The organism is Paraburkholderia sp. BL6669N2, from assembly GCF_003387275.1.
Lineage (GTDB): Bacteria > Pseudomonadota > Gammaproteobacteria > Burkholderiales > Burkholderiaceae > Paraburkholderia.
The window spans coordinates 2,761,076-2,818,746 of record NZ_QUNA01000002.1; the positions used below are offsets into that span (position 1 = coordinate 2,761,076).

The 57,671-nt window shown below is 61.2% G+C and carries 43 protein-coding genes, 4 tRNA genes and 3 rRNA genes (1 of these 50 cut by a window edge); 11 read left to right on the forward strand and 39 right to left on the reverse strand.

The genetic code is table 11. The annotated features are described in order from the left end of the window. Positions 1-25: 25 nt before the first annotated feature. The 11 genes from B0G80_RS34895 to B0G80_RS34945 all read right to left on the reverse strand — a co-directional run bounded on the left by B0G80_RS34895 (position 26) and on the right by B0G80_RS34945 (position 10,656). Positions 26-805, reverse strand: coding sequence for a 2-keto-4-pentenoate hydratase (locus B0G80_RS34895; RefSeq protein ID WP_116123840.1), 780 nt, complete (start codon positions 803-805; stop codon positions 26-28). Between the two features lie 96 nt (positions 806-901). Continuing rightward, positions 902-2,527, reverse strand: coding sequence for a 3-(methylthio)propionyl-CoA ligase (locus B0G80_RS34900; RefSeq protein WP_116122314.1), 1,626 nt, complete (start codon positions 2,525-2,527; stop codon positions 902-904). 46 nt (positions 2,528-2,573) lie between these two features. Next, entirely contained in the window at positions 2,574-3,416 is an 843-nt protein-coding gene (locus B0G80_RS34905) for an alpha/beta fold hydrolase (RefSeq protein ID WP_116122315.1), read from the reverse strand. A 15-nt stretch (positions 3,417-3,431) separates the two neighbouring features. Next, positions 3,432-4,304 (reverse strand): biphenyl-2,3-diol 1,2-dioxygenase, encoded by an 873-nt coding sequence (bphC, locus tag B0G80_RS34910; protein WP_116122316.1) that lies wholly within the window; start codon positions 4,302-4,304, stop codon positions 3,432-3,434. Beyond that, entirely contained in the window at positions 4,301-5,149 is an 849-nt protein-coding gene (gene hcaB, locus B0G80_RS34915; protein WP_116122317.1) for a 3-(cis-5,6-dihydroxycyclohexa-1,3-dien-1-yl)propanoate dehydrogenase, read from the reverse strand. The genes bphC and hcaB overlap by 4 nt, the downstream gene beginning before the upstream one ends. Beyond that, positions 5,150-6,361 carry an NAD(P)/FAD-dependent oxidoreductase gene (locus tag B0G80_RS34920; protein WP_116122318.1) on the reverse strand — a complete coding sequence of 404 codons (1,212 nt, stop codon included), beginning with the start codon at positions 6,359-6,361 and terminating at the stop codon, positions 5,150-5,152. Then, entirely contained in the window at positions 6,358-6,681 is a 324-nt protein-coding gene (locus tag B0G80_RS34925; RefSeq protein WP_116122319.1) for a bifunctional 3-phenylpropionate/cinnamic acid dioxygenase ferredoxin subunit, read from the reverse strand. Before B0G80_RS34925 ends, B0G80_RS34920 begins: the two co-directional genes overlap by 4 nt. 11 nt (positions 6,682-6,692) lie before the next feature. After that, complete coding sequence (locus B0G80_RS34930; protein ID WP_116122320.1) at positions 6,693-7,241, reverse strand: 3-phenylpropionate/cinnamic acid dioxygenase subunit beta; 549 nt, start codon at positions 7,239-7,241, stop codon at positions 6,693-6,695. Further along, positions 7,231-8,553, reverse strand: a complete 1,323-nt coding sequence (locus B0G80_RS34935; protein WP_116122321.1) for an aromatic ring-hydroxylating dioxygenase subunit alpha — start codon at positions 8,551-8,553, stop codon at positions 7,231-7,233. The genes B0G80_RS34930 and B0G80_RS34935 overlap by 11 nt, the downstream gene beginning before the upstream one ends. A 368-nt stretch (positions 8,554-8,921) precedes the next feature. Beyond that, complete coding sequence (locus B0G80_RS34940) at positions 8,922-9,947, reverse strand: helix-turn-helix domain-containing protein (protein ID WP_116122322.1); 1,026 nt, start codon at positions 9,945-9,947, stop codon at positions 8,922-8,924. A gap of 55 nt (positions 9,948-10,002) precedes the next feature. Then, positions 10,003-10,656 (reverse strand): TetR/AcrR family transcriptional regulator, encoded by a 654-nt coding sequence (locus tag B0G80_RS34945; RefSeq protein ID WP_116123841.1) that lies wholly within the window; start codon positions 10,654-10,656, stop codon positions 10,003-10,005. A 440-nt stretch (positions 10,657-11,096) separates the two neighbouring features. Here B0G80_RS34945 and B0G80_RS34950 point away from each other — a divergent pair, with 440 nt between their 5' ends. After that, the gene (locus B0G80_RS34950) at positions 11,097-11,339 is read left to right on the forward strand and encodes a hypothetical protein (RefSeq protein WP_116122323.1); all 243 of its coding nucleotides are present in this window, start codon (positions 11,097-11,099) and stop codon (positions 11,337-11,339) included. A gap of 570 nt (positions 11,340-11,909) precedes the next feature. Continuing rightward, complete coding sequence (locus B0G80_RS48305) at positions 11,910-12,170, forward strand: FRG domain-containing protein (protein WP_408969473.1); 261 nt, start codon at positions 11,910-11,912, stop codon at positions 12,168-12,170. A 140-nt stretch (positions 12,171-12,310) separates the two neighbouring features. Here B0G80_RS48305 and B0G80_RS46195 read toward each other — a convergent pair. From B0G80_RS46195 to fdnG, 7 genes are all read right to left on the reverse strand, one after another. Beyond that, positions 12,311-12,406 (reverse strand) — tRNA-Sec (locus B0G80_RS46195). Between the two features lie 30 nt (positions 12,407-12,436). Further along, on the reverse strand, positions 12,437-14,350 hold the full coding sequence (gene selB / locus B0G80_RS34965) for a selenocysteine-specific translation elongation factor (protein WP_116122326.1): 1,914 nt from the start codon (positions 14,348-14,350) through the stop codon (positions 12,437-12,439). Next, positions 14,347-15,777 carry an L-seryl-tRNA(Sec) selenium transferase gene (selA, locus tag B0G80_RS34970; protein ID WP_116122327.1) on the reverse strand — a complete coding sequence of 477 codons (1,431 nt, stop codon included), beginning with the start codon at positions 15,775-15,777 and terminating at the stop codon, positions 14,347-14,349. Before selA ends, selB begins: the two co-directional genes overlap by 4 nt. 35 nt (positions 15,778-15,812) lie before the next feature. Then, positions 15,813-16,808: a formate dehydrogenase accessory protein FdhE gene (gene fdhE, locus B0G80_RS34975; protein ID WP_116122328.1), complete on the reverse strand. Its 996-nt coding sequence runs from the start codon at positions 16,806-16,808 to the stop codon at positions 15,813-15,815. Positions 16,809-16,918: 110 nt separating this feature from the next. Continuing rightward, entirely contained in the window at positions 16,919-17,575 is a 657-nt protein-coding gene (locus tag B0G80_RS34980; RefSeq protein ID WP_116122329.1) for a formate dehydrogenase subunit gamma, read from the reverse strand. Then, positions 17,562-18,494: a formate dehydrogenase subunit beta gene (fdxH, locus tag B0G80_RS34985; protein ID WP_116122330.1), complete on the reverse strand. Its 933-nt coding sequence runs from the start codon at positions 18,492-18,494 to the stop codon at positions 17,562-17,564. Before fdxH ends, B0G80_RS34980 begins: the two co-directional genes overlap by 14 nt. 9 nt (positions 18,495-18,503) lie before the next feature. Beyond that, positions 18,504-21,572: a formate dehydrogenase-N subunit alpha gene (gene fdnG / locus B0G80_RS34990; protein WP_116122331.1), complete on the reverse strand. Its 3,069-nt coding sequence runs from the start codon at positions 21,570-21,572 to the stop codon at positions 18,504-18,506. 193 nt (positions 21,573-21,765) lie between these two features. Between fdnG and B0G80_RS34995 the strand changes: the two genes are divergently transcribed. From B0G80_RS34995 to B0G80_RS47460, 5 genes are all read left to right on the forward strand, one after another. After that, complete coding sequence (locus B0G80_RS34995) at positions 21,766-22,125, forward strand: beta-xylosidase (RefSeq protein ID WP_116122332.1); 360 nt, start codon at positions 21,766-21,768, stop codon at positions 22,123-22,125. Positions 22,126-22,325: 200 nt separating this feature from the next. Then, entirely contained in the window at positions 22,326-23,390 is a 1,065-nt protein-coding gene (gene selD, locus B0G80_RS35000; RefSeq protein WP_116122333.1) for a selenide, water dikinase SelD, read from the forward strand. A 92-nt stretch (positions 23,391-23,482) separates the two neighbouring features. After that, positions 23,483-24,550, forward strand: a complete 1,068-nt coding sequence (gene mnmH / locus B0G80_RS35005) for a tRNA 2-selenouridine(34) synthase MnmH (protein WP_116122334.1) — start codon at positions 23,483-23,485, stop codon at positions 24,548-24,550. 24 nt (positions 24,551-24,574) lie between these two features. Continuing rightward, positions 24,575-25,627, forward strand: a complete 1,053-nt coding sequence (locus B0G80_RS35010) for a permease (RefSeq protein WP_116122335.1) — start codon at positions 24,575-24,577, stop codon at positions 25,625-25,627. A 3-nt stretch (positions 25,628-25,630) separates the two neighbouring features. Next, a complete protein-coding gene (locus tag B0G80_RS47460; protein ID WP_012428369.1) occupies positions 25,631-25,765 on the forward strand; it encodes a hypothetical protein in 135 nt (44 codons plus the stop codon). Positions 25,766-26,010: 245 nt separating this feature from the next. Here the strand turns inward: B0G80_RS47460 and B0G80_RS35015 are convergent. From B0G80_RS35015 to B0G80_RS35050, 8 genes are all read right to left on the reverse strand, one after another. Next, positions 26,011-26,087, reverse strand: a tRNA-Val gene (locus B0G80_RS35015). 64 nt (positions 26,088-26,151) lie between these two features. Then, a complete protein-coding gene (locus B0G80_RS35020) occupies positions 26,152-27,642 on the reverse strand; it encodes a M81 family metallopeptidase (RefSeq protein ID WP_116122336.1) in 1,491 nt (496 codons plus the stop codon). Further along, positions 27,639-28,919 carry a Zn-dependent hydrolase gene (locus B0G80_RS35025; RefSeq protein WP_116122337.1) on the reverse strand — a complete coding sequence of 427 codons (1,281 nt, stop codon included), beginning with the start codon at positions 28,917-28,919 and terminating at the stop codon, positions 27,639-27,641. The genes B0G80_RS35020 and B0G80_RS35025 overlap by 4 nt, the downstream gene beginning before the upstream one ends. Positions 28,920-28,952: 33 nt before the next feature. Next, on the reverse strand, positions 28,953-29,654 hold the full coding sequence (locus tag B0G80_RS35030) for an ABC transporter ATP-binding protein (protein ID WP_116122338.1): 702 nt from the start codon (positions 29,652-29,654) through the stop codon (positions 28,953-28,955). Continuing rightward, positions 29,651-30,418: an ABC transporter ATP-binding protein gene (locus B0G80_RS35035; protein ID WP_116122339.1), complete on the reverse strand. Its 768-nt coding sequence runs from the start codon at positions 30,416-30,418 to the stop codon at positions 29,651-29,653. The genes B0G80_RS35030 and B0G80_RS35035 overlap by 4 nt, the downstream gene beginning before the upstream one ends. Further along, positions 30,415-31,470, reverse strand: coding sequence for a branched-chain amino acid ABC transporter permease (locus tag B0G80_RS35040; protein ID WP_116122340.1), 1,056 nt, complete (start codon positions 31,468-31,470; stop codon positions 30,415-30,417). Before B0G80_RS35040 ends, B0G80_RS35035 begins: the two co-directional genes overlap by 4 nt. Next, complete coding sequence (locus B0G80_RS35045) at positions 31,467-32,327, reverse strand: branched-chain amino acid ABC transporter permease (RefSeq protein WP_106285786.1); 861 nt, start codon at positions 32,325-32,327, stop codon at positions 31,467-31,469. The genes B0G80_RS35040 and B0G80_RS35045 overlap by 4 nt, the downstream gene beginning before the upstream one ends. Before the next feature lie 90 nt (positions 32,328-32,417). Further along, positions 32,418-33,626: an ABC transporter substrate-binding protein gene (locus B0G80_RS35050; RefSeq protein ID WP_116122341.1), complete on the reverse strand. Its 1,209-nt coding sequence runs from the start codon at positions 33,624-33,626 to the stop codon at positions 32,418-32,420. Positions 33,627-33,901: 275 nt separating this feature from the next. On the opposite strand from B0G80_RS35050, the gene B0G80_RS35055 reads away from it, so the two are divergent. Then, positions 33,902-34,750, forward strand: coding sequence for a FadR/GntR family transcriptional regulator (locus tag B0G80_RS35055; protein ID WP_116122342.1), 849 nt, complete (start codon positions 33,902-33,904; stop codon positions 34,748-34,750). 411 nt (positions 34,751-35,161) lie between these two features. Beyond that, complete coding sequence (locus tag B0G80_RS35060; RefSeq protein WP_116122343.1) at positions 35,162-35,626, forward strand: hypothetical protein; 465 nt, start codon at positions 35,162-35,164, stop codon at positions 35,624-35,626. A 221-nt stretch (positions 35,627-35,847) separates the two neighbouring features. On the opposite strand, the gene rrf is transcribed toward B0G80_RS35060, so the two are convergent. The 5 genes from rrf to B0G80_RS35085 all read right to left on the reverse strand — a co-directional run bounded on the left by rrf (position 35,848) and on the right by B0G80_RS35085 (position 41,217). Next, positions 35,848-35,961 (reverse strand): 5S ribosomal RNA (gene rrf, locus B0G80_RS35065). A 207-nt stretch (positions 35,962-36,168) separates the two neighbouring features. Beyond that, positions 36,169-39,050 (reverse strand): 23S ribosomal RNA (locus tag B0G80_RS35070). A gap of 318 nt (positions 39,051-39,368) precedes the next feature. Continuing rightward, positions 39,369-39,444 (reverse strand) — tRNA-Ala (locus B0G80_RS35075). Between the two features lie 85 nt (positions 39,445-39,529). Continuing rightward, positions 39,530-39,606, reverse strand: a tRNA-Ile gene (locus tag B0G80_RS35080). Between the two features lie 80 nt (positions 39,607-39,686). Further along, a 16S ribosomal RNA gene (locus tag B0G80_RS35085) occupies positions 39,687-41,217 on the reverse strand. Together the 16S, 23S and 5S rRNA genes with 2 tRNA genes alongside form the textbook arrangement of a ribosomal RNA operon. A 795-nt stretch (positions 41,218-42,012) precedes the next feature. Between B0G80_RS35085 and rpoD the strand changes: the two genes are divergently transcribed. Further along, on the forward strand, positions 42,013-44,010 hold the full coding sequence (gene rpoD, locus B0G80_RS35090; RefSeq protein WP_116122344.1) for an RNA polymerase sigma factor RpoD: 1,998 nt from the start codon (positions 42,013-42,015) through the stop codon (positions 44,008-44,010). Positions 44,011-44,097: 87 nt separating this feature from the next. Here the strand turns inward: rpoD and B0G80_RS35095 are convergent, their stop codons facing one another. Continuing rightward, complete coding sequence (locus B0G80_RS35095) at positions 44,098-44,478, reverse strand: hypothetical protein (protein WP_116122345.1); 381 nt, start codon at positions 44,476-44,478, stop codon at positions 44,098-44,100. Between the two features lie 397 nt (positions 44,479-44,875). Between B0G80_RS35095 and B0G80_RS35100 the strand changes: the two genes are divergently transcribed. Further along, a complete protein-coding gene (locus tag B0G80_RS35100) occupies positions 44,876-45,352 on the forward strand; it encodes a PRC-barrel domain-containing protein (RefSeq protein ID WP_116122346.1) in 477 nt (158 codons plus the stop codon). Positions 45,353-45,570: 218 nt separating this feature from the next. Here B0G80_RS35100 and B0G80_RS35105 read toward each other — a convergent pair whose 3' ends face one another. The 7 genes from B0G80_RS35105 to B0G80_RS35135 form a co-directional block, all read right to left on the reverse strand. Continuing rightward, positions 45,571-46,386, reverse strand: coding sequence for a YfaP family protein (locus B0G80_RS35105; protein WP_116122347.1), 816 nt, complete (start codon positions 46,384-46,386; stop codon positions 45,571-45,573). Between the two features lie 22 nt (positions 46,387-46,408). Then, the gene (locus B0G80_RS35110) at positions 46,409-47,299 is read right to left on the reverse strand and encodes a YfaP family protein (protein WP_258879139.1); all 891 of its coding nucleotides are present in this window, start codon (positions 47,297-47,299) and stop codon (positions 46,409-46,411) included. Further along, complete coding sequence (locus tag B0G80_RS35115) at positions 47,296-49,134, reverse strand: DUF2300 domain-containing protein (RefSeq protein ID WP_116122348.1); 1,839 nt, start codon at positions 49,132-49,134, stop codon at positions 47,296-47,298. The genes B0G80_RS35110 and B0G80_RS35115 overlap by 4 nt, the downstream gene beginning before the upstream one ends. A gap of 16 nt (positions 49,135-49,150) precedes the next feature. Continuing rightward, positions 49,151-53,956 carry an alpha-2-macroglobulin gene (locus tag B0G80_RS35120; RefSeq protein WP_116122349.1) on the reverse strand — a complete coding sequence of 1,602 codons (4,806 nt, stop codon included), beginning with the start codon at positions 53,954-53,956 and terminating at the stop codon, positions 49,151-49,153. Continuing rightward, a complete protein-coding gene (locus tag B0G80_RS35125) occupies positions 53,953-54,693 on the reverse strand; it encodes a DUF1175 domain-containing protein (protein WP_408969476.1) in 741 nt (246 codons plus the stop codon). The genes B0G80_RS35120 and B0G80_RS35125 overlap by 4 nt, the downstream gene beginning before the upstream one ends. A gap of 42 nt (positions 54,694-54,735) precedes the next feature. After that, positions 54,736-56,520: a DUF2138 domain-containing protein gene (locus B0G80_RS35130; RefSeq protein WP_116122350.1), complete on the reverse strand. Its 1,785-nt coding sequence runs from the start codon at positions 56,518-56,520 to the stop codon at positions 54,736-54,738. 449 nt (positions 56,521-56,969) lie between these two features. Beyond that, on the reverse strand, positions 56,970-57,671 hold the 3' portion of the coding sequence (locus B0G80_RS35135; protein ID WP_116122351.1) for a PLP-dependent aminotransferase family protein. It continues 504 nt past the right edge of the window; only the last 702 of its 1,206 coding nucleotides appear in the window; the start codon falls outside the window, past its right edge; its stop codon occupies positions 56,970-56,972.

Genomic DNA, 57,671 nt, shown 5'->3' on the forward strand with positions numbered 1-57,671 from the left:
TTCTCCCGCTCGTTAAATCGATCGCCTACGCGGCGATACAGGAAACTTTGCCTAGCCCGTCGACTTCCAACTGCAATGCCTCGCCTTCGCGTATAGGGAACATCGGCCCCAACGCACCCGACAGCACGACATCGCCAGCGCGAAGCGGATCGCCGAGTTGTTGCATCGTCTGGGCGAGCCACCAGGCGGCAAGAAGCGGATGGCCCAGACATGCGGCCCCACGCCCCTCCGAGACAAGCTCGTCCGTTTTCAGGAAGCGCATCTGGCATGTAGCGAGATCGAGATCGGAAATGCGTTTCGGATCCGTGCCGAGGACATAAAGGCCGCACGAGGCGTTGTCCGCCACCGTATCGACGAGCGTGATGTTCCAGTTTTCGATCGCGCTGTCGACAATCTCGATCGCCGGTAACGCGTACTCGATACCCTGCAGGAATCGGCCCCAGCTCAGCTCTTCGGTCAGGTCGCGACCAATGACAAATGCCACCTCTCCCTCGGCCTTGGGCTGAATCAGGCTACTGACCGGAATGTTTGCACCGCTGACAAACTCCATATCCCTGAACAGGACGCCGAAATCTGGCTGATCGACCCCGAGTTGTCGTTGGACCGCAACCGATGTCAGCCCAACTTTCTTCCCGCAAATTCGTTTCCCAGCATCGATAGCACGGTTCGTGTTGAGCGCCGCTACCCGATACGCGTCGTGCAGACTCTCGATCCCGAACCTTTCCGAAATCCTGGAAACCGGGATACGCGTACTGCGGGCTTCGTATAAGGCATCCGCAGCTTGCTGAATAGATGAATTAGTCATACGTCCAACCGTCATGAACCAAAATCTTCGGCGCGGACTGCCGTTCGTTCCGCAGCCTTGAAATAGGTAATGTGTTTCATCGATAAGCTCCGAAATTCAGCCCGTCGGCAATCGATGCTCCTTGAACTGCTCTCGCAGTGCGGCTTTTTGAAATTTGCCGGTCGCGGTCATGGGCATGGCATCGACGAAAACCACATCGTCCGGAACCCACCACTTCGCAACCTTTCCTTCAAAAAACTCCAGCAATTCATCTCGACTGACATTCGCGCCGGCTTTTTTTACCGCGACCAGTAATGGGCGCTCGCCCCATTTCGGATGGCGCACGGCAATGCACGCGGCCATATGTACCGCTGGATGAGCCGCTGCGATGTTCTCAATGTCTATCGACGAAATCCATTCACCTCCGGATTTGACGACGTCCTTGCTGCGGTCGGTGATCTGCATGTAGCCATCCGCATCGATCGTCGCCACATCGCCAGTTGGAAACCAGCCATCCTGCAGCGGCGACGTGTCGTTGCCGTAATACGAATCGATCACCCACGGGCCACGAACGAAGAGGTCGCCGGCCGCTTTGCCGTCCCAGGGCAATTCGCGACCGTCACCATCGTCGATCTTCATGTCTATGCCTGCAATCACAGGACCTTGCTTCTCGACGACCTTTTCTTGCTCGGATTCGGAAAGCGCGGCATGCTGACCTCGCAGCGTGCAGCTGGTGCCCAACGGTGAAGTCTCCGTCATGCCCCAGCCATGAAGCACGTCGACACCCAATCCTTTGAAGGCGCGAATCATCGAACGGGAGACGGCGGACCCGCCGATACCTGTTCGACGGAATGTCGAGAACGCGAGATTGTTCGGCCGGACGTATTCGAGCAAACCCAGCCACACAGTCGGCACGCCAGCGGAGAACGTAATCTTCTCCCGCTCGAGCAGCTCGTAGAGAGAAGCGCCGTCGAGCCTGGGCCCCGGAAGCACCAGCTTCGCGCCGACGAGCGGCGCTGAATACGGCAGCCCCCATGCATTCACGTGGAACATGGGAACCACGGGCATGATGATCTCCGACGCTGAACAACTCAGCGAGTCGGGCAAGGCGGAAGCGTACGTATGCAGAACCGTCGAACGATGCGAGTAGAGCACGCCCTTTGGGTTGCCGGTCGTACCGGACGTATAGCAGAGGCCCGATGCGAGGTTCTCGTCCAACATCGGCCATTCGTAATTTCCATCCTGCGCACCGATCAATTCCTCGTAGCAGAGCAAGGAGACTTTGCTAGCGGCGGGCATGTCTTCGCGACCGGCCATCATGATCCATGCCTTGACCCCTGCGCACCGCCCTCCGATTTCCTCGACGAGGGGCAAGAACTGAGCGTCGAAACACACGTACGTGTCTTCGGCATCGTTGACGATATGGACGATTTGCTCAGGAAACAATCGTGGATTGATGGTATGGCAGATCGCACCCGCACCTGGCACGGCGTAGTAAAGCTCCAAATGGCGATAGCTATTCCATGCCAGTGTGCCGATGCGATCTCCTTGTCGCACGTCGAGCGCCTCCAACGCCTGGGCCAGCTTACGCGCGCGGAGCTCGCACTCCCGATAGGTATAGCGATGAATGTCGCCATCACTGCTGCGCGAAACAATCTCGACGCCGCCGTTGTATCGGGCCGCGCGCCTTATGATCGAAGAGATGAGCAGGGGCGTGCTCATCATCCGGCCTGTCATTGCCATGGAAGATCCCAGTTACGTCGTGATTCAACAAGCGTTGGCGTCGTGTTCAACGCTCTTCCGAGAGGAAGGACGAAACGACTCGATTGAACCGATCCGCCCATTCCCATTGCGCCCAGTGGCCGCACTTCGGGAAGGTGTTGAGTTGCGCATTGGGAATACGCTTGACATAGATCATTCCGGTATCGAGCGGAACCACGCGGTCCTCTCTGCCCCAAATGATCAGTGTCTGGTGCGGCAGCGTCGCGAGGCCCGGGTCTCGCCAAAGTTCTTCGATCGGTTGTCCGGATTCCAGGCGCATCGGCGGCTGCGCAATGATGCGCGGATCCATTGCCGCTTCAAGTCTGCCTTTGACCAGTTCATCGGTGATCGCCGACTGATCGAACAAGCTCTCGCTGATGAAACTCTTCACCTTTTCCGCCGTAATGCCATCGCCCTCATAGGCTGTCGCCAACGTGCGGATCGCGGGCGTGGGCCATTGGCCAAGCGTCGGGAAGCCGCCGGCCGGCCCCATCAGCACGAGGCGGCCGATACGTTCCGGAGCAGTCAAGGCCATCTTTAGGGCAATCATTCCGCCAAGCGAATTGCCGATGACGTCAGCCTGCGTAATGGACAAAGATTCCATGAGACCGAGAATCGAGTTCGCCCACCAGCCAGGAATCGATACGCCGACCGGCCTCATGTCGGATTTGCCCCACCCGGCGAGGTCAGGCACGATGACACGGTGGCTGCGCGCGAAGAACGGCGCATTGCGGCTATAGTTCGACCAACCGGACGCGCCCGGCCCCGATCCCTGAAGCATGATCAGAGCCGGACCTTCGCCCGCCTCCTGGTAGTGAATTCGGGTGCCTTCGAATTCGACAAACGCGCTGCGGAAATTCACTTCACTCATGTTGTTCTCCCAATCTCACTGGCCGGTACGCTGATGGCCCCACACGCTGATCCGATCGTGACTCACCACCGTCCACGACTCGTCGACGCTCACCGCTCCCGCGCCGTATTCGACTTCAAACCCTGACGGCGTTCTCGCGTAAAAGGAGACCATCTGGTCGTTGGTGTGGCGACCCAACGTCATCGTGACCGGCACGCTCTGCTGCGTTGCGCGATCGAGCGCGAAGCCGACGTCGTCGATCGACGGCACCTGCAACATGAAGTGCTGGAGGCGCTTTGGAGCCGGCATTTCAGCGAAAGCCAACGTGTGATGCCGCGCGTTGCAGTGAAGGAAATGCAGTTCGAGCGTGTGGTCGGGACCGATCGGCATCGTGATGATGTCGGACAGTTTGAAGCCCAATCCCTGGCAGTAGAATTTGAGCGCTGCCTTGACGTCAGGAACGAGCAGCACGATATGCCCAAGCCCCTGGTCGCCGGTTTCGAAACCGTCGACCACAGCCGATCGGAACGGTGCTTCGCCGCGTTCGGTCGCGCCCCAGTAGAGTTCCACTTGCATGCCGGACGGATCGGTGCAACGTGCTAGCCCGCGCACCTGCCGGCTGCGCGCGAGCTCGCCGGAATCGCTTTCGACGCTGTAACCAAGGTCCTGCAGGTGCCCGACCATTTGCGCGAGGGCTTCCGGCCCTTCCAGTTCGAACCCTGCATAGGCGATGTCATCGCGTTCACCTTGTTCAACCGAAATCCGCCAAAGACGGTTATCGATACGATATCGATCACCGGACGCGCCATTTTCTCCAGGCATCAAGCCCAGGAACTCGGTCGCGTAACGTTTCCAGGCAGATAAGTCGGAAGCGTCGATTCCGATATAACCCAACGATTGCACCTTCATGCGACCGTCTCCTGATTGATTGAAAGTTTTTCGAGCAACCCGGCTCCGCCGCGGCTATCGATAAATCCTTGAACGGCTAACCCACCGTCGTGTCGCAGAACCGTTCCCGTCGCCGGCACGTTGTCTTCGCGTGATGCGAAGAAAACATAGGCGCCCGTGTAGTCGGCCGGAGTCGGCAGGTGGCCGATAGGCACCACATGGCGCGCCATTTCGACGAACTGCTCCGCCGGAATCGTGGCATCCGAGAGTCCGAGCGACTTCACGCCGCTGAGGTTCGTAATCATTCCCCCCGGGGCAACGGCGTTGACGCGGACGAACGGCGCCAATTCGAAAGCGAGTTGCGTAACGATGCCGCGAATAGCGTGCTTGCTGGCCGTGTAGAGGACCCCGCCACCGTCCGACTGAAACGACGCGTTCGATGCCGTAAAGATCAGACTCCCGCGACTTTCGGCCAGCGCTTTTAAAGCGGCCTTGGCGAGCAGAAGATAGCCCTTCACGTTCACGGCGAACAATTCGTCGAACGCCGAAGAGAGTTTGTCTTCGGAGAGATCGACCAGTGCGGTCTTGAAATCCCAAATCCCGGCGTTCCCGATCGCGCAATCCAGGCGGCCGAACTGAGCGACCAATCCATTCACTGCGCGAAGGTTGTCCTCATACGACGTAACATCGCCCTGAAAGCCCATCACAGCATCACCGAGTGCATCGCGGATTTCGGCGATCCGATCAGCCGAGCGGTCAAGCACGCCCACCCGCGCACCCTCCGCAACGAACCGCTCGACGATTGCGCGGCCCAAGCCAGATGCGCCTCCTGTCACCAGCACGACTTGGTTTTCCAGTTTTTTCATTTAGTTCACCTTGTAGCTAAGCAAGCTGCGAAGCTCGGTAGAGGGATCGGCTAGCAGTTCGGTCGGCACAGCAATTTGCGACTCGACGAGCCTTTTGGCCATCGCGTACTCACGCGGGGCATCAACTGTCGCAACGCCTTCCACCCGTCCTCTCGATACGCGGAATACGGAAAAGGACGCGCCCGTCTCATCGCCCCGTATAACCATCCCTCCCGGACCCGTGAGCTCGCCAGCAAGTTGAATCTTTCGTCCTGCAATTTCGGTCCACGAGAACGCGATCTGAGGCTGCTCGTTCACGCACCCGATCATTGCGCATGCTGCGACCGCCGCCTGCGCCTGGCTGTTGAGAAAACTCTCGAGAGAGCGGCGCCCACCTTCTACGAGCGGCCACGAGGCAACATCACCGGCAGCGAAGATTCCGGGAACGGTGCTGCGGCCCGCGGCATCGACGACCACGCCGCGCATACACGCCGCACCTGCGGCTTGTGCGAGTTCATCGCATGGTTGGGCTCCCACGCTCAAGACAACGACGTCAGCCGGCAAGTAGGCGCCGTTCGACAATCTCACGCCGCGCGCCCGTGTATGGCCTTCGATCGAAGCGACCGTCGCGGTTCGATGAATGACCACACCGAGTTGCTCGAGTTGAAACCGCGCCCAATGGCCCATAATTCGCCCGAGCGCACGCTCCATCAGTTCCTCGCCAGACTCGACGACAGTTACCGCATGCCCTGCCTTCCTCGCGGTGCTCGCGACCTCGCACCCAATCAGGCCACCACCGATGACGACGATCTCGCTCTGCGCCGCTAGCGCATCTCGAAGCGCGAACGCATCATCCAGCGCACGCAGCGTATAAACGCCTGGCAACGACACGCCGGGCAAGTCGACCTTGCGCGCCCGGGCGCCGGTCGCCAGCAAAATGCCATCGGTCGCCACCGACGTGCCGTCGTCAAGCGCGAGTACGCGTCCGTCAATCGACACCGCGCGCGCCCCTCGACGCCAGTCGAGCTCCAACGTATTCAAGTCTTCCGTCGAGCACAGCACCGGCGGAGCGCCCCCGCACAGTGCTTCCTTGGATAACGCAGGTCGCTCGTACGGGTGCTGGGCCTCCTCGCCGACCAGGATGATTCTGTCGCTATACCCATTGGCACGAAGCGTCTGCGCCGCGCGTACACCGGCGAGGCCCGAACCGACAATCGCAAGCGGCTGTTTCATATGCCGGCCTCAGGTTCAAGATCGATCAGTACCCGGTCACCCACTACCTTGATCGGAAACACTTTGACGTCGCGTATCGCCGGCGGCGCACAGACCTTCCCGGTCTTCACGCAGAACTTCGCCATATGCAGGCTGCATTCGATCAGGCCGCCGTCCAGATAGCCGTCTGACAAGGACCAGTCGCCGTGCGGACACTTGTCCTCGATCGCGTAGAAATCGCCGTCGATCTTGAACACGGCGACCGCCTCGGGTCCAGCATCGATCCTCAGCCCGGCGTCGCTCGGGACGTCCAATACTGAGCAAACATCGGTAAACGACATTACGCTAACCCTCAAAGAAAGAAACTGAGGTTGTTCGCGAGAAACGTCGTCTGATCGAGCAAGATGCGCCGACTGACGATCTGAAATCCCGCGTCCGTCTCGACGCAGCGCAGGCGATCATGGCGTTCCCCGATCAGGTGGTCGGTTTGTCGTTCCGACCTGCTGCGATATGCGAGGAAGTTCGAGCGGACGAGGTATTCGCCCTGCCCAGCAGCGCTTGCGCGTACGTTCGTGATCAGATGCCGCGTGTGAGACGGCGGCTCCTCGGCCCATGCGGCGCCCGATTGGAGTTTGCGCAGACGAAGCTTGAGGTTCTCCTTGCTTTCGTCGAAATACGCGAGTTCATCAGGACTGGTCCATTCCACTTTTCGCTCGCGCGGCCCCACGTTGCGGCGGATCGGCATCACATAGCGGAGGTCGTCGGCCATCAGCTCGATCCACTCCGCGATGTTCCTGCCGTCGAGAAGCTCGGCTTCGAGAAAGAGGAACTGTTCGATCGCAAAGTGCTCTGCTGCCGAAACGGCGTTCGCGCGCGTCGCGGCGATTTCGTTAGCAACCATGGCCGGCCTCCTTGGCGCACGTATCGTTTTGCGTCGGAATGCACATCAACTTGAGCCAGTGGCCATAGAGTCGACGTGCGGCCTCCTCGCTGTAACAGCCCTCGACAGTGCCGGGGAACGCAGGATCCGCAGCGGGATTCAGATCCTTACCCATCTGAATGCTCATGGTGGTACGGCGTGCCTGATGTCCGCGCAGCACGCGCTGGATCTCGACCCAGTTCTCGCCGTCGTCCTGTTCCCATGTTCCTGCGGGCGAGAAGGTACGCAACGTGGCTTGCCGGAGTTGCTCCTTCTCGGCAGATGAAGCGTCGGAGTCGACCAGACAGAATGCCCAGACCTCGATTTCGCCAGGGCCGCGCGGATGCCAGACGCGGCAGCTGTTCACCCCCGCGAAAAATGAGAACGTGGGAAACACGGTCATGTGTTGCGCAGTAATCGCGCTCACGCCAACATTGTGAGCGGCGTGCCGCTGAGCAAGGGCCATCGAATCGTATCCCGGCTCGCGCTGGCCAGCCTGCGACACAATCCAGTCTTCATGAAGGCCCGGGGCCAGGAAAAAGCCCGTGCCATGTCCTTGGTCCGATAACAGTTGACGCCCCGGCAGCGGCAGCTCCTTGCCCGCATACTCCGGTGTTGTCGCAACTTGCACAGACACATGCGACATGATCCCGTGGTGCATATCGCTGGCGAATTGCTCGGCGGCAAGCTTCCAGTTGCAGGGGATGACCCACTTGTAGATCCCACCGATCGGCTCCGTACCGGCAGGCGACCGATCGAGCAGTGCGTCCAGATACAGCGCAGCTTCGCCGAGCGATTCTTTCAGCGATTGTGCATGCTCGTCCCAGTTGGCGAAGATCAGGCCCTTGTAGCTTTCAACTCGAGGGACGCGCCTTGCAGGCCATTCCTCCTTGTTGAAACACGGCCCGTAGTGCTCTTCTGACGGGACGTTCACGAGGGCGCCGTCAATCCCATAGGCCCAACCGTGGTAACTGCATGTGAATGCCTTCGCGTTGCCCTGGTCCGCACGGCAAATCTTCATGCTGCGATGACGGCACTGATTGAGCAAGACGGCGACCGACCCGTCCTTTTGCCGAACTGCAACGACGGGATCCTCCGCCATGTAGGTGGAGAGGAAGTCCCCGGTCTTGGGAATATGTTTCTCGTGAGCGATGAACAGCCACGACCGCCCGAAGATGCGGTCCAGTTCCTGCTCGTAGATACCCTGGTCGGAGTAGACCAGTGGACTGATCGTCCCCGCCTCTTCGTCGAACAGCGCAGAGGCAGGATAGCCTTGAATGGTGGTATCAGGCACTTGCGTCTCCTAGATAGTTGCCCATGGCGAAGCATCGGCTCTTATTGCGGTATGCGGCCGTTGGTGTGAGCGTCGCGCGCATTTCCGTTACTGGAACAATAGGCGTTCGCGGACTGTCCACCTTTGCTCACAGCGCGGAAAAGCTTTGCTTGTCGGGCAGCGACATCCGCGGATCAGATGTCGATGCTTCGCGGGACAGCATCGATGGACGATGCTGCCGGCCGCAGAGTGGAAACGTTGGGAGGGATGCCCGTTGTGACGGCATGACGAGCGTCATACCGCGGAGAGGGATGGACTTTAGTTGATAGCGCGTTCGCGCAGTGGAACGTGGCGGGTCAGCGCAGGACCTAGCGCGGGCGCACAGATGCTTACATGACTTCCCGCTGGACGCCTCTTTCGGCTTCGACTGACGGAAGGCCTTCGCAGCGGACCCGGTCTCTCAATTGGCCTGGGCTTTCGCCAAATCGATTCTTGAAGGCCCGATTGAAGTGGCTAATGTTTTTGAATCCTTCTTCGTAAGCAACCTGGCAAATTGTTTCCCTAACTTGGCTTCTAAAAAGCAATCGATTTCTGCATCGCTCGAGTCGCTCCGCGATGATCCACTCTGTTACCGTCGCCTGACATTCAGCGAAGAGTTCATTCAGGCGACGAACGCTTATGCCCATGGCGCTTGCGATGGAAGATGGGGTAAGGGTGTCGTCGTGCAACCTGGCGACGATGTAAGATTTGATCCGCTGCAGAGTCGCGCGACTATACGTCGTGGCATGCCCCTCTCTCGCCACGATCGAACTGGCGCTTACCGCCGCCGCGATGAGATCCAGCAAACTGCTCTCCAGCCACGGGACGCTATCCCCTGCAATCGAATTCGCCGACTCGTATGTGGCCAGCAGCGTTCTCAACAGGACATGCATGATCCCGTGCCGGCTATCAAATTTTCTGTCTACCGCATCCTGAAAGATCACGCGTCTAATGTGTGATTCGATTTTCGGAAGACGTACCCATAGCCCATCAAAGCCTGCTGAGAACTCCATCCGGGTAGGGTGCTCCGAGCCGATGAGCGCAATGTCGCCCTCGGCCAGAGCGTAGCAGCTATTCCCGATTTCACATGACAGTTGACTTGCCAGAACGACAACTAGAAATAATTCGCCCTGCCCGCCTCTGCTGCTTTTCGAATCTCGACGGATTTCAAACGGACGACTGGAGGTCGCCGCCTTGGAACGCAGCATTTCAATGCTACTCAATCGGCGACTCGTAATCTTTCCGACCGGCTCAAATCGATTCTGGGAAGCCTCGAGTTCCAACCGCTCGCCGTGAAACGCCTCGCACAGCCGCTGCGATGTCAGACGCTCGAAGCCTTGTGGATCGGACGATAACTGTTGAATAGGTGCGTACATGTGTCTCCCCCATCATTAGTGGGTCATTTACGTTGTTTTACCTTCTCGTGCCGCGCTACTCTGAAGCGCAGCTGAGCGCCCTCCAGACAGCCTTCGTCGCAGCGCGAAGTGTTTCATCGTCTGACGATGCGCCATGTGCCGGCCGGACTAAAACAATCAAACCGGCCAAATGGGAGTACAGCAGACGACCGCGTAACGCGCACTCCCGGGGTGTAAGCGATCGATTGATCTTGGCCAGCAATCGGACGAACGTCTCCTGGAATCGACGGTTGAAACTTGCCACCAATTCCCGGGCAAATTCTTCGCGCTCGGCCATGCTCCAGACTTCCAGGCAAAATGGTGCAATGTGTGTACCGCGCTTGACCAACTCGTCGAAGGCGATATCTGCGATGGCATCTAGCCGAGCCTCCGGCGATAGATCATCGTCGTCGACCACACTTTCATAGAGCGTCAGATATCGTGTTGCCACCGTCTCCGACGCCGCTCGCAAAAGGTCTTCTCTGGTCGGGAAGTAGTGCTGCAAGGTCGCCAGGTGGATCCCAACATCGCTCGCCACGCGGCGCAAAGCGAAGCCAGCGTTACCGTACTGCGCGAGCACATTGATCGCGGCCTCCACGATTTCGGGGATTCGTGTCGTTCTGTTGCCGCGGCGCTTTGGCTCGTCGGCTGACTCTTTAGCCTCTGTCAGTTCAATCGCCAGTTCCCTCATCTTTGACCTCTTGCCGGCAGCGGCCGGTGTGCGCTTCGGACAGTCCAACCGCTCAAATATCAACATTCCCTCGACCGAGCGATCGCAGTCAGTTCATCGGTCCTCGCCCTAGCCACCATGGCGAGCACCACCTTGTCATGAAGAATATGTCACTCGACGGATAATTACCAGTCAATCGAGCACATACATTTCCGACCCCCTAAATGTATCTACGCTATTTATCAGGAAGATAGGTGATTTTCCTGGCAACGACGGCCTTGATATATCCGTCGCGTGACTGTATAAATCCGTCAATCGACCAATAGTTGGTTCCCAACGCCCATCCGGAAGTCAAGTTACCCGAGGGCAATCGGAGCACCCGCGCCTTGGCGGTACCGCATGCGCCAAGGTGCGGACTCACAAGGTGGTCGAGTCGCGGTGACGGGGTCATGGAGAGCACGATGAACTACGATGGGTATTGTTTGCGCAGGCTGATCGATAAGTGGCTTGCTCCCTCCGACACGTCACCGATCCGCATCAAGCGCTTTCAGCTCAGCGACAAGGTATATCGCGAAGGACGCTGTGTCTGTGTTGAGTCCACCAAGTCTGGTCGATCGTTGGCGATATTTTTCTTCCGACACGATGACGGCTTATGGTATGTATTTCCCCCAGCAGCAACACGACCGGCGATGCGCGCCGCTTGACTCCATGACTGAGTTCCCAGGACATCACGTCGCTTGCTCGACACCGAGCACATGCATGCGTGTCCTTTTGCACTGCGTTGCCTTAAATTCCTTGATCCTTTCCTTTAGGTCGGGGTAGCGGTTGTAAATCAGCGAATGCGATACACCGCATCGCGCAGCGACAGCGTGAATGCTGATGGTCGCCAGCAGGGCAATGAAGCTCGACCGGACCGCGCCCGGGTCCAATGCAGCTCCATGGGCTTGTTCAATCAGCGTTAAACGCGTAACAGATCAAACCCCATCGGCCGACAGGATGGCCAGCCTCGCGCTGAGAGTCCGTTGTACGTCAACCGACCTTACCCCCGTGGTGGGCTCACATGCGATGAAACGTAGGTCTCGGGCCTGAGCAGCGTTGACACTCGGATGATCATCCAGCGCCACCCATCCGTTAGCCCCCTTCGTTTTACCTCGGCGGGTATTTCTTCAGAGGGGGATGTCCCGTAACTTTCTATCACCCCAACAAACCGCGTAGCCAACGGGCCCAGCAGCCGGATAAGCGTCGCGTCATCGAAGATCCGACGCCAGTCCGAACTGCCAGTCCCGCTTCTTGATATGACGTCGAATCCGCTTATCGCACTGTATTTCGCTTGCGAGGGAAACTTCCAAAGAACGAAGGCGTCGTTCATGCTTCCGCGCTGGAATCGGCGGAACTCTGGCCGAGCTAGCGCGCGCTCAGACAGGCGGCCCATCCGTGTGACCGGGCACCAAGCTCGACTGCACGAGCCGATGCGTGCAACTCGTGCGGTCATTGATCGCATCCATCACGAGTTCCGCGATGATGTGCCCCGTTGATTGACGCCCGCGCTCATACACAGCCTCGAATAAGCAACAGGCAGAATGGAATGATCGACTTTGTGACCCCGCCGACAAGCAACGGCCACACTTTTACCTTTCACATCACAAAGAATCGGGCATCACCGCCCCTCTTCGATTGGCGGAAAGCAGCCGGAGTCGAACCGACCTGAGAGCGTCTGACGCCCTCAACTGAGTTTGAAGCCCAGCCGCGCCACCGGACGCGAATGCCTTCCTGCGGTGATCGAACTACACATTGCCGATGCTCAGAGCAGATCGAGCCAGCGAGTATCCGTGCGCAGCAGATGCAGCCCACGGTGGAAGCGAGTATACCCAACCCGGTCGAAGAACTCCAAAAGCTGGATCGCGCGTTTGCGGCCCAGTCCGGTGGCGTCGCGAAACGGTGCGGCCGCAACCGTGCCGGCATTCTTTTGCCCCTCGGCTGCCGCAATCGAAGCCAGTTCCCGAATCATCTCGGGGTGATAAAAGAGGTCGCGCACGACCTGAAACAGCTCGCCCCGCCGCGCGAGTTTACGCATCAATTGCCGCACGCGCTCCTCCGGCACGCCGTTCGCATCGGCCAGATCGCGTACCCAGGGCGGGTCGAAACGCCCTGCTCTCACCGCCGGCAGCAACGTCGCCGCGAGTGCGCGATCCGCTTCGTCGAGCGTTACCGTATGACCCGGCAGATGCAGCCAGGGTCCGCGTTTGACGATCTCGCCACGCGTCGCCGCATCGTCGACAAGCGCGCGCCACAGCGCGTCGTCCACCAGCGGCGCCGCGATGCGCCGCAAGCGCGAGATATCCGGGCCCAGGTCGTCCGGCGAGCGTTCGTGGTACTGCGCGAGCGTAGTCGTCAAGCGCGTATTGAGCGCTTGCCAAAGCGCATCGGCAATTAGCAATGCGTCCTCGCCTGGCAGTGCCACGACCCGCGTATCGGCCGGCAATGCGAGCGCGGCCGCCGGCATGCCCGTCAAACGTTCCAGTTGCGAGCGCGGCAAGCCATGCGGTGCTCTCGCGATGACGGCGTCGAGCGTACCGGTGTCGAGCATGATCTGAAGCGCGTCGAGCCACGCCAGCCGCTCGGCCGAACGACGCTTGCGCGACGGCGCGAACGGATCGAGCACATGGCCGCCGCCAATCGTGCGATTGGCCTGCGCGTTACGTACCACGAAGCGATCGCCGGGCAGCGCGCAAACCGGCCGCTCGAACACGAGCTGAACGCGGGCACGCTGACCGGCGCCGAGTGTTTCGCCATCGAGCAACGCGACGTGCGCAACCTGATGCTGCGTGCCCAGATGCACATGCAGCGGCGCCCAATGCTCCAACGCCTGCGGTGCATCGGCGAGCAGCGTCAGCATGACGTCGATCCGCTCCGACGCCTGCGAGAGCTGCGGATCGACGATCCAGTCGCCACGATCGATCGCGCTCTTCTCGATACCCGCCAGGTTCAATGCACAGCGCTCGCCAGCGCGTCCGCTCTGCGCCGGACGATTCTGGGCATGAATGCTGCGCACACGCACAGGTTGATTCTTCGGCGCGAGCAGCAGCGTATCGCCCACCGCCACGCGACCCGACACCACAGTGCCGGTCACGATCGTGCCTTGGCCCGTGAGCGTGAATACTCGATCGACCGCGAGACGGAACAGGCCGTCGTCGCGCTTCATTCGCCATGCCGCGGCCGCCGAGTGCAGATGCGCCTTCAACGCGGCGACGCCGGGATCGCCGGACCGCACCGCGCAAGTATCGAACACAGGCGCGTCCTGCAGCACGCTGCCGCTCAGAAACGCCCGCACTTCGTCATGCACTTCGCGCAGACGCTGCGCGTCGACGCGATCCACCTTGGTCAGCGCGACGGCGCCTTGCCGGATCCCGAGCAGTTCGACAATCGCCAGATGCTCGCGCGTTTGCGGCATCACACCGTCGTCGGCGGCGATCACCAGCAGCGCAAAGTCGATGCCGCTCGCGCCCGCGGTCATCGTATGCACGAGCTTTTCGTGACCGGGCACGTCGATCAAACCGAGTACGTCACCGTTCTCCAGCGATACGTACGCGTAGCCCAGTTCGATCGAAATGCCGCGCGCTTTTTCTTCCTTGAGACGATCCGTATCGATGCCCGACAGCGCCTTCACCAGGCTCGTCTTACCGTGGTCGATATGCCCCGCCGTACCGACGATCATGCGCGCGCGCCTTTCAATTGCTCGATCAGTTCCGCTTCATCGGCGGCTTCGAGACAGCGCAGATCGAGGCGCAACGCGTCGTCTGCGATACGACCGATCACGGGCCGCGCCATCTCGCGCAGCCTCTTTTCGAGCGCGAGCAATTGACGGCCACCGCGCTTACCGTCCACCGTTTTGACGACCAGTCCGTAACTCGGCAGTACGTCGACCGGCAATGCGCCGCTGCCAATCTGGCTGAACATCGGCTCCGCCGTCACCGCATAGCGTTCGCCGAATGCATGCTGCAACGCGGGCTGCACGCGCTCCGCGGCGAGCCGGATGTCACCGGCGGCACGGGTCAATAAGCGCAACGTGGTGAGCCGCTCCGCGAGCCGCTCCGGCGCACGATAAAGCTGCAAAACAGGCTCCAACGCCGCGAGCGTCAGTTTGCCGACGCGCAACGCGCGTTTGAGCGGATGCTTCTTGATCTTCGCGATCAGATCGCGTCGCCCGACAATCAAACCGGCTTGCGGACCACCGAGCAACTTGTCGCCGCTGAAGGTGACGATATCCGCACCGGCTTCGACGGTTTCGCGCACTGTCGTCTCGCGCGGCAAGCCCCATTGGCTCAGATCGACCAGCGTACCGCTGCCGAGATCCACGGCAACCGCGAGGCCGCGCGTGTGGGCGAGCGGCGCGATTTCATCCAGAGCGACCTCTTTGGTGAAGCCGCTGATTGCATAGTTGCTCGCGTGGACTTTCATCAGCAGCGCGGTTTGCGGGCCGATGGCTTCCTCGTAGTCCTTCAGATGGGTGCGGTTCGTCGTGCCGACTTCGCGTAGTTTCGCGCCCGCGCGGTTCATGATGTCGGGAATGCGAAACGCGCCGCCAATTTCAACCAGCTCGCCGCGCGACACGATGACTTCCTTCTTCGACGCCAACGCCGACAGCGTGAGCAGCACCGCGGCCGCGTTGTTGTTGACCACGGTGGCCGCTTCGGCACCGGTCAATTCGCAGATGAGGTCATCGATCAAATCGTCGCGATCGCCCCGCTTGCCGGTGCCGAGATCGAACTCGAGGTTGGCGGGTTGCGTGAGCGCTTTCATGACGGCCTGCACCGCCTCGTCGGGCAGCAATGCACGGCCGAGATTGGTATGCAATACCGTGCCGGTCAGATTGAAAACGCTACGCAAGCGCGACTCGTTGCGCTGGCGCAGTGCAGCTTCGACTGAACTCTTTAGTTGCGCGACGTCGAGCGCGCTCACGGACGCATCGCCTGATTGCGCGCCCGCGCGCCAGCGATCGAGCGCCTCGCGCACCGCGCCCAACACCTGCGTGCGGCCGTATTCGACAATCAACGCCGCGAATTCGGCCGACGCCATTACCTTTTCCACCGACGGCACGCGCGCCATCAGCGCCCGCAATTCAGAGCCGCTTACATCGCTCACGAGCCAATCCTTTTTCTAGTCGCATTCATTCGCTGCTAGTCGGACTCGCCGGAAGACTCATCCGCGTTGACGCCCTGTTCGGGCCACAGCCACGGATGCGGCGACGCCCGCCGGTAACCTTCCGCCCCCATCAGCAAATCCAGCGTGAGACTGGCGAGATCATCCGCGAACGGTTCGAAATCGTAGTCCTTCGACTGAATGCCGATCTTCCGGTAAGTATGGCATTCGTCGCACGACTCCGCTTTCAACGCGGCGGTCTTCGATTCGGCTTCGCGCGCGGCTTCGTCCTCGTCCGGCGAGCCAACTGTGTGATAAGCGATGCCCTTGGTCGAATCGCAGTTCGAGCACTTCGTGCGAACCATGTGCCACTCGGTCGAGCACAGGCCGCATTGGAGGTAGCGATAGTTGTCATGCGCACCGCCCACGCGGACGATGCTCGCCACCGGATGCGATCCGCACACGGGACACAGGCCGAGCGTCTCGATGTACGGCACCTCGCGCTTGTCGATGTCGGCGGCGAGGTCGGTCCACACCACTTGCAGCGCGGCCACGATGAACGGTGCGCTCGCCGGATCGATTTCTTCGAAGCGCTGCGCGAAGATGGCGTCGGCCTGGAATTCGAGCGCGTCGGTGTCGAGTGTGCGTAGGCGGTCGATCAGCGCTTCGAGGGGCGGCGTGAGCGGGCCCGCGGCTGCCACCTTGTCGAGCAACCGGCGCAGCACGTCGCGCCACGCCGGATCACGCACGCCGGAAAACGCGGGAATCAGCGGCATGGAATGCTGCTGCGCACTCGCGATCAACTCGGCGCTCGGCGGCGATGCCTTGAAACTGGCGATCACGGCTTGCTGCGCGTCGGCGAGCACGGCCATCAGGCGCAAATAGCCGGCGATCGGATTGTCGAGCGCCGCCAGCTGGCGCAGCCGCGCGGCGCGCGCGGCAAACACCGCGAGCCGTTCCGGCATGCGAAGGCGCGGAATCGCCGAATGATCGAGCGATTCGATATCGCCGGCTTCGAGAATACGTTGAACCACGGTATCGACCTCTAAAAACTGAAGAGCCGCCGCCGTTCATTGAACGGGAGCGGCGGCTCGGGTGCAGCGCGCCGGCAGCCGCACTGCCTCTACTGACTATGCATGGCCCGCTATTTACGGATGACTTCCTTGAACCAGTTCGGATGATGCTTTCGCGCCCAGCCGTAGGTCACTGTGCCGCGCGTCATGGCGCCTATCGACCCCTTGATCCACAACGCCGCATAAATATGCACGACAATGCCGACGATCAACACGAACGCCGCCGCGGCATGCACGAGCGCCGCAAGGCGGATGATCTCGATTGGAAAGTAGAACGAGAAATAGCGCCGCCAGATCACGATACCGCTTGCCAGCAACAGCAGTAGGCAGACCACCATGGTGAAAAACAGCAGCTTTTGACCGGCGTTGTACTTGCCGATCGCGGGGAGTTTTTCCTCGCGATTGCTGAGCACGTCGTCGATCTGCCTCATCCACTGAAGGTCGGCTTTGTCGAGATAATTGTGATGCCAGAAGCGCAACGCAAGAATCAGAAACGACAGGAACATCACGCAGCCGACGAACGGATGCAGAATCCGCGTCCATTGCCCGCCGCCGAAGATCGCGTAAAGCCATGACATGGCGGGATGAAACATGGCAAGGCCGGACAGCGCCAAAAGAACGAACGTGATCGCAGTGATCCAGTGATTCGTGCGCTCATTCGGCGTGTAGCGCACGATCAGGCTGTTGCCTCTCACATCCTTCAGATCGGTATGCTCAGGGTGCTTCATTGGGCGCCTCCCGCGAACGGCGTACTTCATCGGCTTCGTGCTGGGCTTCGGCTTCATCGGCTTCCGACACTTCGTTCGGACCCACGCGCGTGTAGTGGAAGAACCCGGCTATGGCCGCGAACGCGATACCTGCAAGCGCCAGCGGCTTGGCCAGCCCTTTCCACAGCGCCACCATCACGCTGATCTTCGGATTCTGCGGCAACCCGTGATACAGCGTGGGCTTGTCGGCATGATGCAGCACGTACATCACATGCGTTCCGCCCACGCCGGCCGGATCGTACAAACCGGCATTCTGGAAGCCACGCTCCTTCAGATCTTCAATCCGGTCCAAGGCCTGCTGCTTCATGTCCTCCTTGGTGCCGAACATGATCGCGCCGGTCGGGCACGTCTTCACGCAAGCCGGTTCCTGGCCGACCGCCACGCGATCCGAACACAGCGTGCACTTGTACGCGCGGTGGTCCTGCTTCGAAATGCGCGGGATGTTGAACGGGCAACCGGTGATGCAATAGCCGCAGCCAATGCAGTTTTCCTCGTGGAAATCCACAATGCCGTTCGTGTACTGCACGATCGCGCCCGGCGACGGACAAGCCTTCAGGCAACCCGGATCCTCGCAATGCATGCAGCCGTCCTTGCGGATCAGCCACTCGAGATCGCCCTCGGTGTTCTCGTACTCCGAGAACCGCATGACGGTCCACGAATGCTCGCTCAGATCGCGTGGGTTGTCGTAGGTGCCGGTTGTCGTGCCGATTTCATCGCGCAGATCGTTCCATTCCATGCAGGCGGTCTGACACGCCTTGCAGCCAATGCACTTCGACACGTCGATGAGCTTGGCGACCGTGCCCGTAACCGGCACACGCACTTGTGGTTCAGGCAAGGTCGTGGCCGAGAGGCGTCTGATGTCCAGTGATTGCAGTGCCATCTCTTCTCCCTATGCCTTTTCGACCTTGACAAGGAACGATTTGAATTCCGGTGTTTGCGAATTCCCATCGCCCACGGAAGGCGTCAGCGTGTTGACGAGATAGCCCGGCTTCGCGAGTCCCTTGAAGCCCCAATGCAACGGCAATCCGACAGTCTGGACTTTCTTCCCTTCGATCATCAGCGGTTTGATCCGCTTGGTGACGAGTGCCACGGCGATGATATGCCCGCGATTGGACGACACCTTGATGCGATCGCCGGCCACCACGCCCACTTCTTTCGCCAGATCCTCGCCGATCTCCACGAACTGCTGCGGCTGCACGATCGCGTTCAGATGCGCGTGCTTGGTCCAGTAGTGGAAATGCTCCGTCAAACGATACGTGGTCGCCGTATGCGGGAAGTTCTCGTGCGTGCCGAACGCGGCGTGGTCAGCGGGGAACACGCGTGCCGCCGGACTGTTGACGGCCGCCCTGTTGTTCGGATGCAGGGGGTTGTAGCCAAGCGGCGTTTCAAACGGTTCGTAGTGCTCCGGGAACGGCCCTTCCACCAGACCATCGCGCGAGAAGAAACGCGCGACGCCTTCCGCGTTCATGATGAACGGATTCATGCCGTTTTCGGGCGGTTCGTCGGCCTTGAAGTCGGCAATGTCCGCTCCTGTCCACGCCTTGCCGTTCCATGCGATCAGCTTGCGGGTCGGATCGAACGGCTTGCCGCTGACGTCGCACGAAGCACGGTTGTACAGAATCCGCCGGTTCGCCGGCCAGGCCCACGCCCAGTTCAGCGTATTTCCGATACCGGTCGGGTCGGAGTTGTCGCGGCGGCCCATCTGGTTGCCCGCCTGGGTCCATGCGCCGCAGAAGATCCAGCAGCCGCTCGCGGTGCTGCCGTCGTCGCGCAACTGCGCGAAGCTCGACAACTGCTCGCCCTGTTTGGCGAGCACCTTGGTTTTGTCGGTCGTGTCGGTGACGTCGGTGAGCGCCTTGCCATTGAACTCCATGGCGATTTCTTCGGGCGTCGGGCTTTCCGGGTCGGCATACGGCCAGCTCATCTTGAGAATCGGATCGGGATACTTGCCGCCGTCCTTCCTGTAAGCCTCGCGAATGCGCAGCCATAGCCCCGACATGATCTCGAGGTCGCTCTTCGCTTCTCCGGGGCCGACCGCGCCCTGCCAGTGCCACTGCAGCACACGGCTGGAACTGACCAGCGAGCCGCGTTCTTCCGCGAAACAGGTGGTCGGCAAACGGAACACTTCGGTCTGGATCGCAGTAGGATCCACGTCGTTGAATTCGCCGAAATTCTTCCAGAACTCCGACGTTTCCGTAGCGAGCGGATCCATGACGACGAGCCACTTCAGTTTAGCCAGACCCGCGCCGATCTTCGCCTTGTTCGGCGCCGCGGCAAGCGGGTTGAAGCCCTGCGCGATGTAGCCGTTCATCTTGCCTTGATTCATCAGCTCGAAGACCTGCAGCATGTCGTACGACTTATCGAGCTTGGGCAGATAGTCGAAACCGAAGTTGTTCTCGGCTGTCGCGTTATCGCCCCACCATGACTTCATGAAGCTGACATGGAACGCGCGATAGTTGCGCCAGTAGCTCAACTGATTCGGCCGCAGCGGCTGGCTCGCGCGTTTCGCGATGTAGGCGTCGAAGTCCTGCTCGGCTTCCAGCGGCAGCGTCATGTAACCCGGCAACAGGTTCGACATCAGACCGAGGTCGGTCAACCCCTGAATGTTCGAGTGCCCTCGCAGCGCATTCATGCCGCCGCCCGCAATGCCAATATTGCCCAGCAGCAATTGCACCATCGCGCCGGTGCGGATGATCTGCGCACCGATCGAGTGATGCGTCCAGCCGAGCGCGTACAGGATCGTGCCGGCGCGCCCCGGAACAGCCGTCGATGCGAGCATCTCGCACACCTTAAGGAATTTTTCCTTAGGCGTGCCGCACGTGCTCTCGACCTGTTCGGGCGTGTAGCGCGAGTAGTGCTTCTTCATCAACTGATAGACGCAGCGCGGGTGCTGCAAGGTCGGATCGACTTTGGCAAAGCCGTCGTCGCCGCGTTCGTAGTCCCACGAACTCTGATCGTACTTACGCTTGTCGGCGTCGTAGCCGGAATAGAGACCGTCGGTAAACGAGAAGTCCTCACGGACGATGAACGGCATGTCCGTGTAGTTCTTCACATACTCGTGCTGGATCTTGTCGTTGGTGAGCAGATAGTTGATCACCCCGCCGAGGAACACGATGTCCGAGCCGGTCCGAATCTGCGCGTAATAGTCCGCAACCGATGCCGTGCGCGTAAAGCGCGGATCGACCACGATCAACCTCGCCTTGCGATGCGCCTTGGCTTCAGTGACCCATTTGAAACCGCACGGGTGCGCCTCGGCCGCGTTGCCGCCCATCACCAGAATCACGTCCGCGTTCTTGATGTCGACCCAATGGTTCGTCATCGCTCCACGGCCAAACGTCGGGGCAAGACCTGCCACCGTCGGGCCATGTCAGACACGCGCCTGATTGTCGAATGCGAGCATGCCAAGACTGCGGACAGTCTTGTGCGTCAAATAACCTACTTCATTGCTGCCGGCCGATGCCGCGAGCACGCCGGTGGTCAGCCAGCGGTTGACCTTCTTGCCGTCCGCCGTTGTCTCGACAAAGTTGGCATCGCGATCTTCCTTCATCAATTTCGCAATGCGGTCGAGCGCGTCTTCCCATGAAATGCGTTTCCATTCATTCGAGCCGGGCGCGCGATACTCCGGATACTTCAGACGGCTCTCGCTATGAATGAAGTCGATCAGGCTCGCGCCTTTCGGGCACAGCGTGCCGCGATTGACCGGATGATCGGGATCGCCCTCGATATGGATGATGCTGGACTTTGCATTCTTGGCGTTGTCGCCGAGTCCGTACATCAGGATGCCGCAGCCTACCGAACAGTACGGGCAGGTATTGCGGGTTTCGGTTGTGCGCGACAACTTGTACTGACGAACCTCCGCTAACGCGGGCGCGGGTGAGAAGCCCATGAGGGCAAGGCTCGATCCGGCTAGCGTGGTGGCGGAGACCTTCAGAAATTGTCGCCGGGACATATGGGTCATCGAATGGCCTCGGCTCTTTATGGGGACACCAAATTTGATTATAGAGAGCGGTATGAAATCCTGCAGCGAGGAGTTACGCCATCTACAGTGCAACTGAATATGAATTGCCGCAGCCGGTTTCATCAGTCGAGGCACCGTTATTGCTGACAGGAGGCAGACGCCTCGACGCTTACTCCTGACCTTTGGCACATATATGACCGCTCCGCTTTTCACATCTTCTCCCGCACGCACTATTTACGGCGCAGTGAAATGGCGCGCGTCGGCCGGCCTTGCGTCGCTTGCGCTGGGTGGTGCGATGCTCGTACTGAGTTCGCACGGCGTTGCCCAGATCACGCAAGGCAGCGGCTCGTCGCAGCAGGAGAGCCGCACTTCTTCGATGGGGTCTGCGCCGGATTCGTCCGCCTCTGCCGTTCATGAATCGCATAAGCCACAGACGAAAGATGGCGGCTCGGCGAACACGCGCGGCAAGACGGCCGGGCCGGGTCACAAGCCCCAAGGCGCGGGCGGCTTCGATAACGGGCTCTACGGCACTGGCGCAGGCAGCAACAAATAACGTGTGAGATTGCCGCATCTTTGCCGCCCGCTCTCCTGCGGCGGGCGCATGACGAGACCGCCGGGCGTTTAGAGGTAACTTCAGAAGAATCGACGACGTGTTTCGCGCTCCGGCCGGATCGCTTCGACGACCGCCGTCCCTGCGCGTTGCCCGAACAACCATCATAATGTCGGTCATTCGTCGTCTGAAATGCTTGCCCAATGACCCATACTCCCAGCCACGCAAGCGCGTCGCCCCGTCTCACCAGTCTGTCGCACGGCGGCGGCTGCGGTTGCAAGATCGCGCCAGGCCTGCTCGCCGACCTGCTCAAGCGCAGCGCGCCGCTGCCGTTCTTTCCCGACCTGCTGGTCGGCAACGACACAGCCGACGACGCCGCCGTCTACAAACTCAACGACGAACAGGCGATCGTCGCGACCACCGATTTCTTCATGCCGATCGTCGACGATCCGTTCGACTTCGGCCGCATCGCCGCGACCAATGCGCTGTCCGACGTCTACGCCATGGGCGGCAAGCCGATCATGGCGCTGGCCATCGTCGGCATGCCGATCAACGTGTTGCCGCACGACGTGATCGCTGCCGTGCTGAAGGGCGGCGAATCGGTATGCGCGGAAGCCGGCATCCCGCTCGCCGGCGGCCATTCGATCGATTCGGTCGAGCCGATCTACGGCCTCGTCGCCATCGGCGTGGTCGACCCGAAGCGCGTCAAACGCAACGCGGGCGCGCAAGCCGGCGATGTGCTGATCCTTGGCAAGCCGCTGGGCGTGGGTATTCTCTCGGCAGCCCTGAAGAAGGACCGCCTCGACGCCGCCGGCTACGCCGCCATGATCGGCGCGACGACCAAGCTCAACCGGCCGGGCGCGGACCTGTCCAAACTCGCCGGCGTGCACGCGCTCACGGATATCACCGGTTTCGGGCTGCTCGGCCACACATTGGAATTGGCGCGCGGCTCAAACCTCACCGCTCGTGTGCGCTACGCGGATCTGCCGTGGCTGCCGGACGTGGTGAGCCTTGCGGAGGCCGGCATTTTTACGGGCGCTTCGGGGCGCAACTGGGACGCATACGGTAAAAACATCGATTTGCGATCCTCATTTTCCGCGACCGCGCGCACGCTGCTCACCGATCCGCAAACCTCGGGCGGCCTGCTGGTCTCGTGCGCGCCGCAAGCCGTCGACGAAGTGCTCGCCCTGTTCAGCGCCGATGGGTTCGGCGAAGCATGCGTGATTGGCGAAATGGTCAACGGAGAAGGACGCGTCGAGGTTATCTGAGCCGCGAGCGGCGGGCGGAACGACGCGGCCGGTATGGACGACGCATGCGATAATTGCACCCCGCCGCAGCCGACCCTTTGTGCCCCAACGCCTTGAAAAACCTACTCGTCAGCCTCGAACAAGCCGGTGATTTCGACGAAATCATCGATGTGCGCACGCCTCTCGAGTTTGCGGAAGACCATATTCCGGGCGCGCTCAACGCGCCCGTGCTGAGCAACGAAGAGCGCGTGCTGGTCGGCACGACTTACAAGCAGGTATCGCCGTTCGAAGCCACGCGGATCGGCGCGGCGCTGGTCGCGCGCAATATCGCGCACCATCTCGAGACGACGTTCGCCGACCGGCCGCGCAACTGGCGGCCGCTGGTCTATTGCTGGCGCGGCGGCAAGCGCTCGGGCTCGGTGACCACGCTATTCAATATGATCGGCTGGCAGGCACGCCAACTCGAAGGCGGCTACAAAGCCTATCGGCGCGCCACGCTCGACACGCTCGTCACGTTGCCGAAGACATTCTCCTACGTCGCGCTGGTTGGCCCGACGGGCAGCGGCAAGACGCGCCTGCTTGCGGCCCTGAACACCGCGGGCGCGCAGACGCTGGATCTCGAAGCGCTGGCGGCGCATCGCGGCTCGTTGCTCGGCGCCTGGGCCGGCGTGCCGCAGCCGTCGCAGAAGCGTTTCGATACGCTGCTCGTGAGCGCGCTGCGCGCGTTCGACCCGGCACGGCCGGTGTTCGTGGAAGCGGAAAGCCGGCGCATCGGTTCTATCGCGCTGCCGCTCGCGCTGCTCGACACGGTTCATCAGAGCCGCTGCGTGGAGGTAATCTCGAGCCCCGAAGATCGCGCGGCCTTCCTGCTGCACGACTACGCCCATCTGTTCGACGATCCCGAATCACTCAAGGGACAGTTGCAACGAATGATCGGTTTACATAGCCGGGAACGTGTCACGGGTTGGCAGCAACTCGTCGACGACAACCGGCGCGCCGAACTCGCGCGCGAGTTGATCGGGCGTCACTACGATCCGGCGTACGCGCGCAGCAGCCATCAGCATTTCGTCCAGTTGGCGCGTGCATTGCAATGGAATTTCCGGCCTAACGACGCCGATGTCATCGATCAGGCGAAAGCACTGCTTGCAAAGCTCGACAGCAGCGCACTCGCTGTCACCTGATTAAAACCAACGTTCAAGATCCCTATGCAATCAACCCTTCGACAACCACGAGTCGCGCTAGGCTGGATCGTCTTTCTGCTGATCGCCGTGGTCGGCCTCTTTTACGTGAAGTGGTTTCCGTACTACAACCGCGCGTTCGTGGCGGCGAGCCAGCACTCGATCGGCAAGTCCATTCTGATGGGCACGTCGGCGAGCGCGCCGGCGGCGTCGTGGCAATCTGCCATTGACTACGCCCTCGCCTACGGCAAAGCGATCTGGCAAGCCATGGTGCTCGGGCTGCTGCTCGGTTCGGCGGTACAGGCGCTGATTCCGCCGCAATGGGTCGCGCGCGCGCTCGGCCGGACCGATTTCAGCAGCGTCGTGAAGGGTGGCCTGATGTCGTTGCCGGGCATGATGTGTACATGCTGCGCCGCGCCGGTAGTGGCGGGCTTGCGTGCGCGTCAGGCGGCGCCGGGCGCGGCGATCGCCTTCTGGCTCGGCAATACCGCCTTGAATCCGGCTACGCTGATCTTCATGGGCTTTGTGCTCGGCTGGCAGTGGATGGGCCTGCGCCTCGCCTTGGGCATCGTGATGGTGTTCGGCCTCGGATACCTGGTGAACCGCATGGTGACGCCGAAGGAAGCCGAAGCGTCGCGCGAAGCGATGGCGCAGCTGGTCGCCGATGTGCCCGGCACCGCCTTCGCACGCTGGGTGAAAATCCTCGGCACGATGACGCTGCGGCTCGTTCCCGAATACGTCGTACTGGTGCTGATTCTCGGCGCGGCGCGCACGTGGCTGTTTCCGCATGTCGGACCGGAGATCGACAACAGCCTGCTCTGGATCATTGCGCTAGCCATCGCCGGCACACTGTTCGTGATTCCGACCGCGGGCGAAGTGCCGATCATCCAGGCCATGCTCTCGTTCGGCATGGCGGCCGGCCCGGCTGGCGCCTTGCTGATGACGCTGCCGCTGATCAGCGTGCCGTCCATGGCGATGCTCGGACGCTCGTTTCCGCGCCGCGTGCTGACGGTCGTGGCGCTGGCCGTCGTGGTATGCGGCGTGATCAGCGGATTGTTGGCGGTAGCCTTGGGGTTCTAAACCATGAAACGTATTGCCGCATTTGCCTTGACGTGCTGGTCGGCGGCCGGCCTGCTCTACTTCGGACAGCATTCGGTGGCGCTGATCGTGGTGAGCGGCGTAGTGACGCTGGCGGGGTTCGATCTGCTTCGCCCGTGACCGCGCGCTGCGACTCGCCTACGCCGCCGGCGCCTCGCGAATCGCAGCCAGCCACAACGCCACCGCATGCGCGGCAGGATCCACGCGATCTGGCGCGCGCACGAGCGGTGCTACGTCTAACTCAAGGTAATTCGGAGAGGAGAAACCGGCGGGACAGAGCGGCACGCTGAGCAGTGCGCCGAGGTGATGCGAGAACCTGACAGTAGACGAAAGCGAAGCCGCTTTCGTCTACGTCACGGATGCGTTGGTAGGCTCGATTGGATTCGAACCAACGACCCCCACCATGTCAAGGTGGTGCTCTAACCAACTGAGCTACGAGCCTTTAGAGGCGCGAATTATAGAGAACCCGCACGCTCAGCACAAGCCCCTGACGGCACTTGTGTCGATCAACTCGTCGATGCCCACTCGGTTTGCGTATCCAGCGGATAGAGCGGCCGCTTTAGCTGCTTGAAAGCGAACAGGCCGTAATCCGAACTCGTCACGCCACGGCTATCGCATTCCACCAACGCCGCCGCAATCGGCACGAACACCGGCCGGCAGTACATGCGCGACTTCAGCAACAGGAAACGCGCGCGACGCGGATCGATGCCGACACTCTCGAACACGCCGAGGTCCCACGGTTCGTGCGTGCGCTCGGTCATCACGAGCTTGACGGTGCCCGTGTCGAGGACCGCGGCGCGGCCCATGAAAGCGCGCTGCCCGGTGTACGTCGGGCCGCTGATCACGTACTCGCCGTCGGTCAACGCGCGCACCACGCCGGTCACGGCGAGCGGCGGACGCGGCTTGAGCGCGTCGCTCGCGACCTTGTTGCCGATGGTCACGGTCACCGTACTGCCGACGCCCGCCGACATCAACGCGGCGACCGCTTGCGGATCGCACAATGGTCCGCTCACGATGCCTTCGAGCTTCTGCTTCAAGGCTTCCTCGAGCAGATCCATCGTGTCGCAGGTGCCGCCCGACATGCAGTTGTCGCCGTGATCGAGCAGCAGCACGGGCTTGTCGGCGTCCGCTGCGAGCGCGGCGGCTTGCGCGACGGATTCAGCGAGCGGCGCACTGCGATAGACGAAGTCTTCGCGCTCGTTCCAGATCTGCCGCGCGATGCGCTCCGCGACCGCTTCGGCGTGAGCGCGCTCGCCATTGCCCACCACCACGACGCTGATGCAGGGCGCCTCGATATCGGCAAGCGAGAAGCCAGACAGCACCGACACCGCGAGCATGCCGTCGGCCTCGGCCGCGCGCGCGGCGTCGACGGCGCGCTTCATCGCGCCTTCGGCCGTCGCGCTGCGCAGCGTATGCGTGAGCAACGGCGGTTGGCGCCACGCGATCACAGGCCTCGCCTTGCCATGGACCAGATCGAACATCAGACGCGCCGCGTGCGCGCCGGTCTCGTACATATCGACATGCGGGTAGGTCTTGAAGCTGACGATCACGTCCGCGTTGTCGATCATCTTTTGCGTGACGTTGCCGTGCAAGTCGAGCGCGACGGCGATCGGCGCATCCGGCAGCAACGCGCGCACGCGTTCGAGCAAATCGCCTTCGCCATCGTTCGAATTCTCGGCGACCATCGCGCCGTGCAGATCGAGCATGACGGCGTCGCAACCCACGGCGGCCGACATAATCGCCTCGCAGATCGCTTCGTAAGCGGCGGCCTCGACCGGCCCGCTCGGGTTCGCCGACGCCGACACGGGCGTCACGATGTCGGCATGCTCACGCTCGGCGGCGTCGATGAACGCGGCCATCGCCGTTTGCATGCCTTTGTTGTCGTTGAACGCGTCTTCGCCGTAGCTCGGCCCGTTACGGCCGAATGCCGCCAACGGCGTGGCCACCGGCGAAAACGTGTTGGTCTCGTGATTCATCCGCGCGATGAGGATCTTCATGCGTCCGCGCTCCCTGCGTTCTGCGCGGCGTTCAACATGGCCTGCAACAGCACGTTGCAACCGGCTTCGAGATGATCCGCGCGCGCGTCTTCGATTTCGTTGTGGCTGATGCCGTCTTTGCAGGGCACAAAGATCATCGCGGCGGGCGCGACTCGCGCGAGATAGACGGCGTCGTGACCGGCGCCGCTGATCACGTCCATCGACGAAAAGCCGAGTGTGTCCGCGCCCTGTTTCACGGCGTCGACTAATTCGGCGGCGAACGGTTGCGGCGGAAAATACACGACTTGTTCGACGTCCACCGTGATACCGGTTTTCTCGCGCGCTACCGAGCATGCGGCGCGCAATGCGCTGTCCATTGCCGTGAGCGTGGCGTCGTCGGCGGCGCGCAGATCGACGGCGAGTGTCACGCGGCCTGGAATCACATTGCGTGAGTTGGGATGCACGTCGAGCCAGCCGACTGTGCCGCGACCGTGAGGCGCGTGATCGAGCGCGATGCGGTTGACGGCGCGAATCAGATCGGCCGCGACGAGCAGCGCGTCGCGGCGCAATTCCATCGGCGTCGGGCCGGCGTGCGCTTCCATGCCGTGCACCGTCACGTCATACCAGCGTTGACCGAGCGCGCCCTGCACTATGCCGATTGTTTTGTCGTGTGCTTCCAGCACCGGACCTTGTTCGATATGCGCTTCAAAATAGGCGCCTACCGCATGTGGTTTTGTGATCTCGCCGGCATAGCCGATCTGCGACAGCGCGTCGCTTACCGTGATGCCTTCTCGATCGTGTTGTTCGAGCGCGTGCTCCAGAGTAAATGCACCGGCGAACACGCCGGAGCCCATCATCACCGGTACGAAGCGCGAACCTTCTTCATTGGTCCATACCGCGACTTCGAGCGGTGCGAGTGTCCGCACATTGGCATCATTGAGCGTGCGCAGCACTTCCAGTCCCGCGAGCACGCCGTAATTGCCGTCGAACTTGCCGCCTGTAGGTTGCGTGTCGATGTGGCTGCCGGTCATCACCGGTGGCAGGTCGTCACGCAAACCGGCGCGGCGCGCGAAGATGTTGCCGATCGCGTCCACCCGCACGCTGCAGGCGATCTCCTTCGTCCACGCGATAAAGAGGTCGCGTGCCTCGCGGTCCAACTCCGTGAGTGCGAGCCGGCACACACCGCCTTTCTCGGTGGCGCCGATCCGCGCGAGTTGCATGAGACTGTCCCAGAGCCGCGCGCCGTCGACTCGCAGATCTGCGAACGTCGCGACGGTTGTTGATTCATGAACTTGCATCGATGCTTCCTCGTATTGAAGACAGAATGCGCGTCAGACCACGCCGACGCCGAGATAACGGTCCTTGATCGAGTCGTCCGCGGCAAACGACGCGTTGTCGCCCGCATAGACGATTACGCCCTGCTCGATGATGTAGTGGCGATCCGCGAGTTGCGTGCACACCTCGAGATTCTGCTCGACCAGCAGAATCGCCACGCCCGCTTCGCGGATCAGCTTGAGTTGCGCGACGATTTCTTCGACGATCACCGGCGCGAGGCCTTCGACGGGTTCATCGAGCATTAGCAAGCGCGGGTGATTCATGAGCGCGCGGCCGATCGCAAGCATCTGCTGTTCGCCGCCGGAGAGCTGCGCGCCTCCGTTCGTGCGCCGCTCTTTCAGGCGCGGAAAAATGCGGTAGATGTCGTCGAGTTGCCACGGCGATTCTTTGCGCGCGCCGAGCCGCAAGTTTTCTTCGACGGTAAGCAGACGAAAGATGCCGCGATGCTCGGGCACGAAGCAGACACCACGTGACGCGATCCTGTGCGGCGGCATGCCGCTGACTTTGGCGCCGTTGAACGTGACCGTGCCGCGCTGCGGCGCGACGACGCCCGCAATCGCCTTCAGCGTGGTCGATTTGCCGGCGCCGTTGCGACCCAATAGCGTGACCGTTTCACCATCGTTGATCTGCAGGGATACGCCTTGCAGAATGTGGCTTTTGCCGTAGAAGCCGTGAATCTGCTGCACGTCGAGAATCATGCGCGGCCTCCGGTGATCATGTTGCCCAGATAGGCGCTGCGTACGCGCTCGTCGCCGCGAATGTCGTCGGGGCGGCCTTCCACCAGCACACGCCCTTGCTGCATGACGGTGATCGTGTCGGAAATGTCCATCACGATGCCCATGTTGTGTTCGATCAGCACAACCGTGTAATCGTCGCGCAGACCGCGAATCAACTGCTTCATGTCGTCGAGGTCGTCGATACCCATGCCCGAGGTCGGCTCGTCGAGAAAGATCACCTTGGGCCGCGCGGCGAGCGCCATGCCGACTTCGAGCCGCCGCTGCTGACCATGCGAAAGCGCGCCCGCCGATACGTCGCTGAAACGCCGCAACGCGAGCCGCTCGAGCACGCTGTCGACGATGTCCGCATGCGTGAGCGCACCGTGCGGCGGCGTCCACGCATTCAACGCGCGCACTGCGTCGACACCTTGCGCGGCAAGTCGTAGATTTTCTCGCACGCTCAGATTGGCGAACAGGCTCGTTACCTGAAACGAACGGGCGACGCCGCGCCGTACGCGCTTATAATCCGGCTCGCGCGTGACATCGTGACCGTCGAAAACGATCTTGCCTTCGGTAATAGGCAGCGTGCCGGTCAACACGTGGAAGAGCGTGGTTTTGCCCGCGCCGTTCGGTCCGATCACGGAATGCACCGTGCGCGGCATGATGTTCAAGGTGACGTCGGAGAGCGCTGTGAATTTGCCGTAGCGCTTCACCACGCCGCTCGCTTGCAGAATGGCTTCGCTCATACGGACTCCTTGTCTGCATCGTTGCCTGCATCAGCGGATGATTTACGGCGCAACGATTGCCAGATGCGTTCGCCCAATCCCCACAGACCGCGCTGCATGTACAGGCTGACTGCCATCAGCACGATGCCGAGCAGCAAGAGCCAGCGCGGCCACAACGTGGAGAGCCAGTCGGCGAACAACACGTAAAACGCAGCGCCCAATACAGAGGCGAACAGATTGCCGGTGCCGCCGATCACCGTCATCACAAGGATCATTTCGCTCGTGTGATAGTCGATGTTGGAGAGCGGCGCGATGCCGGTCATCAGCGCGTGCAGCGCGCCCGCGAGACCCGTGACCGCGCCGGAGATCACGAACGCCATCAGCTTGAAGCGCTTGACGTCGTAACCGACCGCTGCCGCGCGTGCTTCGTTGTCGCGAATCGCCAGCAGTGTACGGCCGAACACCGAGTGCGATACACGCATCAACAGCCAGAACACCACGAGGAACAATACCGCGACGAAACCGTAGTATTGCCACGGCGAGGCCAACGGGACGATCGCTTTACCGAACAGTCCCAACGCCGGGCGTGGGATGTCGAGCAAGCCGTTGTCGCCGCCGGTCAGATCGGGCGTGGTGTAGGCGAGGAAGTAGAACAGTTGGCCGAATGCGAGCGTCAACATGACGAAGTACGTGCCGCGCTGGCGAATCGAAAACCAGCCGACCAGCGCCGCGGCCGCCGCGCCGATCACCGCCGAGGCAAGCAAGGCAATGGGTACCGGCAGCCCCGTTTTGGTAAGGACCAATCCCGCGCAATAGCTGCCGAGCCCGAAGAAAATGCCTTGTCCGAACGAGAGCAACCCTGTGTGGCCGAGTAGTAGATTGCAGCCGAGGGCGGCGAGTGCGAACACCAGCACTTCGGTAGCGAGCGATCCGGAGCGTAACGTGAGCGGCAAAATGCATACGACTAATAGCGCCAGCAACAGGAAGCGATAACGGTGCAATGAGTGCTTCAGGCCCGCTGGCGTCTTCGAGGAAGTAGTGCTCTGCACGATGGGTTTCGAGGTATCGATCATGCCGCCCTCCCGAGCAGACCGTTCGGTCGCAGCAATAGAACAGCGGCCATCGCGACGTAAATCATCAATCGCGCGCCTTCCGGCCATAAGGTGCTCATCACGCTTTGCACGATTCCCACCAGCAGTCCGCCCACCAGCGCACCAAGAAAATTACCCATTCCGCCGACCACCACCACGACGAACGCGACGCTGAGCGCTTCGATACCCATGAACGGATCGACGCCGCGAATTGGTGCGGCAAGCACGCCCGCCAGCGCGGCCGTTGCGGCGCCGAGCGCGAACACCAGGCTGAAGACACGTAACACGTTGATGCCGAGCAGCGAGACCATCTCCGTCGATTCGCTGCCCGCACGCACCGCGCTGCCGAGCCGCGTACCTTCCAGTACCCACCACAAGAGCGCGGCCAGTATCGCCGTGAAGCCGATCACGAAGAGACGGTACTTGGGATACACGAAGCTGCCCCAGATCACCACGCCGTTCAGCACGTCGGGCACGGCCACGTTATCGCCGAGCGGTCCCCAGATCAGGATCGCGCATTCTTGCACGACGAGCGCGAGACCGACGGTCACGAGAATATGAAACTCATGCTGCTGCGCATACACGTGCCGCAGAATCAGCTTCTCGACGACCCACGCAAGCGCGCCCACGACGACCGGTACGACTATAAGCGCGGTCCAGAAACTCATGGACCATTGCATCGCCTGATAGCAGAAGTACGCGCCGAGCAGATAGAACGCGCCGTGCGCGAAATTCACGAAGCGCAGCAAACCGAACACGATCGACAAACCGACCGCGAGCAGGAAATACAACATTCCCACTCCGATGCCGTTGACGATCTGCAGGAGATAAACGTTCATGGCGTCCGTCTAAAGGGTGGTGCAAAGAGAAGTCGCGATGCCGTATTGCGACATGCGCGCCGTGCCGCGCTTGCAGGCGGCACGTAGGCGTCAGGCCATCTTGCAGCCGGTTTTGTCGAGCGGCAGGAACGATTGGCCGGAGCTCACGATATCCGCGTAGTCGTCGGCGTTCTTCATCTTGTTCTTCGCCTTGCCCTTCAACAGATAATAGTTCTTCAGCACCTGATGGTCGCCTTTGCGGACTTCTTCCGGGCCGGTCAAACCGTCGTACTTCATGCCTTCGAGTGCGGCGACCACTTTCTTCGGGTCGACGTTACCTGCTTTCACGATGCCGTCGAGCAGGATCTTCGTGCAGATATACGACCCTGCGAGGCTGTAGTTGGGATTGGCCTTGAACGCGGCATTCGCGCGTTTGACGAGATCGCGATTCAACGGTGAATCGATGTCGTGCCAATACTGTGCGCCGAAAAAGACGCCTTCGCACAGATCCGCACCGAGCGACTCGAATTGCTCGAGTCCGGACGCCCAGGCCATCAGAATCGTGCAATTGTTCTTCATGCCGAAGCTCACGGCCTGGCGCAATGTATCGGACGACTGCGAGCCGAAGTTCAGAATCAGCAGCACGTCAGGCTTCGCCGCCACTGCGTTCGTCAGATAGCCGCTGAACTCCTTCTCATTGAGCGAGTGGTAGCTGTTGCCCACGTGTTCGATGCCCTTCTCTTTGAAGACCGTCTTCGCGGCCGAGAGCAAACCGTCGCCGAACACGTATTGCGGCGTGATCGTGTACCAGCGTTTGGCTTTGGGCATCATCTGGATCAGCGGACGCACCGTCTGCTCGATCGCGCCGTAGGTCGGCACCGACCAGCGGAATGTGGCGTCGTTGCAGTCCTTGCCGGTGATCTCGTCCGCGCCCGCCGTCGTAATGAAAACGCCGCCCGCCTTCTGCACTTCCTTGCCCATTGCCAATGCTTCGGAGGACAGAATACCGCCGGCAAAGAAGCGCGCATTCTTTTGTTGCGCGATTTCCTGAACCCGACGCACGGCGGTTGCGGGCTTGCCTTCCGTGTCGAGCACCGTGTATGCGAGCGGTTGACCCAGCACTTTGCCGTACTGCTCGATAGCGAGCTTCATGCCGAGGTCGGCGTATTTGCCGTTCGCCGCGAATGGACCCGACATCGGCACCGGACAGGCGAACTGCAACGTTCCGGCCTGTGCGAACGCGCTTCGCGCGACCAGCGAGCCCAACGTGCCCGGAACGGCCGACAACGCGGCCAGCTTCAACATATTTCGGCGATTCAAAATGACGCTCCTTAGGAAAGAGACACGCACTGACCGACTACGAAACTGCACACGCTGCGCGAACGACTGCTCGAGCTTGCTAGCCGCCGTGAAGTTTTTCACTGCATCGGCTTTGTTCTATTTATCATGATAAATAGGTTGGACTTGATCGTAGGTACAATAAATTCGGGTGTCAATAAGGCAAAATTCCTGGCGGCGTCGGAGCAGTCTTTCAGGTAGCGACGGCACCGGGGAATCGATCGAAGATCGTGCAGGACAAACTGGGAGCATCGAATATGGCCATGGACCGCGCCAAGGCTGGCGCCGCGATTGAGATAAAGCAGCAGAAACGCGGCGATCTGGTCGCCGAGGAAATCAAGCGGCTCATCACCGAGAAAGACCTGAAGCCAGGCGACCGGCTGCCGCGCGAGGTGGAATTGCAGCAGCTCTTTTCGGTGAGCAAGAGCACGATCCGCGAGGCGTTGAAATCGCTCGAGGTGCAAGGGCTGATCAAAGTGACGACCGGCCCGAGCGGCGGCGGTATGGTGGTGGAGGTGCCGCTCGATCGCACGTTGCAACTTCTGCAAAACTACCTGTTCTTCAAGGACGTTTCGATCGACGACATCTACACCGTACGCAAACTGCTTGAGCCCGAACTCGCGGCGGGGGCCGTGCCTCATCTGACGGAGCAGGACTTCGAAGCGCTCGACGCGAGCATTGCGTGTTGCGATCAACCGGCTTCGTCACACGGCGGGAAGGATATCGTGCGGCAACGTCAGGAAGATGTGAATTTCCACGACATCCTCGCGGCGGCGAATCCGAATCCGTTCCTGCGTTTCAGTTGCGAGTTGATCAATGAAATGATCCGGCAGCTCATCGAGTTTCGTAACGATACGCCGCAAGCGGAGCATGAGCGTTTCGGTCAGGCCAACGTCAAGATTCACAAGGCGATTACGAAGGCGGCACGTGAGCGTGATGTGGAGAAAGTGCGAGAGTTGATGGTGATCCACATGACCGAGGCCCCGCGCTATGTGAAGCGGATGAAGGGGAAGCTGCGTGGACGTTTGATCCTGGATTCGGAGATTCGTCGGCGAGTGCGGGCGCGAAGTGTGGCGCCGGTTTCGGAGGAGGATGACGGCGAGTGAGGCGGAGGCGTTGATGCGGCCGGAGTGGGTTGAGGGTGGGTTGCGACGCCGGATGGGGGTGCGGCCTCGCGGATAGAGGTCATTTTCTCTCATGAAGAGACGCAAATGGTCCGTTGCGTCTGGTATATAGCCGAGGTTTCGACGCGGTCGCCGATCGGCATCGCGCGGAGCGAGGTTCGAGGTCCGAGGTTCTGGTGGGAGAAATGCCTGTCGCAGGAAGGAAGATTGAAAGGCCTCGCGCCTTTGGCCTGAAAGACGTATGCGCCGGACTCCACGCAGGAGTGGTGACGAGGGCCACCAGACAGCCTTCCAAGCGTCCCGTCGATGGCGTGCACGACTGCACAACGAGGGCTCAATCTTTTACGATCCGCGCCGTTATTGCATCTGCACAGGCATAAACATTGGACCTTCATGGCACAACCTATTCCGTTATCTCGCCACACTGGCGTTGCGCGTGCGCGGCATGCCAAGGCCATGCTATTGCCGATCCCCCGGCAAACCGCCGACGACCTTGCGCTGCGGGTCCATCTGGCCCTCGACGCCATGCGCCGTGGCGCCGGCAGTATGAGCGACGCACAAACGCTCACGCAAATCATGCTGTTGACGGGTTTTCTGGCGGAATCGGGTTTCGGTTCGGTGACCGGCGAGCAGCTAGGAGCAGCGGAACGTGCGGTGTCGGTAGTGTTCGACACTGGTCGTGAGGCCGGCAAGTGGGAATTGGACGATACGGGCTTCGCGCTTTTTGCGGCGATCGCTACGAATTACGACCGACAGTTGCGTAGCGCGCCCCTCTGGGCGATCACCGATGCGAGTGAACGACTTGATCGATTCACCGCCGGTGTGCCGCATCAGATCCCGGTGCGTAAGCGGGCTTAGCCGGATCGCACGATGTGGGGCGGCGAGGGAAACCTCGTCGACGGTTTCTCGCAATCGACGGATCGTGCGGCGTGAAGGTGTGGATGTGGGACGGGCGTATCTGGAACTGACGGGCTACGCGGATGCGCGGCGGATGGGGCGGGAGTGAAGGCGGGTTCTACGGCGGGGTAAACGCAGAAACCCCACCTTTGCGGGGTGGGGTTTCTGTTTGCTGCTGGGGAGCCTGACGATTACCTACTTTCACACGGGTAATCCGCACTATCATCGGCGTGGAGTCGTTTCACGGTCCTGTTCGGGATGGGAAGGGGTGGGACCGACTCGCTATGGTCATCAGGCATGACTTGTTGCTGCACTGCTCGTGGAGCAATACGGCCAATCTGGAAGAAGTAGTTTCTGGTGATGCTCACCAGGGGTAAAGCTGTTGGGGTTGTGTTGTTTCTGGCACAACACGATCACTTAACCTGGGTGTCCTTGCCCCCTTCGGGGGTGGGATGCCCGTCAGTGCTGAAGCACTGACGATCATCGCAAAACACACCTGTTATAGGATCAAGCCTTACGGGCAATTAGTATCAGTTAGCTTAACGCATTACTGCGCTTCCACACCTGACCTATCAACGTCCTGGTCTTGAACGACCCTTCAAGGGGCTCGAAGCCCCGGGGATATCTCATCTTAAGGCGAGTTTCCCGCTTAGATGCTTTCAGCGGTTATCTCTTCCGAACATAGCTACCCGGCGATGCCACTGGCGTGACAACCGGTACACCAGAGGTTCGTCCACTCCGGTCCTCTCGTACTAGGAGCAGCCCCCTTCAAATATCCAGCGCCCACGGCAGATAGGGACCAAACTGTCTCACGACGTTTTAAACCCAGCTCACGTACCTCTTTAAATGGCGAACAGCCATACCCTTGGGACCGGCTACAGCCCCAGGATGAGATGAGCCGACATCGAGGTGCCAAACACCGCCGTCGATATGAACTCTTGGGCGGTATCAGCCTGTTATCCCCAGAGTACCTTTTATCCGTTGAGCGATGGCCCTTCCATACAGAACCACCGGATCACTATGACCTGCTTTCGCACCTGCTCGACTTGTCGGTCTCGCAGTTAAGCACGCTTATGCCATTGCACTATCAGCACGATTTCCGACCGTACCTAGCGTACCTTCGTACTCCTCCGTTACACTTTGGGAGGAGACCGCCCCAGTCAAACTGCCTACCATGCACTGTCCCCGATCCGGATTACGGACCAAGGTTAGAACCTCAAACAAACCAGGGTGGTATTTCAAGGTCGGCTCCACGCAGACTGGCGTCCACGCTTCAAAGCCTCCCACCTATCCTACACAGACCGGTTCAAAGTCCAATGCAAAGCTACAGTAAAGGTTCATGGGGTCTTTCCGTCTAGCCGCGGGGAGATTGCATCATCACAAACACTTCAACTTCGCTGAGTCTCGGGAGGAGACAGTGTGGCCATCGTTACGCCATTCGTGCAGGTCGGAACTTACCCGACAAGGAATTTCGCTACCTTAGGACCGTTATAGTTACGGCCGCCGTTTACCGGGACTTCAATCAAGAGCTTGCACCCCATCATTTAATCTTCCGGCACCGGGCAGGCGTCACACCCTATACGTCCACTTTCGTGTTTGCAGAGTGCTGTGTTTTTATTAAACAGTCGCAGCCACCAGTTTATTGCAACCCCTTCACCCTTCTGGCGCAGGCCAGTCAGGCTACAGGGGCGTACCTTATCCCGAAGTTACGGTACCAATTTGCCGAGTTCCTTCTCCCGAGTTCTCTCAAGCGCCTTAGAATACTCATCTCGCCCACCTGTGTCGGTTTGCGGTACGGTCTTGTTAAACTGAAGCTTAGAGGCTTTTCTTGGAACCACTTCCGATTGCTTCTTCACCGAAGTGAATGGCCTCGCACCCTTGAATTCCGCGCCCGGATTTGCCAAAGCGCCTTCTCCAATGCAAGGACCGGGACTTCCAACACCCGGACAACCTTCCGCGATCCGTCCCCCCATCGCATTTAACAATGGTGCAGGAATATTAACCTGCTTCCCATCAGCTACGCATTTCTGCCTCGCCTTAGGGGCCGACTCACCCTACGCCGATGAACGTTGCGTAGGAAACCTTGGGCTTACGGCGAGGGGGCTTTTCACCCCCTTTATCGCTACTCATGTCAGCATTCGCACTTCCGATACCTCCAGCACACTTTCCAGTGCACCTTCGCAGGCTTACGGAACGCTCTCCTACCATGCACATAAATGTGCATCCGCAGCTTCGGTATATTGCTTAGCCCCGTTACATCTTCCGCGCAGGACGACTCGATCAGTGAGCTATTACGCTTTCTTTAAAGGATGGCTGCTTCTAAGCCAACCTCCTGACTGTTTTAGCCTTCCCACTTCGTTTCCCACTTAGCAATATTTGGGGACCTTAGCTGGCGGTCTGGGTTGTTTCCCTCTTGACACCGGACGTTAGCACCCGATGTCTGTCTCCCGTGATTGCACTCTTCGGTATTCGGAGTTTGCTATGGCGTAGTAATCCGCAATGGACCCCACAACCATGACAGTGCTCTACCCCCGAAGGTGATACACGAGGCACTACCTAAATAGTTTTCGGAGAGAACCAGCTATTTCCAGGTTTGTTTAGCCTTTCACCCCTATCCACAGCTCATCCCCTAACTTTTCAACGTTAGTGGGTTCGGACCTCCAGTACGTGTTACCGCACCTTCATCCTGGCCATGGATAGATCACCTGGTTTCGGGTCTACACCCAGCGACTGAATCGCCCTGTTCGGACTCGCTTTCGCTACGCCTGCCCTAATCGGTTAAGCTTGCCACTGAATGTAAGTCGCTGACCCATTATACAAAAGGTACGCCGTCACCCTCTTTCAAAGGCTCCGACTGTTTGTATGCATGCGGTTTCAGGATCTGTTTCACTCCCCTCCCGGGGTTCTTTTCGCCTTTCCCTCACGGTACTGGTTCACTATCGGTCGATCACGAGTATTTAGCCTTGGAGGATGGTCCCCCCATCTTCAGACAGGATTTCACGTGTCCCGCCCTACTTGTCGCATACCTAGTTCTTCCAATCTGTTTTCGCCTACGGGGCTATCACCCGCTATGGCCGCACTTTCCAGAGCGTTTGGCTAACAGTTCAGATAAAGAATGCAGGCTGGTCCCATTTCGCTCGCCACTACTCTGGGAATCTCGGTTGATTTCTTTTCCTGCGGTTACTTAGATGTTTCAGTTCACCGCGTTCGCTTCACGTAGCCTATGTATTCAGCTACGGATGACCCATACGGGCCGGGTTTCCCCATTCGGATATCGGTGGATCAAAGCTCGTTTGCCAGCTCCCCACCGCTTTTCGCAGGCTACCGCGTCCTTCATCGCCTGTGATCGCCAAGGCATCCACCACATGCACTTGTTCGCTTGACCCTATAACGGGTGTGTCTCCTGCATGATCCACTGGGAATCACACGCTCGCCACGCTCGCTACAGGTTGAGTATTCGTGTTGCGCCGTATTCCAAAAGCGATCTTTCGATCTCTCTTTTCATACATTGATACAATCACAACCCTGATTCACCTACTCGCACACCCATCTCTAAGTATGCTTTCGTGAATCTCTTTACTACTTCTTCCTGATTGTTAAAGAACGACAGCCGATATAAAGCTCTGCTTCATATCACTCTGACTGGCTCAATCGCCAATGCACAACGCTCTGCTTCTTGCACAGAACGCTACGCATTGAGGATTGGTGGAGGATGACGGGATCGAACCGACGACCCCCTGCTTGCAAAGCAGGTGCTCTCCCAGCTGAGCTAATCCCCCAGTCATGCACAGATAATCTCTACCTGCGTTGATACCCAGGGGTCTTAGTCGCCAAACTCGGCGATCAGCACACCAGACAAGACTTTGGTGGGTCTGGATGGATTCGAACCATCGACCCCCGCCTTATCAAGACGGTGCTCTAACCGACTGAGCTACAGACCCCTGAGTCTGTCCTGATTTCACAGCCGATAAGCGTGAGCGCTCAACGCATTGCTTTTACGCAACTGACACGTTCGCTCGAGAAAGGAGGTGATCCAGCCGCACCTTCCGATACGGCTACCTTGTTACGACTTCACCCCAGTCATGAATCCTACCGTGGTGACCGTCCTCCTTGCGGTTAGACTAGCCACTTCTGGTAAAACCCACTCCCATGGTGTGACGGGCGGTGTGTACAAGACCCGGGAACGTATTCACCGCGGCATGCTGATCCGCGATTACTAGCGATTCCAGCTTCACGCACTCGAGTTGCAGAGTGCGATCCGGACTACGATCGGTTTTCTGGGATTGGCTCCCCCTCGCGGGTTGGCGACCCTCTGTTCCGACCATTGTATGACGTGTGAAGCCCTACCCATAAGGGCCATGAGGACTTGACGTCATCCCCACCTTCCTCCGGTTTGTCACCGGCAGTCTCCCTAGAGTGCTCTTGCGTAGCAACTAGGGACAAGGGTTGCGCTCGTTGCGGGACTTAACCCAACATCTCACGACACGAGCTGACGACAGCCATGCAGCACCTGTGTTATGGCTCCCTTTCGGGCACTCCCACCTCTCAGCAGGATTCCATACATGTCAAGGGTAGGTAAGGTTTTTCGCGTTGCATCGAATTAATCCACATCATCCACCGCTTGTGCGGGTCCCCGTCAATTCCTTTGAGTTTTAATCTTGCGACCGTACTCCCCAGGCGGTCAACTTCACGCGTTAGCTACGTTACCAAGTCAATGAAGACCCGACAACTAGTTGACATCGTTTAGGGCGTGGACTACCAGGGTATCTAATCCTGTTTGCTCCCCACGCTTTCGTGCATGAGCGTCAGTATTGGCCCAGGGGGCTGCCTTCGCCATCGGTATTCCTCCACATCTCTACGCATTTCACTGCTACACGTGGAATTCTACCCCCCTCTGCCATACTCTAGCCCGCCAGTCACAAATGCAGTTCCCAGGTTAAGCCCGGGGATTTCACATCTGTCTTAGCGGACCGCCTGCGCACGCTTTACGCCCAGTAATTCCGATTAACGCTTGCACCCTACGTATTACCGCGGCTGCTGGCACGTAGTTAGCCGGTGCTTATTCTTCCGGTACCGTCATCCCCCCACCGTATTAGGGCAGAGGTTTTCTTTCCGGACAAAAGTGCTTTACAACCCGAAGGCCTTCTTCACACACGCGGCATTGCTGGATCAGGCTTGCGCCCATTGTCCAAAATTCCCCACTGCTGCCTCCCGTAGGAGTCTGGGCCGTGTCTCAGTCCCAGTGTGGCTGGTCGTCCTCTCAGACCAGCTACAGATCGTCGCCTTGGTAGGCCTTTACCCCACCAACTAGCTAATCTGCCATCGGCCGCCCCTGTAGCGCGAGGTCCTAAGATCCCCCGCTTTCATCCACAGATCGTATGCGGTATTAATCCGGCTTTCGCCGGGCTATCCCCCACTACAGGACACGTTCCGATGTATTACTCACCCGTTCGCCACTCGCCACCAGGATTGCTCCCGTGCTGCCGTTCGACTTGCATGTGTAAGGCATGCCGCCAGCGTTCAATCTGAGCCAGGATCAAACTCTTCAGTTCAAACCTGTTACTGTTTTTCGGTTCAGTTAAGAACCGGTCGCTCACTCAACGTACTGACGAATGATCTCTCCATCTTTCAATGGAAAAACCTTCCTTTCATTACTGTGTGAGACTTGATACTTTCGCTTCATCCGGCAGATCCCGAAGGGCCCGCCGGCGCGTCGCGCATCAAGCGCCCACACTTATCGGCTGTTAATTTTTAAAGATCGATTACGCATTCACCACCGAACCCGCACCGCAGGTCGTCAACATCACAACCACCCTGCACCGCTTCGTTCTGCGTCGCTGCATCAGCAGCAGAGAAACGAGATTATGGAGAACGACTGGCACGTCGTCAACCCCCTTTTGTGAATTTTCTTTTGACCAGGCGCTGATCGACGCTAGAACACGCTATCGCTATATATAGGGGGAGCAGCGCATTCGTGATCCCGTCGTGTGAGGACAACCGAACTCCTCTATAGTGAGGAGCTTGAAAACAGCGAATGTGCACGCACCTAGATGCATCGGCCCAGCAACCGCTCCAAGCCCGACCGGCGGCCAAAGGACGAACCTGCGACAAACGCGCATGATGAAAAGATGTGCACACGATGAGCGCAAAGTCCCAAGCTCGGATATAATGCGAGCCGCGCGAATTTCGCACATTTCTATCGGCCCGCTTCGAGCGGGCTCATCTTTTTTGCTCCCCAGAGCACAGCCAAACAACCGCGTTGAGTCACTCAGGTGATGTTGAGCCATGCTCGAAACGCCTGACGGTCGCGTCTTGCGTCTCATAGCGAAGCCTCTAGAGGAGAATACGTGAACCCTTTTGATCGCGAAGATTCGCAACACGAAACCGCCGCCTACACCGCCAAAGCGCCCTCGGGCCGCACGGCCAAGGGCAAGGGCGCCGGTAAAGCGATCCCCGTGGCGGCCGAGTTGCCGCCGCAGCAAGCCGAAGAACGTCAGCGCCAGATGCGCGCGCTGATCCAGCTGGGCAAGGAGCAAGGCTACCTGACCCACGCGCAGATCAACGACCACCTGCCCGACAACTTCGCGCAGACGGCCGCTATCGACAGCATCGTCAGCGCGTTCAACGACATGGGCGTGCAGGTCTACGAACAGGCCCCAGACGCGGAAACGCTGCTGCTCAACTCGAACGCCCCGGCCGTCGTGTCGGACGATCAGGCGGACGAGGAGACCGAAGTCGCCCTGTCCACCGTCGATTCCGAATTCGGCCGCACGACCGACCCGGTGCGTATGTACATGCGCGAGATGGGCGCGACCGAACTGCTGACGCGCGCCGGCGAAATCGCGATTGCGAAGCGCATCGAAGACGGCCTGCACGAAATGGTGCAGGCAATCGCCGCTTGCCCGCTCGCGATCTCGGCCATTCTGGCGAGCGCCCAGCAGGTTGCCGACGGCGAACTGCGCATCGACGAACTGGTCGACGGTCTGAATGAAGACACGCTCGCCGCCGAAGAAGATAGCACCAGCGCGGACGCAGCCGCCGACGTCGACACCGACACGGACAGCGACGACGACGAAGACAGTGACGACGACGTCGGCCCGGCCGACTCCTCGGCAGCGGACGAAGCGCGCCTGAAGCAACTCACGAGCGACTGCCTCGAAATCTTCGCGCAAGTCGGCATGCTGTCCGACCAGATGAACGCATCGCACACGCGCGGCGACGTCACCTCGAAGGCGTACCAGCGCGCACGCGAAGAGATCCAGCAGCACCTCGCGAAGATCCGCTTCACGGCACGCACCATCGACCGCCTGTGCGGCGACGTGCAGCAACAGGTCGCACAAGTTCGCGCGATCGAGCGCAACATTCTGCAAATCGTCGTCTCGAAGAGCGGCATGCCGCGCGAGAAGTTCATCGAGTCGTTCGCCGGCCATGAAGCCGACCTCAGCTGGACGGAACGTGCGGCGCGCGGCGCGTCGTCGTACGGCGCGGCGCTGGAGCGCCATTTACCGGCAATTCAGTCCGAACAGCAAAAGCTGATCGAAATCGAAGCAACGGTTTCGCTGCCGCTAAAGCATCTGAAAGAGATCAACCGCCAGATGGTCGCGGCCGAATCGAAGATGCGCAAGGCGAAGAGCGAGATGATCGAGGCGAATCTGCGTCTCGTGATCTCGATCGCGAAGAAGTACGTGAACCGCGGCATGCTGTTCCTCGATCTGATCCAGGAAGGCAACATCGGCCTGATGAAGGCGGTGGACAAGTTCGAATACCGTCGCGGCTGGAAGTTCTCCACGTACGCAACGTGGTGGGTTCGCCAGGCTGTGACGCGTTCGCTCGCCGACCAGGCTCGCACGATCCGCGTGCCGGTGCACATGATCGAAACGATCAACAAGCTGAACCGCATTTCGCGCGAAATTCTGCAGCAAACCGGTCAGGAAGCGCATCCGTCCGTGCTCGCGGAACGCATGGAACTCTCTGAAGAGAAGGTGCGCGGGATTCTGAAGATCGCCAAGCAGCCGGTGTCGATGGAAACGCCGGTCGGCGACGACGGCGACGCCACGCTCGGCGACATGATCGAAGATTCGGCGGCGTCCTCGCCGGCCGACGCCGCGATGCAAGCCGACTTGCGCGCCGCCATCGACGACGCGCTCGACTCGCTGTCGCCGCGCGAAGCGAAGGTGCTGCGTATGCGCTACGGCATCAACACGAAGTCGGACCACACGCTCGAAGAAGTCGGCAAGCAGTTCGACGTCACGCGTGAGCGGATTCGTCAGATCGAGAGCAAGGCCATGCGCAAGCTGATGCACCCGAGCCGCGCCGACCGCCTGAAGTCGTTCCTCGACCGCTAAGCCAACCGCTAAATCAACGGGTAAGCTGTCAATAGCGCTTGCCGTGCGTCACGCACGGCAAGCGCTTTCTTTTTCCCGCTCCCCTTTTTACGCAAGCAGCGAAACGATCCCGCCGATCGTGATTCCGGCTGCCAGCCAACGTCCGGCCGTATAGAACGCGTTGTGCGCTTCCTGAGGCTGATCCGGACGCTCGAGTCCGAGCGTGCCATACGCAAACGATTTGACCGCTGAGACGCCGGACGCCGGTGTGTCCTCACTTGCGGAATCGCTGACTGCGTCACCCTGACCCGTATTGTTATCCTGGGCCGCCGTTGCCGCGCCTTCCGCGGAGATATGGACGACGTCGTCCTGCGCGGGCGCACCCACGGTCGATGTCTGTAGGACAGCGTCGTCTGCTGCGGACGGCCCTTTGGTCGTCGTGCGATCCGGCCCCGGCAGTGTCGACGACAACGCACTGTCGATTTGCATAGCAACCTCCGTTGATTTTGCTTTCTGATGCGTCGGCCGGCGTCCCGCACACAGCCGGTTAAAACTCCTATCGACCTCGATTCGCGGAAACTTGAGCACCGGTAAGAAAGGGTAAGCACTATCTGCTGGATCGCCGGGTCCACGCTTTGCCGATCTGGTGGTCGAACTCGCGCTGAACCGCCGAAAAAACCAGCTCCGGTCCGCGCCCCTTTTTCCGGTAACGCCGCCCACAACGGTCGATTGCCCACATGCCCCGTCGTACAGCTGCGCGCGCAAAACCCCATCACACGGCCAGCAGCAGCAACCACCTGTAAAGCGCTCCCGCGCCAACCACTCCCCGGCTAACAGGCATAGTCGTTGCGCGCTCCCCACGTACACTTTTTACGAGGAGCACATCATGACTACGCTCGATCCCCAAGTGCCGGCATCCGCCGATACGCAAGGGGCAACTATCGTTGGAGTCGGCAACGGCGACGGTCCCGGACCGGACGTCATGGCGGCAGCCACGCTCGACGGCAACAAGGTGATGTCGTCGGACGGCGAACATGTCGGCAAGATCTCCGACATCATGCTCGACGTGCGCGGCGGCCGGATCGCTTACGCGGTGTTGTCCACCGGCGGCTTTCTGGGCATCGGCGACACGCTTCACGCGATTCCCTGGAGCGCGCTCACACTCGACACGGACGACAAATGCTTCGTGATCGATGCGAGCGCCGATCGGATCAAGAACGCACCGGGTTTCGATAAGGATCACTGGCCTTCCATGGCGGACATGCAATGGGGCACGGCCGTGCACGACTACTACAACCGTCAGCCGTATTGGTCGGTCATGCGTGATGGAGTGGAAGAGCGGCGATTGGACACTGACCTCTGATCGTCAGACGGGCAGAGTCGAACTGCGCAAGCCGGCCTTTCAAAGGCAGGATAGCGCGCGAACTTGTCCATGGCATTTGTCCACAGAAACTGTTTAGAAGCCTGTGGACAACCTGCGCATGACTCACCCAACTCCTTGAACGCGTTGGCTTTCACCGCCGCGCTCCGAATGAGTCGCGTGCCTCACGGCTTGCTGCAGACGGACGAGTGTTTCCTGCTTTACGGCAATACAAACGTTTTCACGAGCGTCAATTCACCGGCCTTGCGCATGGGCACGCGAATCGTTTCGCTCTTTTCGTTCGGCGTATTCTCGTTCGTGATGATGGTCACTTGCGCCACGGTCATATCGGCGCTGCTGTTCCCGCTGCCGTAGTAATTCACATAGACCAGATACGTACCCTTCAACGGCGCCGCGGACGAATAAATCTCCGGCCCGTATCCCGTCGTCACGTCGACGTCGAGCGCGCCGCCGTTCGGCGCGACGCGCTCGCCGTACCAGGTGTGCGCGCCGTCGGGCGAGACGACGTGCAAATCCAGATCGGTGCCGTCGGTGTCCCACGCGAGCAGCACGCGCAGCTTCGGCTGGGTCTTGCCGCTATAGGCGTCGTAGAACTGCACGCGCTTGCGGCTGCCGTCCGGCGCGCGCAGTTCGACACTGTTGCTGCCGGCGGGAAACGCATAGGGACGCGAAAATTTGCCGTCCCCTTCCACGCGCTGCGGCAGCGGCGTGCCATCGACCACCAGCGTCCCCACCGAGGTGCCCTTCTTCTTCGGCGTGCTGCGGATCTGCCCTTCGATCAGCGCGGACCTGGACTGCCCTTCCGGTGTCGACACCGCCACCGCAGGGTAATGCACGTCCTGCGTATAGCGTTCGCTGTCGCCGCTCGTGTTGCGCCAGCCGTTCAACGGCGCGGCGAAATCGATATCGCTCGCGTGCGCCGCCGGCGCTGCCAGCAAGCAGGCCAAACCCGCCGAACAGGCCATTGCGAGCCAGGCGCGGCTCGCCTTCATCCAACCCGTCGTCTCGACCTTCATCGTCACTGCTCCCATCCCGCTGTCAGAGTCGCTCGCTCTTCACGAGCATCAGGTCGCCGATCTTGCGCAGCGGCACGACCATCGTTTCACGCCGTTCGTTCGGCGTGTTTTCGTTGAACACCAGCGTCAACGTCGCCGTAATCACGTCGCGGTCGTGCGCGGCGGCGTCGAAGTTATAGCCGGTCGAATCGAAATTGCCCCAGTAATTCAGAAAGAACAGCCACGTGCCACGCTCGGGCGCCGCCGACGAAAAAATACCCGGCCCCGCGCCGTCCACCGAATCGACGTCGAAGCCGCTGCCGTCTTCGAGTGTCGGGTTGGCGAAGAAGGCATGCAGGCCGCCCGGCGTGATCACATGCAGATCGACCTGCGCGTGCGGATCGTCCCACGTGACCAGCGCGCGCAATTTAGCTTGCGGCCTGCTGCGGTCGGCTTCGTAGAACTGCATGCGCTGATGCTGTTTGCCATCGGCGGAAATCAGCTCGATGCTGTTCGAGCCCGCGCCGAACGCCCAAGGCCGCGCAAACGCGCCTTCCTCGTCGGTATATAGCGGCGTGGGGTTGCCGTTGACGACGAGCGTCGGCGGCTTGCGCGCGTGTTTGTCGATGTGCTTCAGGCGCCCTTCGATCAGCGTGCGATAACGCTGCGCGCCGCGATCGACCGGCGGTCGCGGATAAGCCGCGACGAAATGCTCGCCCTCGTTGGTCAGTCCACTGTGACGCCAGCCGCCGAACGCGCCGCTCAGGTCGGCAATCGCGCCGTCCGCGTCAGCGGCTTCGGCGTTCGGCGCACTCGTGCAGAGCGCAAGCGCAGCCACGGCCGCGGCCAACGTCACGACGGCGCGACCACGGAAATCACGCCGTGCAAACGGCCAGCGCAACAAGGATATCGGCGAGTGCGAGACGGTATTCATTGGATCGGATTGTCGGTGCGAATCAGCGTGCGCGCGGTGCGCTCGACAAACGTCTCGTCGAGCCCACGCGGATGATGCTGAAACGCGAGGTGAATATATTCATGCGCCAACGCGATACGGTCCTCTTCGGTCTGCAGCCGATACACGTACACGCGATTGCGCTGCGCATCCGCATACGGCCGACCTTCGCGCACGGCGCACACCGCGGGCAGATCGGGCGTTTCGTAGCCCGCCGCGCCGTCCATGCGCCGCGCCCATATCGGCGCGTTACGTTGCAGCCATGCCTGCGCGCCGGCCACTTCGATGCAATCGCCCGACAGCGGACTCTGGAACGAAGTCAGCGTCGCTTGCGGCCACGTGCGCGCGAGAATGGCGTCGAACGTCAGGCCGGCTTGCGCCGACGCCTTCGCCGCCAGCCAGCTCATCTGTCCCGGCGCGGCCTTGTCGTGGTGGTACTGAACGGGCACGCCGGTCAGCACGAGCGCGTCGGTGAGATCGGCGGCATGGCGCGCGGCGGCTGTCGGCGCGCGCGGCAGAACGCGCTGCGTCTTGCTGCTGTCGTCGATACGGAAACAGCCGTGGTCGTGGCTGCCCTGCTGCACGACGTAAGTGCGCGCCGCGACCGCCAGCGCCTTCGCCGCTTCCACCTGGCTCGTGTCGCCTTCACGCTCGACCACGCGCGCCACATAGTCGTTCATGCCGAAGCGGCCGACCACTTGCGGCGCACCGGCCGCATCGCGATCGAGCCGCAACTCGCCGCGGCTCGTCACCCGCGCCCAATTGCCGTTGACGAAGCCGACGCGGAAATCGCCGCGCAACGGCCCCTCGGGCGCGGCGGCCGGTCCCTTGTCGCCGAGCACTTCGCGAATTGGATAGCGGCTGAAGAAATCGACCAGCACGCAGGCGCCGTCGTCCGGCACGGTGACTTGCGTAAGCAGCGGCGCAATGCGCGGCGCGGCGGCCGCCAGCACGCGCGCGCTGCCGCCCGGACCGCCGAGCCACACCGGCGTGCCGTCCGCGAGCCAGCCGGCGGCGCCGCCGATCGAAGCGCCCGGACGCGCCGGATCCGGCATCGTCCATGTCTTGGCGCGCAACACGCTGCCGTAGAGCGACACCGTGCCTTCGCCGCGTCCGCTGGTCAGCACCGACACCAGCGTGCTCGCGGCCGCTTCGCGCGGCCGGGCGGGCATCGCCTGCAAAGCGGCGAGCAGTTCGGCTACCGGCACGCGATGCGTGGGCGTCATGGCGCGCAGATCGCGTAGCCAGGCCGGCGCGTGAGCGGCTGTCCAGTACTTGCGCCAGTCGGCGGAATCGAGCTGCAGGCGCGCGGGCTCGAAAAAAAGTCCGCACGACTGCACCAGCGCATGTTCACGATCGATATGACCGCCCGTCATGCAGCAATACACTTCTTCGGGATCGCCGCCGTTGCAGGCGTAATCCGGCGTGGCGATATTGCGGTCCACCAGATAGCCGTAGACGAATAGCTTCCAGACGCTGCCGAGCGGCGTCTCCAGCGTCGCGGGCAACACATTCGCGGCCTGCGGCGAGAAGCCGAGCGCGGCGCCGTTGCCGTCGGCTTGCCAAAGCCGGCTCTGACCGTCGCGCAACCAGGCGAAGCGCAGCATCTGCGACGAAGATCGCGCTGACATTCCTGCGGAGGTCGCGGTGTTCATCCCGGTAGCGGCATCCGTTGCGTTCGCCAATGCGGCTGAAGACGAGGCCACCGCATACGCCGACACGCCCGGTCCAACGCAACCGAGTCCCACGCCCACGGCAAGGGCAATCCGCAGCCTGGCTGCCAGACGATCGCGTAGAGGCCGAAGCGCGCGGTACATGGCGGTCTCGTCTCGCTTATTGAATGCGCAACGTCGTCACGCGATCGCTCTTGCCGCCTTCGAACGCCTTCGCGTCCGGCTGATACATGCGGAAGTAGCGCGCGGGCGGCAACGCGAATGTGCCCGGCAACGCGAAGCGCACCAGTTGCCGCAGCGTGACCGGTCGGTCGAGCAAGGGCACGGGCTGGTGATACGCCAGCTCGCCCATCTCGTACGACGCCACGCGCTGGAACGCCTGCGGACCGCTGGCGCCGTCCTTCGCGCCCGGCAGACCGTCGATCGACACGCCCCAACTCGTCGCCTCGACGTCGCCGCCCGGCGGCAGCGGCACGTCGAGCAAGCCGTAGTGGTAGGCGTTCCCCGAGCGCGGCGTGAGCGTGACTTCGTCGACATAGAGCGCATTGCTGTCGATCGCGTCGCCCTGCTTCACCACACGCGCGGTGAATGCGGAGCGGCCCAACTGACTCTCGCTAGCGGCGTCCTTTTTCTTCGGATCGACAGCGACTTCGACCGGTTCGAGCTTGTAGAAACGCCGCTCGACGGTGATGTTCAAGCGGCTGTCCTCGCTCGTGTGGCTGCGGAACGAAACGAGCGCGTTGACATCGGTACGCGCGGCGCCGGCATCGAGCGTGGTCGGCTGCGCCGCGCCGGTCCACTTGTAAAGCGGCGTGCCGGTCGGCGTCGTGGCGCGGGTCCAGCCCGTGCCTTGCAGCGACGGCAGCGACGCGGCAGTCGGATCCGCGCCGAGCGACTTGCGCAGCCACAGCAGCGTCAAGGCGCGATCGAGCGTCGGATAGTCGGCGCTGCTTTTTGCCAGCAATGCCGGGGCATCGGCGGCCGCTCCGCCGTCGCCCGTCATTGCGATGAGGCTTTGCACCAACGGCGCGGGATCGTTCACGAGCGTGAGGCGCGCGGCGCTTGCCGCGGCGTCGAAGCCGTCCGGCAACTGCGCGCTCGTGCTGCGCGCCATGCTCGCGATCAGCAGCGTCGCCATCTGCTTGCCGCGCGGTGAATCGGCCTGCGCGAACACGATGCTGTCCGACGCGCCGTACGTGCCGCTACGCGCGGGCGCTTTAGCGGTGGCGGCCGCATCGCTCGTCAGATCCGCGGCCACGCCCGACACCGGCGTTGCGACCGGCAGGCCCATCTGCTGCATCAGCCACAAAGCCAGCGCGCGATGCAACAGCGGCTCTTTCGCGCCGGCGTCGCGATAGACGTCCATGGCGTGCTGCCAGTTGTCCGCGGGCAGGCTAATGCCGAGGCTGCGGCTCGCGAGCCAGTCCGCGTAATATGCATAGGCCGTAATCAACGCGCTGCCGCCGGTGGTATCGCCCCACCAGCCGAACGTGCCGCCGACGCCCGCGAGCATGGCCAACCGCTGCCGCTGATTGCGCAATAGCGCTTCGAGTCCTTGCGTCGAGCTCGCATTGTCGCCATGGCCGATCGCATCGTGCGCGAGCGCCAGCGGAATCAGACGGCTCGACGTTTGCTCGGCGCAACCGTACGGGTAGTTGATCAGATCGTCGGCGACGCGCATGAACTGGCTCTGCGCGCTGCCGATGAAACGCACGCTGACGTCCTGCGCATCTTGCGGCAGATTGAGCGGCGTGTTCGAGCCGTCGAGCGCCACCGTGTTCTGATGCAGATCGAGCCAGCCGCTCGCATCGAGATGAATCGCCGTCTGCAGACGATCGACGTCCTTACCCGCGCGGCGCAGTGACGCGTTGATCACGCCGTCCTTCAGCGCGCCGTTCGGCAAACGCAGATAGTTCGCGCCGCGCTTGAGCGTGACCTTCTGATCGAGCGACAATCCGCCGCCGTCCACCACCCACTGCGCGTCCATATCCGCGTCGGTCTGATTGAAGGCGATCATGTCGATGGCAGGCTGATCGTTCACGCGGAAGTGCGACGGCCCGCTCCACTTCAGATACAGCGCCTTGTCCGAGCGCACGTAAGCAGTGCGTTGACCGACCATGCCATCCGGCGCCGCCGCGCGCACCGTAATGCGCCAGCGCGCCAGCGAATCAGGCATCCTGAACGTCATGGTGGCATGACCGCTCGCGTCGGTCTTGAGGTTGCCTTCCCACGCGGCCGTGTCCTGATCGTCGCGACGCGGCCGTTCGAGCACCTTCACGCCGCGCTCGTTGTAGTTGGCGCGCTGCGGTCCGCCGGGCGCGCCCGTCAGCGGCGAGCGCGCGAGGTCGTAGGTGATGAACGACAGGCTCGACGAAGTCCGCACGTTATTGCGGCGCGGGTGATAGAAGAAGTCGACGATATTCGGCGCGATTTCCGGCTGCAGCACGTAGACCATTTCATCGACCACGCTTACCGTCAGGTTCGCCGCTTCCGGCTTGCCGTTCAACGTGCTGTCGAAATTCAGCGTGACCGTGTCGCCCGGCCCGTACACCGTCTTGTCGCTCTTCACGTTCAGTTCGATCTGCGGCTGCGCGACCACGATGCCCGCGTTCTGGAACACGTATTCGCCGGCGTGCACGTACAGCACCGAGAACGTCATGTTCGGCGCGAAGTCAGCGCCGACCTTGATGCGCGCTTTCCATTGCGACGGCGCCACGCGTTGCAACTGCAACCAGTCGCCGCCCGCCGTAAGCAACGCGCGACGTTCGACGTTGTCGCGTTCGAGTGTTAGCAGCGCGTCGTCCACCGGCATCGGGAACGTGATCAGTGCTTCGGCGGTATCGCCGATCTTGTACTTGTCGCGATCGAACACGATCTCGACGCTGCCCGGAATCGCCTTGAGGCCGTCGCCCGCGACCCAGTGGCTGGTCGCGGCGAGCAGGTTGCCCAAGTCGTCCTTGACCGACAACATGTACGAACCCGGTTCATCGAACTGCACCGGGAACGACAGCTTGCCGCCCGCGCTCGCGCCCTTCAGCGCGCCTTCGCCATGCGTTTGCGATTCGAGGCGCGTCCATTCGTATTTCGATGGCGCATGCGAAGCCGGATCGACCGCGCCGAGCGCCTGCAAATCGAAGCTGACCCCTTCCTTCGGTTGCGAGAACGACTTGGCCGTGGTCAACCGATATGGCGTCGCGCCGCGCGCGATCAGCACTTCGCGCGTCACGCGCACTTTGTACGCCGCGCCGTCTTGTGCGAACAGCGTCAACGCGTAGCGGCTCGGTTCCTTCGCAGCAGGCAGCGTGAGGCTCGCGTTGCCGTCGCTATCCGTCTTCAGTTCCTGCTGTTCGAGCTTGACCGGAAACAGCCCCGCATAACGCAATTCACCGTCGACGATCGTCACTTTCTGCGCGCGCAACGTGACCGAAATCTTGCTGTCGCGCACCGGCTTGCCGTCCGGATAGCGCAACTGGATCTTGCCCTTCAGCGCCTCGCCGGTCGCGTAGTCGGCTTTATCCATCGACAGGTTCACGTCGAAGTGCGGCTTCACATATTCGGCGACGCGAAACGCGCTGCCATACACGTCGCCGTTGTAGTCGAAGCGCAGCGTGTAGCCGCCGGCGGTGGCATCGGCGGGCAAGGTAAACGCAGTATCCGCACCGGTATCGGAGGCGAAATGCACTTTGCTGGTCGCGACCGGCGCGCCGTTCGGATCGAGCACGTCGAGCTTGATATCGGCCTCGGCCGGCGCCGACGATTGCGTCGCGTTCTGGAACGTGCGGCCGATGAACTTCACATGCACCGGATCGCCCGGCCGGTACATCGGCCGGTCGGTCACTGCGTAGATCTTCGTGTTGTAGATCTCGCTGTCGTAATAGAAATTCTCGGAGACGAACACGCCGCCCTGCGGATCGCTGCCGAGCACATAGCTGCGCTCGGGGCTCACGTGTTGCAGCACCAGCGCGCCGTCGCCTCCAGTCGTGCCGCTTTGCAGAACGCCCACGCCGTCGGTCCAGTTCACTTCCGTATTCGCCACCGGCTTGCCGTTATCGCGCCGCGTGGTCCACACCAGCATGCCGCTCGACGCCGCCTTCACGACCGCCACCGTGTCCGACACGAACAGCAGCGTATGCGCGCGATAGTTGCCGATCACCGCCTCGACGATATACAGCCCCGGCGGCAGCTTGCCGACCGGAATCATCACGTTGCCTGAGCTGGCTTCGATAAAGTTACTGCTGCTGCCCGCGAGATTCACGCCCTTGGGCGGCTCGATCACTTTCGCATCCCAGATCGGATAGCGGAAACGCGCGACCATGTCGTAGCCTTTGAGCGGCGCGAATTGCGAGTTCGGCTCGAATTGCGTCGGCTTGCCGGTCTGCTCGCCGAGCTTGAACTGCGGCGCGGCTTCGGTCGCCTTGCTGCGAGTCGCGAAGGACAGCACGCGCTGCCACGCGCGGCGCGCTTCGGTGAACCAGCGGTCCCACAGATACGCGAGCGTGTTCGCGAGCCCTTCGCCCTGATAATTCGGCGCGACATTCAGCCGATGCAGATTCTTTTGCGCCTTCAGAAAGTCCAGCGGCCTGGGCACGCGATACACGACGATGTCCGCGCCGCCATAAGCCTGCAACGCGTCCTTGAAATCGCGGCCGGGCGCTTCGAGCCGCACCTGCGCGAGTTGATCGCTGCCGAAGCTCGCGTCCGAGAGCAGGAAGAACGGTTGACCGTCCACTTTCTGCGAGCTGAAGTTGCTCGATGGCGCCGTCTGCAGTGTCGGATTCCCGGCGATGTTGGCATCGGCGGCGGCAGCGGCGCTCGCCGCGTCGTCGTCCGCATAGGCGGCTGGTGCGACGGCGAGCGTCATCACCGCGAACAAGACTGGCAGCAGAGCCGCGAACCTGCATGCCGCGCGACGGTGCGCCCTGCCCAACCAACCGCTCGATCGTGTGACGGAAATCATTCGGGTCATGGTGTCAGAAAGTCCAAACGAAACACGCCGACGAAATTCGGATTGCCGTCGAGCGGCTGCCAGCGGGAATCTTTCCATTGCATCAGGTCGGAAACGGCGACGGCGCGCAGACCGGTATCGGTCGGCGTGACGGTGCCTGTGTGATAAGCGATGTAGCGATCCAGCCAGATCATCAGATGCTGGTCGTCGCCCTGGTCGAAGAACAGCAGATCACCGGGCAGCGCCTGGTTCACGTCCTTCGAAACAAAACGGCTGTTGCGTTGAATCAGCGCGATCGCCGATGCGTACGCGCCGGTGGAACCGTCGAGTTGGGTCCAGCGGTTGGCGATCGTGCGCTGCGACGCCGACAATTGCAGTTCGGGCGGCATGCTGCTCGTATCCGCGAGACTGGTCATGCCGTTGGCGCGCAGCCATCGGGTGTCGTGCGGACGGAGCGTCTCGCCGACCGCGAAGCGCACGAGGCCCGCGCAATCGCGTTGGGTCCAGCGCGGCGTCGGTCCGCGCCGCATCTGCTGATCGACGATGCGCGCGAACCACGCGCGAAACGCCGCGGATTGTTGTGGTGAGAGTGCGTCGGGGTCGGCGGACGCGGTGGTGCCGGTGAGCGCGTGCGCGTAGGGCGCGAGTGTCGCGATGGCGAACGCGGCAGCCGTGCTCGCGAGCCACGCTCGGCGCGATGTGAGGGCGGCATGCGCAGGCTCCGCAATGGCGACGCGCCGCGCCGCGCGCTCAGGCACGTGCGCCGCCACTACGGCGTCGGATACGCGAAAGCGGCGCACTCAGTCGCCCTCGGTGCCGGGCTGATCCGCCGACGTATCCGCCGCGCTCGTATTCGAACCGGCATCTGCTTTCGCGCGGTCGAACCACCACTCCACCGGCACCCAGCCCGTCGAGCCCGGCAGATTCTGCGGCAGCGTCAACGAAACTGGCGGGTAGTGAGCGAGCGCGTGCAGCTTCGGCATAAGATGCGTGCGCGACGCATTGCGGAACACCGCTTCCTGATCCGCCGGCAACGCTGCGCCGGCCTCGCGTTCGATCAGCGCGGCCGCCGACGACGGCTCGAGCGTCAGAATCGTGCGCGGCAAACGTTGCGGCGCGAGCGTATCGGCGAGCGCCGGGTAGCGCTTGTCGAGCACCGCGAGCGTGTCGTCGACGAGGCGGCCGTCCGGCGAGAAAATCAGATAGCCGTGCGCGAGTGCGAGCGTGACCGGGAAATAACGTTCCGCCGACAACTGCGACGCGAACGACGCCTTGCTGCTCACCGCCGTGCCCGAACGCGCGCTCACCGGACGCTGCCACACGGTGACGTCCGCGCCCTGATCGCGCGTGGTGACCGGCAAGCGGCGATAGCCGGAGTCGGCGCCGTCGGCTTTGGCGGCCTTCGCTTCATAGGCGCCGATCACATCGCCGAAAGTCTTGCCGAGCGCGGTCTTCAATGCGGCGATGCCGGCCGCGTCCTGCTGCTTCACGCGCGCGAAGAACACCGGCGCGACCAGCGTGGACTTTGCATACCAGCACACCGCTGCGGGGCCGGTGAGCTGATCGCCGATCGCAGCTGCGTTGTCCGCGCCGCCGCCGGCCACTTTGCCCAACAGACCCGAGGCCTCTTTCCAGTCCGCCGGCAAGCTCGTGCAGGCCGCCGCATTGGCCGGCAACGCGCGCCACAGGTCGGCGCCGTTCCACTGCTGCGGCAACTTGCCCGGATCGATCAGCGCCGAGGTCTGCCAGTTCGCCGCGGCGTTGCCGTTCGGGGAGAAGTCGAAACGCAGCGCGTCGATACCGGAGAAGAACGCTTGATAACCGAACGACAGGTAATTCGCCGACACCACCAGCCGATGGCCCTTCGGCGCGTCGCCGGACGCATCGAGCCGATAGGCATGCGCGGCATCGTCGCGGCCTGAGGACAGCATCTCGGACACGGCGTCGGCCCGCTCGCTCAGCAAGCCGCCCTTGCCGTCGAGCAGTACGCCGGGCGCGGACAGCACCACCAGCCGGTCGTCTTTAGTGGCGAACAGCAGCGTGCGGCCGACCGCCAGCTTCAATGCGTAGACCGGCACGTCGCCGGAGAGCTTGGCCACCTGGCTCAGCTGCGCGTCGCTGGTGGCGACGTTGCCCACGCCTTGCAGCAGCTTCGCGAGGCCGTTGCGATGCATCGACATCGCCCAGTAGCCGAGGCGGCCGTCGGGCGAGCGCCATAGCAGCACGTGCGCGGGTTCGTCGAAGACGCGGCGGATCAGTTCGTCGCGCCAGTCGAGTTGATGTTCGAACGCGAGACGCCGCAGCGCGCCTTCGGCGGACAGACGCGTATTGCTCGATTCGTAATAGTCGACGAAGTCTTGCGTCAGCACGTCGCGCAGCAGCGGCACGCGCAGGATGTCGCGCGGCAAACGCGACAGCGCGTCGCTGTCGATTACCGCGTCAGGGTGATGAATATCGAGGACGACTTCGCTGTTCTCGGCGACTTTGCGATGACCAAAAGGACGCCACACCGCCTGAATGACCACGCCGGCCACGACCAGAAGACCGGCTACCAGGATTGCAATCTTTTTGCGCGACATCTTCATCTGATTTCTTCTGGTTCGATGCGACGGTATTAACGCGGATGCCCGGTAGATTAAGCCAGCGGGATCAATCTCCGAAGGCAGCGATGATAACCGATATTTTTAACTGAAAACCAGCGATGCTTCCTATTTAACAGTGGGACTTTGCTTGAGGAGTTTGACAAAAATCGGACACATGCCTGATTAAGGGATTAGGAAACGCTTCCGTTGGATGCGACGATTCGATTCGTTTAAATGGCGCGAGCCAGTGCCACTCCTATAGGCGGGAACACGCGGGACATGGCTCCGACGCTTTGGGTACGGCGCCCGTCGGCTTGCATAGCATTACTCGTCCGGCGCCATTATGCTAAATCCGCTTGATTTAGCGTGCGCGTAAAAAAACCCGGCTGCACGCAATGTGCTCGCCGGGTTATTTCAAGCATCGCGATTACTGCTTTGATACGAGCACCACCTTAGCCGCCGTCAAAATGCTCAAGCGCCTGCTTCATTCTCCTCACGCCGGTTTCGATATCCGGCACACCGGGCGCGGCAAACGACAAGCGCAGTGCCGACGAATCGATATTGTCTTTATAGAACGCGACGCCCGGCACAAACATCACATTGCGCTCGATACAAGCGCGCAGATAATCGGACGCATTCTGACCGGTCTTCAATCGCGCCCATACGAACATGCCGCCAGCAGGACGATGAAATGCGATCTGTTCCGCCAGTTGCGCGTCGAGCGCGTCGCATAGCGTGCGGCATTTCACAGCGTAGGCGTCGACGATCCGCGGCAAATGCTGCTCCAGCGCACCGCTCGCGAGATACTCCGCGGCGATCGCCTGGGTCCACGGCGAACTGCACAGATCGACGGTCTGCTTGGCGACCACACAGCGTCGCAGAATCTCCGCGTGCGCGAGCATCCAGCCCACGCGCAAGCCCGGCGCGACGATCTTCGAGAGACTGGAGAAATGCACGACCCAATCGCGCGACCCCGGCACCTGTTCGCTCAGCGCGAGCAGCGACGGCAACGCCACGCCGGTGAAGCGCAGATCGCCGTAGGGATCGTCTTCGACAATCAGAAAGCGGTGACGCGCCGCCAGCTTCAGCAACGCCGTGCGGCGTTCGAGCGACAAGGTCGCGCCAGTCGGATTCGCGAACGTGGGTACCGTGTA

Bases quoted from the DNA above. Each gene is read 5' to 3' on its own strand.
- B0G80_RS34895 (WP_116123840.1), bottom strand. From the start codon at position 805: ATGACTAATTCATCTATTCAGCAAGCTGCGGATGCCTTATACGAAGCC.
- B0G80_RS34900 (WP_116122314.1), bottom strand. From the start codon at position 2,527: ATGGCAATGACAGGCCGGATGATGAGCACGCCCCTGCTCATCTCTTCG.
- B0G80_RS34905 (WP_116122315.1), bottom strand. From the start codon at position 3,416: ATGAGTGAAGTGAATTTCCGCAGCGCGTTTGTCGAATTCGAAGGCACC.
- bphC (WP_116122316.1), bottom strand. From the start codon at position 4,304: ATGAAGGTGCAATCGTTGGGTTATATCGGAATCGACGCTTCCGACTTA.
- hcaB (WP_116122317.1), bottom strand. From the start codon at position 5,149: ATGAAAAAACTGGAAAACCAAGTCGTGCTGGTGACAGGAGGCGCATCT.
- B0G80_RS34920 (WP_116122318.1), bottom strand. From the start codon at position 6,361: ATGAAACAGCCGCTTGCGATTGTCGGTTCGGGCCTCGCCGGTGTACGC.
- B0G80_RS34925 (WP_116122319.1), bottom strand. From the start codon at position 6,681: ATGTCGTTTACCGATGTTTGCTCAGTATTGGACGTCCCGAGCGACGCC.
- B0G80_RS34930 (WP_116122320.1), bottom strand. From the start codon at position 7,241: ATGGTTGCTAACGAAATCGCCGCGACGCGCGCGAACGCCGTTTCGGCA.
- B0G80_RS34940 (WP_116122322.1), bottom strand. From the start codon at position 9,947: ATGTACGCACCTATTCAACAGTTATCGTCCGATCCACAAGGCTTCGAG.
- B0G80_RS34945 (WP_116123841.1), bottom strand. From the start codon at position 10,656: ATGAGGGAACTGGCGATTGAACTGACAGAGGCTAAAGAGTCAGCCGAC.
- B0G80_RS34950 (WP_116122323.1), top strand. From the start codon at position 11,097: ATGAACTACGATGGGTATTGTTTGCGCAGGCTGATCGATAAGTGGCTT.
- selB (WP_116122326.1), bottom strand. From the start codon at position 14,350: ATGATCGTCGGTACGGCGGGGCATATCGACCACGGTAAGACGAGCCTG.
- B0G80_RS34980 (WP_116122329.1), bottom strand. From the start codon at position 17,575: ATGAAGCACCCTGAGCATACCGATCTGAAGGATGTGAGAGGCAACAGC.
- fdxH (WP_116122330.1), bottom strand. From the start codon at position 18,494: ATGGCACTGCAATCACTGGACATCAGACGCCTCTCGGCCACGACCTTG.
- B0G80_RS34995 (WP_116122332.1), top strand. From the start codon at position 21,766: ATGACCGCTCCGCTTTTCACATCTTCTCCCGCACGCACTATTTACGGC.
- selD (WP_116122333.1), top strand. From the start codon at position 22,326: ATGACCCATACTCCCAGCCACGCAAGCGCGTCGCCCCGTCTCACCAGT.
- B0G80_RS35010 (WP_116122335.1), top strand. From the start codon at position 24,575: ATGCAATCAACCCTTCGACAACCACGAGTCGCGCTAGGCTGGATCGTC.
- B0G80_RS47460 (WP_012428369.1), top strand. From the start codon at position 25,631: ATGAAACGTATTGCCGCATTTGCCTTGACGTGCTGGTCGGCGGCCGGC.
- B0G80_RS35020 (WP_116122336.1), bottom strand. From the start codon at position 27,642: ATGAAGATCCTCATCGCGCGGATGAATCACGAGACCAACACGTTTTCG.
- B0G80_RS35025 (WP_116122337.1), bottom strand. From the start codon at position 28,919: ATGCAAGTTCATGAATCAACAACCGTCGCGACGTTCGCAGATCTGCGA.
- B0G80_RS35030 (WP_116122338.1), bottom strand. From the start codon at position 29,654: ATGATTCTCGACGTGCAGCAGATTCACGGCTTCTACGGCAAAAGCCAC.
- B0G80_RS35035 (WP_116122339.1), bottom strand. From the start codon at position 30,418: ATGAGCGAAGCCATTCTGCAAGCGAGCGGCGTGGTGAAGCGCTACGGC.
- B0G80_RS35040 (WP_116122340.1), bottom strand. From the start codon at position 31,470: ATGATCGATACCTCGAAACCCATCGTGCAGAGCACTACTTCCTCGAAG.
- B0G80_RS35045 (WP_106285786.1), bottom strand. From the start codon at position 32,327: ATGAACGTTTATCTCCTGCAGATCGTCAACGGCATCGGAGTGGGAATG.
- B0G80_RS35055 (WP_116122342.1), top strand. From the start codon at position 33,902: ATGGCCATGGACCGCGCCAAGGCTGGCGCCGCGATTGAGATAAAGCAG.
- B0G80_RS35060 (WP_116122343.1), top strand. From the start codon at position 35,162: ATGGCACAACCTATTCCGTTATCTCGCCACACTGGCGTTGCGCGTGCG.
- B0G80_RS35095 (WP_116122345.1), bottom strand. From the start codon at position 44,478: ATGCAAATCGACAGTGCGTTGTCGTCGACACTGCCGGGGCCGGATCGC.
- B0G80_RS35100 (WP_116122346.1), top strand. From the start codon at position 44,876: ATGACTACGCTCGATCCCCAAGTGCCGGCATCCGCCGATACGCAAGGG.
- B0G80_RS35105 (WP_116122347.1), bottom strand. From the start codon at position 46,386: ATGAAGGTCGAGACGACGGGTTGGATGAAGGCGAGCCGCGCCTGGCTC.
- B0G80_RS35110 (WP_258879139.1), bottom strand. From the start codon at position 47,299: ATGAATACCGTCTCGCACTCGCCGATATCCTTGTTGCGCTGGCCGTTT.
- B0G80_RS35115 (WP_116122348.1), bottom strand. From the start codon at position 49,134: ATGTACCGCGCGCTTCGGCCTCTACGCGATCGTCTGGCAGCCAGGCTG.
- B0G80_RS35120 (WP_116122349.1), bottom strand. From the start codon at position 53,956: ATGACCCGAATGATTTCCGTCACACGATCGAGCGGTTGGTTGGGCAGG.
- B0G80_RS35130 (WP_116122350.1), bottom strand. From the start codon at position 56,520: ATGAAGATGTCGCGCAAAAAGATTGCAATCCTGGTAGCCGGTCTTCTG.